Here is a 57,671-nt window from a genome sequence, read left to right on the forward strand (position 1 = left end):
AAATGTTTTCTGCACCGAAAGCGAAGCGTCAGGTGCGTGAGGTGAAGACACTGGACTGAGCGTAGTGAAATTAATTTTTGCGACGAGCTTGCGCAGGAGCAAGGGAAGCGGCTGAAGCCATGCCGGCGGAACGCGTCCGCCTGGAACGGAAATTAACGGGTCTAAAACTATTTATCCAAAAAATAAAAAGACAGAAAATAACTCGTTTATTAGAATTTTGTCTACTTTCTTGAACTCTCCGATTTATGGAGAGTTTTTTTCTTGTTCATATGCAAATGTTCTTGTACGATAAAGTTATAAAGAAAGTATGGTGATAATATGGAGAAAATGATGCCTTTTATCCAAGCGATGGAGGAAGGGGATACGGAGAAGCTAGGAGCAATAGTGGATCGTTTTTTAATCGAAGGAAATCCAGATGAACACTACGAGCTTGCTGATTTATTATCCCAATACGGTTACACAGAAGAAGCAATAAAAATTTTAGAGCATCTTCAATATTTATTTCCAGAGGAAAGCCAATTAAAAATAGATCAGGCACAGCTATTTTTAGAGATGGATCGAGAAGATGAAGCATTAAACTTGTTAACAAGTATTGATAAATCAAGTGAAGCATATCCTCAAGCATTGCTTACTTTAGCCGACTACTATCAAATGATAGGTTTATATGAAGTTGCAGAACAAAAAATAAATGAGGCAATTGGATTAATACCAAATGAACCATTATTGCTTTACGCTAAAGGTGAACTATTATTTGAAACTGGGAGATATTTAGAAGCAGCTAGGATAATGGAAGAATTATTGCCACAGAAGAATACATTGCAAGGAGTCGACTTGCCTTTGAAGCTTGCGGAAATATATAGTGCAGGAGCCGCATATGAAGAGGCAATTCCTTATTACGCAGACGCCTTAAAAGCTGAGGTTGCTCCAGACGTTTTATTTCATGCAGCATATGCTTCCTTTCAAGTACGACATTATGAAACGGCGATTAAGTATTTAGAAAATTTAATTGAAATAGATCCTGATTATTTTTCTGGTTATATGTTACTGGCAGAATCGAATGCCATGCTGGAAAAGAATGAAGAAGCGTTAAAAGTAATTACTGAGGGCATTGCTAGAGATGAATTTGAAAAAGAATATTATTTATTTGCCGGTAAAATTTCTCTTAAATTGGGTAAAGTGAAAGAAGCAGAGTCATTTTTACGTGAAGCCATTGCACTAGATCCTGAATATATGGATGCAATATTTACGCTTACCTCACTGTTTGCAACAGAAGAACGTGACGAGGAATTAGTTGGTTTATATGAGGATCTTAAAAAAGAGAACTTTGAATGGTCTTCCATGTATCCATTTTTAGCTTCAGCATTCGACCGATTAGAAATTTACGAAAAAGCATACGAATTTTATAAGTTAGCATATACTGACCATAAGGACGATGCACAATTTTTAGAGAAATACGTATACTTCCTTTTGGAAGACGGAAAAAGAGAAGAAGCACTAGAAGTAGTGGCTTTACTACAGAAATTAGAACCTGAAAATAGTACTTGGTTTGAAATGGTTGAATAAAAAGGAAGGAGAGGTTACGTGACTGCTTCTGTTTCAGTTGGCGAAAAGAAAGAATTTGTCCGTTGGTTTTTGAAAAAATATCAGATGAAAAGAAGAGAATGCGTCTGGATCTTGAACTACTTAATCAGTCATGAGACACTTTTGAATAATGTGCATTTTGTAGAAGAAGCGCATTATTGCCCAAGAGCAATGGTGATGTCTGTCACGACATCATCAGGAATACCATTCCGATTTTATAAGGGAAGCGTTATGACAGCTGATGCAGAAAAATCATTTCATGATTTGAGGCTTCACCCAGAAGAAGAAATGTATATACAGTTAAATTTTCAAACGGTTCCACCAAGTCCTGAATACTTAGCAGTACTAGAAGAAAATCCTTATATGCCGAAGTATTTGCATATTAGCGAAAAGGATAAACTAATTGTAGAAGATATCTTATCTGAGAGTTTGTATTCCTTTCAAGTAGAACATTTACAAAAACAAATCGATGAAGCAATCGACCAAAATAACAAAGCTAAATTTTTAGAACTATCAGCAATGTGGAAAGCACTAGTAGATAAAGATATTTAGGAGAGATAGAGATGCATTGGAACGGTAAAGATAGCGCAGTATTTCAAGCACAAAAAGAATATATTGATACAGCGGTAGTCCCATTAACATTAATTGATGGCTCTGAGCAAGGATTCCAATTTGCAGCATCAGCTGCCGATTTTACATTATCCTTAGCAAATATAATCGAAAATCAATTCAAAGGAAGGATTGTTTTATTTCCTTCCTTCTCTTACACAAAAAATCAGGACAAGCTCACATTATATAATCAGTGGAAAGAAGAGTTGAATAAAGCCGAGTTCAAACATGTATTTTTCATTACTTCTGATAAAGAATGGAGTTCACTGGGAGAAGAGAAAAATATTTTTTGGACACCTTCTGTACCTCTCGATTCTATGGATCAAAAATTGAGAAATTCCGTGTTGGAAGATCAGCTTCGTCAACTTATTCCGACATTCGCAAAAAAATGGGCAAATTAGTGACAATATCTTTCATTAATTGTTCACAAAGTATATAATTCGTTTCAAAGGAATATTGACCTTCCTTTTTTATTGATATATCATTGATATGTCCTAGTATTATTAATTCAAGCAAGTATGTCCATTGGACTGACCTTTAAGTTAGAGGGGGGAAAAGGATGAGTAACAATAAAGTATCAAGACGTCAATTTCTAAGTTATACATTAACAGGTGTTGGCGGATTCATGGCTGCAGGTATGCTAATGCCTATGGTACGTTTTGCAGTTGATCCTGTATTGCAAAAAACAGAAGGCGGAGATTTTGTACTTACGGAGAAAAAAGTTGCTGATATTACGGAAGTTCCTGAACGTGTTGACTTCACATTTGAACAAGTCGATGCATGGTACAAGTCTGATGTAACAAATACTGCATGGGTTTATAAAGAAGGAGATCAAATCATTGCTCTTTCACCGGTATGTAAACATCTAGGTTGTACAGTGAACTGGGAAGGTGACCCAGCTCACAAAAATCAATTCTTCTGTCCATGTCACGCAGGTCGCTATGAGAAAAACGGGAAGAATGTTCCAAAAACACCACCTCTAGGTCCGTTGGATCAATATGAAGTACGTGAAAATGACGGTTTCTTAGAAATTGGAAAAGCTATGCCTAACACATTAGTTTAAAGTAAGGGGGTACGACATCAGTGCTGAACAAAATCTATGATTGGGTGGATGAACGTCTAGATATTACACCTATATGGCGTGATATTGCAGACCACGAAGTACCAGAACACGTAAACCCTGCACACCATTTCTCAGCATTTGTATATTGTTTTGGAGGATTGACATTCTTTATTACGGTAATTCAAATATTATCAGGTATGTTTTTAACTATGTACTATGTACCAGATATTGAAAATGCATGGGAATCTGTTTACTATCTTCAAAATGAAGTAGCATTCGGTGAAATCGTGCGTGGGATGCACCATTGGGGAGCATCACTAGTAATTGTTATGATGTTCTTACATACGTTACGTGTATTCTTTACTGGTTCTTATAAAAAACCTCGTGAACTAAACTGGATGGTCGGAGTTTTAATCTTCGCTGTTATGTTAGGTTTAGGATTTACGGGTTACCTACTACCTTGGGACATGAAAGCATTGTTCGCAACAAAAGTAGGTATTGAAATTGCAGCATCTGTTCCATTTATTGGTGGAGCAATAAAAACATTATTAGCTGGTGATGAACATATCATCGGTGCACAAACTTTAACAAGATTCTTTGCGATTCATGTGTTCTTCTTACCAGCTGCATTATTTGCATTACTTGCAGCTCACTTTATCATGATTCGTCGTCAAGGTATTTCTGGTCCACTATAATGGGTAAGTGGATTAGATAATTCTTAAAAGGAGGGGACATTATGCATCGCGGAAAAGGTATGAAATTTGTCGGTGACTCTCGAATAACAGATCCCGCAAGCCGACCAAAGAAAACTCCGAAAGATTATTCTGAGTATCCTGGTAAAACAGAAGCTTTCTGGCCAGACTTTTTATTAAAGGAATGGTTAGTCGGTGCAGTTTTCTTAGTTGGTTATTTAGTTTTAACCGTTGCGCATCCATCACCACTTGAGCGTCAAGCGGATCCAACAGATACAGCGTATATTCCACTACCAGACTGGTATTTCTTGTTTTTATATCAATTATTAAAATATGAGTTCGCTTCTGGTCCATTTAATGTTATTGGATCAATCGTTATGCCAGGACTAGCTTTCGGTGCGCTATTATTAGTACCATTCTTAGATACAAGTAAAGAAAGAAGTCCTTGGAAACGACCACTTCCAACTGGATTTATGCTTCTTGCTATTGCTTCAATCATTTTCTTAACTTGGGAATCAGTTGCAAACCACGATTGGGAAGCTGCTAAAGCTCAAGGGGAAATTAAAGAAGAGGTTGCTGCAGTGGAGATTGATGAAACTTCTGAAGGTTATCAAATTTACCAAGGTTCGTCCTGTATTGGATGTCATGGTAACGCCTTCGAAGGTGGTTTAGGAAAACCGTTAATTGGTTTAGAATATACTGCTGAAGAAATTGTTAAAATTGCTCATGAAGGTCAAGGCGGAATGCCAGGTGGTACCTTCCAAGGTTCTGAAGAAGAACTTCAAAAACTTGCAGAGTTTATTACAACTCTTCAACCAGCAGAATAATATTTTAAATTATTATAGGACTGTTATGAAAATGTTTGTCAATCGAGACGTGACGCACGAAGTGCAAACAACGAAGATTGCGAGCGTTTGTCAACAGTCTTAAAGAGTCAGGAAACTGGCTCTTTTTTTTTACCTATATATAAGAGGAGCGTTTACATGAAAGATCAAGTGACGGTTTTGAAAGTAATAATCTACAATAAATCATTTATGTGGCTATTATTCCTTGTAAACTTATTAGGTACAATTTACGGTTACTACTGGTATGAATCTCAGCTTTCTATTACGGAACCAAAATTTTATTTATTTGTCCCAGATAGCCCGACAGCAAGTTTATTTTTCACGATAGCATTATTAGGTTGGTTACTAAAGAAAAATTGGAAGTTAATCGAGGTTCTTGCCTTAATCACTTTAGTAAAATACGGACTTTGGGCAGTTGTAATGAATCTTTGGACTTATGTAGAAACAGGATCAATCGGATGGATGGGTTGGATGCTAGTAGCCTCACACTTTGCAATGGCACTTCAAGCAATCTTATATATGCCATTCTATAAGTTTAGATGGGTACATATTTTAATTGCTTCTATATGGACGCTCCATAATGACATTATAGATTATGTGTTTGACCAAATGCCTATATATAGAAGTATAAGTAGCTATTCCAATCAAATTGGATATTTTACATTTTGGTTATCAATTGCATGCATTACAATTGCAATTGTAAATTATCAAAAAAGGTCAAAGCGAATTAGTTGATTGAAGAGAGCATTCCATTTAAAATAGTAGTATAGATTGAGAGGGGGAAAAATTAGTTGGTTTCTTACATTGTATATTTTGCAATAATTTTGTTATTGCCAATTTATGCACAAATGAAAGTAAAAAGTACGTTTAAGAAATATTCAAAAGTACGTTCGACATCTGGAATGAGCGGTGCCCAAGTAGCTAGAACAATTTTAGATGCAAATGGATTACAAGATGTTAAAGTAGTAGAAAGTAGTGGGTTTTTAACTGACCATTACAATCCGATGACTAAAATTGTTGCATTGTCTTCGCAAAATTATCATGAGTCTTCGGTTGCTGGTTCAGCAGTTGCAGCCCATGAGGTTGGACATGCTATTCAACATAAAGAAGCATATTCTTTTCTAACTATTAGACATAAACTAGTTCCAATCGCTAACATTTCTTCAAATGCTTCTTGGATTTTCATCATGATAGGTATGCTTGCAACTTTCCCTAGTTTAATGTTACTTGGTATTGTATTGCTTGCAGTAGGCGTAGTATTCCAAATAGTAACCCTCCCAGTGGAGTTTAACGCTTCCAATCGTGCGATGAACCAAATGGTGTCGTTAGGAATTATTCGCAATGAAGAAGAACCTCACGCGAAAAAGGTACTTAACGCCGCTGCATTAACGTATGTAGCTGCTGCAGCAGTAGCAGTTCTTGAGTTAGTACGTTTAATCTTAATATACACAGGTATGGCAAACAGAGACGAATAGAATTTAAAAAGGATTGTCCCTCGTCGTTATGGGACAATCCTTTCTTATTCAATTGGTTTTTTCTCGTCATCGAGGGTGAAGCCTTCACCCATAACGTCATGCACATCCATAAGAGATACAAAAGCATGTGGGTCAACGGAAGTGATTATAGACTTTAATGCAGTAATTTCATTTTTAGCGACCACACAGTAGAGAATTTCCCGCTCATTCTTAGTAAAATGACCATGTCCGCGAAAAATAGTTACTCCACGGTCCATTATTTCTGAAATGCGATCAGCAATTTCATTTTGCTGATCAGAAATGATAAAAGCACCTCTTGCAGAATAAGCACCTTCTTGTACGAAATCAATTACTCTAGCCCCAACAAAAACAGCGACTAAGGTATACATCATCGATCTTTCGTCTAAAAAAGTTAACCAGGAAAGTAATATAACAAAAGCATCAAATAAAAACATTGTTTTTCCCATGCTCCAGCCTTTGTATTTATAGACTAGACGAGCAATTATGTCTACTCCGCCCGTTGTTCCACCGAATCTAAAAATAATACCTAGACCAATTCCAACGAAAACTCCGGCAAACAGGGAAACAAGAAACAAATCATCCTCTAATCCTAATTGGAATTCGTATACATGAAATATCTTTAAGAAAACTGAAACAGAGAATGTTCCTATTACAGTATAAGCAAACATTTTTCTGCCGAGCAATTTCCAACCAATGATAAACATTGGAATATTTAGTAGTAGGTTCATCAATGCTGGATCCCAGTTAAATACGAAATATAAAACTAATGTAATACCAGAAAATCCACCTTCTCCAAGTTCGTTTTGCATATTAAAATGTACAAAACCAAAACTATAAATAGCGGATCCAATTATTATAGCTATAATATTTTTAAGTTTTAAACCAATCCCCATGAATCCACCTCACTATAATAGTATACTTATTATTATCATTCATTTGTTTGCTTTTGACAACCAGTGTATATTTTTATTAGGATGAGTAAGGGAGTGTGAAAATATGTCTGAAAATAAAACGTTAGTTGACTTACAAAAAGATGTAGATATATACATAAATCAATTTAAAGAAGGTTATTTTCCACCAATGGAAATGCTAGCTAGACTGACAGAAGAGTTAGGGGAGCTTTCCAGAGAGATACAACATAAATATGGTACGAAGAAAAAAAAGAGTACGGAAGTTGATAAAGAACTTGCAGAAGAAATGGGAGATTTCTTTTTTGTGTTAATTTGTTTAGCAAATGCAGAAGGAATTGACTTACAAGAATCCTTGCAAAAGGTATTAAATAAATACAATACAAGGGATAAGGATCGTTGGACTAAAAAGGAGGACTAGTTATGGTTATAAAAGTAGCAGTAGCAGGGCCAAGAGGAAGAATGGGAAAAGAAGCAGTAGCTACAATAGTTAAAAATACAGACTTTTTATTAGTTAGTGTTTTAGACAATAAAAAAAATGAAGAATTTTTAGGAGATAATATTCCGATATTCACTTCTTTAAAAGAGTTAATATATCAAACCGAACCTGATGTACTTGTAGATTTAACAGTACCAAGCTCTGTTTTTGAACATGCAATGATTGCTTTGGATAGTGGAGTAAGACCTGTGATTGGTACTACAGGCTTTACTGACTTACAATTAGATGAGATTCGAAACAAAGTAGAGGAGAAGGAAATAGGATGTATTATCGCTCCAAACTTTTCAATTGGAGCCGTCCTAATGATGAAATTCTCCCAAATGGCTGCTAAATACTTACCGAATGTAGAAATAATTGAAATGCATCATGATAAGAAGGTGGATGCTCCTTCAGGTACAGCAACAAAAACAGCACAGATGATTAATGAAACGAGAACTACATTTAAGCAAGGTCATCCAGATGAAAAAGAAATTATGGAAGGGGCAAGAGGGGCAAACTTTTCCGGAATGCATATACATAGCGTACGAATGCCAGGTCTACTTGCACATCAACAAGTTCTTTTAAGTGGAGAAGGTCAGTTATTGACTATTCGACATGATTCGTTTGACCGGACTTCTTTCATGTCTGGGATTGTGTTATCCATCAATGAGATAATGAAACAAAATACACTAATTTACGGCTTAGAAGATATTATTTTAGAGGAGTGACATGATGAGAATAGCATTAGTGGCACATGACAAAAAAAAGGATGATTTAATTCAATTTGTTACTGCATATAAAACTATTTTTGAGGAACATGAATTATTTGCAACAGGAACGACAGGTACACGAATAATTGACGAAGTAGGTCTGTCAGTATTCAGATACAAGTCAGGTCCCCTAGGAGGGGATCAACAAATTGGTTCAGCCATAGCAAACAATGTAATGGATATGGTAATTTTTTTCAGAGATCCCCTTACTGCGCAACCTCATGAACCAGATGTATCTGCTTTAATCCGATTATGTGATGTGTATCAAATCCCTTTAGCGACAAACATGGGTACCGCAGAGATATTACTAAAGGGAATTGAAGAAGGATTTTTGGATTGGCGGTTGCTTGAAGAGAGACGTACACGTTGAGGAAGTGATTTTATGCGCAAATTGAAAATTGGAATAACCTGTTATCCGACAGTTGGCGGATCAGGTGTTATTGCTACTGAATTAGGGAAATTGCTTGCTGAAAAAGGTCATGACATTCACTTTATCACTTCCAGTATGCCTTTCCGTTTAAACAGAATGTATCCAAATATAACGTTTCATCAAGTAGACGTTAATAGCTATTCTGTATTTCAATATGCCCCATATGATATTGCATTAGCGAACAAAATGGCTGAAGTAATTGAAGATGAAGGTCTAGATGTTTTGCATGTACATTATGCGATTCCTCATGCAGTATGTGCTATTTTAGCCCGCGATATGGCGGATTCAGACATTGGCATTGTTACAACATTACATGGTACCGATATAACTGTGCTTGGTGAGGATTCTTCCTTATCAGGTGCCATTCGTTATGGTATTGAGAAATCAGATGTTGTCACTGCGGTTTCGGATTCCTTAGTTAGCCAAACATTGGAGTTAATTTCTCCGAAAAAAGAAATAGAAACTGTTTATAATTTTGTCGATGAAAATGAATATACAAAAAAAGAAGATAGAAATTTAAAGGAATTATTAGGAATTAGAGAAGATGAAAAAGTAATTATCCATGTTTCTAACTTTAGGAAAGTAAAACGTGTGCAAGATGTAGTCAAAAGTTTTGAGTTAATTCGAAATGAGATTCCCACAAAATTATTATTAGTTGGAGATGGACCTGAAAAACACCCTATTATGGAATATGTTAAAGGGAAATCTATCGAAAATGATATATTATTTTTAGGGAAGCAAGATAATTTATCTGAGTTATATTCAATATCAGATTTAATGCTACTGCTATCTCAAAAAGAATCTTTTGGATTAGTATTATTGGAAGCAATGGCATGTCAAGTCCCTTGCATTGGTACAAAAATTGGTGGTATACCAGAAGTCATCTCACATGGTGAAAATGGATATCTTGTTGAACTAGGAGATATAAATAAGGTCGCTGAATATGGATTGAATATATTACAAGACCCATTATTACATAAAGAACTAAGTGAAACATCTCTAAAAATTGTAAAAGAACGTTTTAGTTCTGCTAGTATTGTTGAACAGTATGAATCGTTATATGAAAGAGTGGCGAGAAGATAACATGATGAAGAATCGGTGGCCGATTGCATATCAAGTAATTGAACAGCTAGAGCAAGCTGGATTTGAAGCATATGTAGTAGGAGGAGCAGTCCGCGATTTCATAAGAGAAGTCGATGCAAATGATGTAGATATAACTACTAACGCGACACCGATTGAAGTCAAACAATTATTTAAACACACAATTGATGTAGGGATTGAACATGGAACAGTACTAGTTGTATTAGATGAAACAATCGAAGTGACTACTTTTCGTTCAGATGCAACCTATTCCGATTTTAGAAGGCCAGATCACGTTGAATTTGTTCGATCGCTTCAAGAAGATCTAAAAAGAAGAGATTTTACAATGAATGCAATGGCTTTAACAAAATCAGATGAGTTAATAGATTACTTTGGTGGTCAAAAGGATATTGAAAATAGATTAATACGTGCAGTTGGAGACCCGAAAAAGCGTTTTTCAGAGGATGCACTTCGAATGCTAAGAGCAGTTCGTTTCTCTGCTCAGCTGAACTTTTCCTTACAAGAATGTACATTGGATGCAATTAATTCGTTGCATGCTTTGATTGAGCATGTATCTATGGAAAGAGTAAAGGTTGAACTCGAAAAGATTTGGACAAGTACTTATGTCGGAAGAGGAATGCAATTATTTGTATCAAGTAAACTTGCTATAAATTTTCCAGGTGACTGGGATACTTATTTGGAAAAATGGAATAGCTTTAATTACTTTGGTAATGCCGCAAATGGTTGGGCATTTTTTTCACTTATGCAAAAAAGTGATGATATAAATGCTTTTATAAATTTTTATAAGTGCTCCAATGCTGAAAAATCCTATGTGAAACAAGTATCAGATGCAGTAGAATTATTGAAAAAAGGACATTGGACTACCTATGAAATTTTTCAATTTAAAGAAGATGTTCTAATAGCGGCAGCTAACTATGGTGCGCTCTTATTTGGAATTTCAGTTTCCTATACAAATGAGTCAATTCAACAATTAAAAAAAGCTATTCCGATCTCTTCTTCGAAAGAAATTGTAGTAAACGGAAATGACATTATGGAATGGAAACAACAAAAAAGGGGACCTTGGTTAAAAGACGTTATTGATAAAATGACGGAAGCTATTGTTAATGGACGAGTAGCGAATAATCGAAAAAGTATAAAGGAATGGTTTTTTCGTGAATATGACGAATAAAGAAAAAATACTAGCCCAATTGATTGCTGCAAAAGGAAACCCGATATCAGGCCAAAAGCTTGCAGATGAATTATCTATCTCACGAACAATGATTTGGAAGCACTTGAAAGCGCTAGAAGAAGAGGGGTATGTCGTGGAGGCTGTTAAGAAAAAAGGATATATTCTTCAAACAATCCCGGATATTGTATCGAAAGAGAGAATAACTCCACTATTAGAAACAAAGCAATTAGGTCATAATATCTTATATTTCCCTGTTTGCGATTCCACCCAAAACATTGCAGCTGAGTCTGCCAGAGAGGGTGTCTCTCATGGAACGGTAGTAATTACGGAAGAGCAAACATCTGGTAGAGGTAGGTTAGAACGAGCTTGGGATTCCACTGCGAATAAAGGAATATGGATGAGTGTTATTATTCGACCAGAGATCAGTCCACATCAAGCACCGCAATTTACACTTGTGTCTGCTGTCGCTATAACAAAGGCAATAGAATCATTAACAGGTTATGCACCTGAGATCAAGTGGCCGAATGATTTATTGTTAAATGGAAAAAAAGTAACTGGAATATTAACAGAGCTACAAGCAGATATGGATCGTGTTCAATCTATCATTATTGGAATTGGGGTAAATGTAAACCAAGATACGGAATCTTTTAATGAGACCATTCAATCCATTGCTACTTCATTAAAAATGGAAACAGGATTAGAGATTGATCGAGCTGAGTTAGTTGCTAAAATCTTATTTTATTTAGAAAAATACTCGTCCATTTATGTAGAAAATGGATTTGAACCTATAAAACTTTTATGGGAAAGCTATAGCTGTACAATTGGAAAAAGAATTAGAGCCAGCCTCTTAAGAGAAACACTCGAAGGGGTAGCTATTGGAATAACTGCTGATGGTGTACTAGAGCTTCGTTTAGATAGTGGGGAAATTAGAGGAATTTATTCTGCAGATATTAACTTGATTGACAAATAATAATTTGGACTATTTTGTAGTATTCTGTTATTCTGTATGCGAAGGGTAGTATCTTAATTGAACTGCACCTGCTTATTATTTTACTGTAATTAAATAGTCTGCCTTGATCATGTACGACAGGGACGGAGAAAACCTCAATTAACTTTTTCTGCCCTTCTGCCCATTTCTGGGATTGAAGGGCTTTTTATCGGTTTTCTTCTCAATAAAAAGAGGAGTGATACACAATGAAAACAACAAGTAGTTTTGTAGAGATGAAAAAAAACAATGAAAAAATTGCAATGATTACTGCATACGATTATCCTACTGCTAAGTTTGCAGAAAATGCAGGAATGGATATGATTCTAGTTGGAGACTCCTTAGGTATGGTAGTGCTTGGCTATGATTCAACTGTTCTTGTGACGCTAGATGACATGATACATCATGGAAAAGCTGCTAGAAGAGGTGCACCTAATACTTTTTTAGTAGTAGATATGCCTTTTGCAACTTATCATGGTTCATTAGACCAAACACTTTCGAATGCAGTAAAAATTATGCAGGAAACGAGTGCACAAGCAGTAAAAGTGGAAGGTGCAGATGAAGTAATTCCTGTCATTGAAAGATTAACTTCTGCAGGTATTCCAGTTGTTGCCCATCTAGGTTTACTTCCACAGTCAGCTGGAGTTCTCGGTGGATATAAAGTGCAAGGTAAAACTGCAGCAGCTGCAGAAAAATTAATAGAGGATGCAATAAAATGTGAGCAAGCAGGTGCTTGTGCAGTAGTTTTAGAGTGTATCCCTCATCAGCTAACTGAAAACATTTCTACTGCTTTAACAATTCCTACAATAGGAATTGGAGCTGGTGTTACTGCGGATGGTCAAGTGTTGGTTTTCCATGATATGGTTAAATATGGAACACATCATATACCGAAATTTGTAAAGGAATTTGCAAATATTGGTGGACCAATTGCAGATGGCATAACACAGTATGTACAAGAGGTTAAACATAAATCTTTCCCAGCAGAGCAACATCAATTTACTATGAAAGAAGATCAACTTCAACAATTGTATGGAGGAAAACATGAAAACAGTACAAACAATTAATGAATTACAAGAATTTCTAAATAGTAATAAAGGAAAAACAATTGGATTAGTTCCTACGATGGGATACTTGCATGAAGGACATCTCGCTATACTAAACAAAGCAAGACAGGAAAATGATATTGTCGTTTCTAGTATTTTTGTCAATCCTGCTCAGTTTGGTCCAAACGAAGATTTAGATCGGTATCCAAGAGATATTGAGCATGATACAGAGCTTGCAATAGGAGCGGGGGTAGATGCTCTTTTTGTTCCGTCTGTTTCAGAAATGTACCCTTTTGAAAGCGGTATTTCTATTCATGCAGGGGAGCTTTCCACTAAACTTTGTGGAGAAAGCAGACCAGGACATTTTGATGGTGTATTAAAGGTTATTACGAAGTTATTTCATTTAGTAGAACCGACAAATGCTTATTTTGGCCAAAAGGATGCGCAACAACTTGCCATTATTGATACATTTGTTAAAGCTTATAATTTTCCTGTTCAAATTGTTCGAGTGCCAACTGTTCGAGAAGCTGATGGACTTGCAAAAAGTTCACGAAATGTCTTTTTAAGCGAAAAAGAAAGAGTAGAAGCCATTCATTTATATAAAGCATTAACTATTGCGACCGATACATGGATGGAAACAAAGAATATCCAGGATGCGCTTGCAAGAGGTAAGGCTCATATTGAACAAAACACATCAGGTCGTATCGATTATTTTCAAGCATTATCCTATCCAAATTTAAGAACGGATCTGAATAATGTGGAACAAGTATTGTTTGCAACAGCTGTATTTTTTGAAAATGCCCGTTTGATCGATAATATAATAGTTGAAGTAAAGGAAGTGTGATTGATGTTACGAATGATGTTAAATAGTAAGATACACCGCGCAGTTGTGACTCAAGCAGATTTAAATTATGTAGGTAGTATCACAATCGATCAAGATATTTTGGATGCAGTAGGGATGCTGCCAAACGAGAAAGTGCATATTGTAAATAATAACAATGGAGCACGTTTTGAAACGTATATTATCTCTGGTGAAAGAGGAAGCGGCGTTATTTGTGTAAATGGAGCAGCTGCTCGCCTCGTGCAACGAGGAGATATTGTTATTATCCTTTCCTATGCCTACGTGATGAATGATGAAGCTAAAACACATCAACCTACCGTAGCCATTATGAATGATAATAATACGATTAAACAGATAATACATTACGAACCTGAAGCTACAGTGATGTAATTTACTATCCGGCCAAAGACTTATTTGATTACTAAAATTCTTGAATGCGAGGGACGTGACTTTATCACGTCCCTCGCATCTTTTTGTAGTAATGAAGTAGAAGAAGTTGTTCAAAGCACAAAGTAATAGTTTGAAAACAGAAATTCTTTAAATGGTGTGATAAAGGGGTACCCTTCTTATCTATATGCATTCGCGCAGGCCGCACGTCTGCATGAGCCGCTGTATGCCCTAGAGGCATCCATCTGTCTCATACGGCACGTCATGCGGCTGGGAAGGCGCGACTGGAGGTATCATCAATTTTAAAAAAAGGTTTTCAATTAAAATGAGCTACATAGTAGTGTAAGACCTAAATACTTTACTTGTTATTAATGATTTTTCATCAAAAATAGGATGTGCAAACGACGAAGGAGCAACTCATCCTACGGAGGCTCATACATAGCGTGCGGCAAGCGCACACCCGAGTCCTAAAAGAGCAAATTAATTAGGTTTTAGGTTACATGGAATACTACTTATCTATATGCATTCGCGCTGGCCGCACGTCCGCATGAGCCGCTGTATGCGCTAGGCGCATCCATCTGTCTCATACGGCACGTCATGCGGCTGGGAAGGCGCGAATGCAGGTGTCATTTAGTACAAATAAAAGGTTTTCAATTAAAATGAGCTACATAGTAGTGTAAGACCTAAATACTTTACTAGTTATCAATGATTTTCATCAAAAGTGGTGAATAGGATGAGCTGCTTACCAGCCGCAAGCGCACGTCCGTATTTCTATTTTCTATGGTTTTGAAACACATTTTATGTTTATTAAATTAGACCCACATTTACTTCTTTCAATAAATTGGGAATGCTTAAAGGGCATTATACAGAAAGTACGCCTTACCCGTCTCAAGACCGCGAAGAATGAGACCCCGTAAAGGATGTGGGAGCGACGAAGGAGCGACTCATCCTGCGGAGGCTCATGCGAAGCGTGCGGCAAGCGCACATCCGAATTTCTATTTTCTATGGTTTTGAAATATATTTTATGTTTATGAAATTAGACCCTATATTTGCTTCTTTCAATAAATTGGGAATGCTTAAAGGGCATTATCCAGGATGTGCGCCTTACCCGCCGCAAGACCGCGAAGAATGAGACCCCGTAAAGGATGTGGGAGCGACGAAGGAGCGACTCATCCTGCGGAGGCTCATGTTTAGCGTGCGGCAAGCGCACGTCCGTGTTAAAAGTGGTTTTAAATTTGATAAATCATTTCTAAATATTTTATGTATTAAAATTCATGCTTGTTTTAATGAAGATTTATTTTCAATTGTTTACATCAAAATTTTCGTTTCTTATTAGTGAATGTGTTACAATTTTTTAGAGAAAGTCTTTAATGTTCTTACTTTTAAAAATTAGAATTGTGAGTTGAGGAATGGTGGAAAATCATAAATATGCAGTTGTAGATATTGAAACAACAGGCCATTCATCTTCTAATGGTGACCGCATAATTCAGATAGCAATTGTCTTTATAAATGACTATAAAATCACAAATACGTATACAACATTTATTAATCCGGAAAAACAAATTCCTTTCTTTATTCAAGATTTAACGAAAATTAAAGATGAAGATGTAGTGAATGCTCCTCTTTTTGAAGAAGTTGGTTCACAAATTTTAGACATGCTTCAAGACCATATATTTGTAGCACATAATGTTCATTTTGATCTTCCATTTTTACAAAGTGAACTTAAAAGAGTTGGGCTTCCGAAGTTAATTTGCAAAAATATGGATACAGTTGAATTTACCAAACTAATGTTTCCCAACTTGTATAGTTATAAGCTACAGGATATTTCCTCTGAGTTACATATTGAGTTGCATTCAGCGCATCGAGCAGACGATGATGCGTTGGCTACTGCACATTTGCTATTAAAGTGCATAGAGCAACTTTCTCAATTACCACTACGAACAATAGAATTATTACATAAAAGATCTTTTCATTTGAAATCTAACTTATCCTTAATTTTTTTTGAGGTGTTAACTTCTAAAAGAAAAGAGTTGGACTCAAAAGATTACCCAACTTATCATTCTATACCTTTAAAATATGTAGAGGATGAGATTGATTTTCAGCCTATTCAGCAATGTTATCCTTTAGAGAGATCTTCTAAATTGAGCTTGTTCCATGAAAGTATGGAACGATTTGAAGAGCGTCCAGGTCAATTTGAATTAATGGATAAGATTCACGCTGCACTAAAGGATAAAAAAGAAATTGTTTGTGAGGCGGAGACTGGGATTGGTAAAACCTTGGGTTACTTACTTCCTGCTACCATTTATGCAATGGAACAACGGAAACCAGTAATCGTTAGTACGTATACAACTCATCTAATTGATCAGTTAATTTTGGAAGAAATACCTAAATTAAATGAGCTCTTAGGTGTTCAAATTCAAGTAGGAAAATTGAAAGGGATGCATCATTATATCGATTTATATCGATTTTGGCAGCATCTTCAATTAGAAGATGAATCTTATGATGAAACTTTTACTATTATGCAAATATTAGTTTGGTTAACACTAACAGAAGAAGGGGATTTGACCGAGTTAAATGTTTCAGGTGGTGGTCAACTTTTTATTGATAAAATAAGAAGAACTGATCGTTTTAATATGGAAGAGTTGAAAGAGGTAGACTTTTATCAGAAAGCTATTCGAAAAAGTGAAAAATGTGATATTTTAGTTACCAATCATGCCATGATATTAGCAGATCAGGAAAGAGAAAATAGGTTATTGGCAAATGGATGTGCAACTATTATTGATGAGGCACATCAATTTATACATGCCAGTATGTCTAGAAAAGAACGCGTTTTTTCTTATACAAATTGGAAGTATGTGCTTGGTCAATTTGGAACATTGGATACGGAACATTTACTTTATAAATTGTCCGATTTGCATATTCCATTAGCTTTACGTGTACGTTTGGAAAAGCAATTTGTTGAAGTAGTAAATACTTTTGATGATACTATTTCTGTTATCGTTCATTCTGCAAGCCAAACAAAAACTCGATATAAAAATACAAAAAAATCTATTCTTCTTGGAGAATTCAACATAGATGAATCCAGTTTGAGAAGAGTAGCAAACTCCATTCAAACTTTTATTTTTTCTGCAAAATCGATTATCCATTCATATTCGGACCAATTAGAATTATATTCATCTATCATATTGAATGAATGGGAATATTGGATTCGAGAGCTTGAAATAAAAGTAAGCGAATGGGATGAAATATTTTTACAGGATGCCACACTTGAAGCAAAGTGGTTGGAAATGGATACAAGAAGCATACCGGGTAGCTTGACTATCATTAAAAGACCATTAAACTATCAGCAAGATATTAAAAGTGCCCTCGATCCGCTAAGAGAGGAAGGGGCGGTTGTATGGACTTCGGGAACACTTTCGGTTCCTACAAATCGCCATTTCATCACATCTCAGTTAGGATTAGATAATAATATTAGCATTTCTACATTTAAAGCTTCTGCTGACTATTATAAAGGAGCAGAATTATTAATTGTTGACGATATGCCAGATATCCAGCAAGTATCTCAAAGTGACTATATTGAATCTATCGCAGAAGCCATTGTTCAAACAGTGCTGGTTACCGAAGGCAGATGCTTTGTCTTGTTCACTTCTCAAGATATGCTTCGAAAAACAGTTGACTTAATACAAGACACAGAATTGTTAGATGATTATATGTTGTTTGCACAAGGTATGTCATCTGGAAGTAGAATGCGTTTATTAAAATCATTTCAGCGTTTTTCTAAATCAGTATTATTTGGCACAAATAGTTTTTGGGAAGGTGTAGACGTTCCGGGAGACGCATTATCTGTAATTATTATGGTGAGACTTCCTTTTTCCTCTCCAGAAGACCCTTTATTTAAAAAGAGAGCAGAATTATTAACGATTAACGGTCAAAACCCATTTACGGCATATTCTTTACCAGAAGCTGTTCTTCGCTTTAGACAAGGTTTTGGTCGATTAATCCGTTCATCATCCGATAAGGGTGTTTTTATCGTGTTAGATAGAAGAATTGAAACAAAGTCCTATGGAATCGATTTTATTCAAGCAATCCCTAATATTCCAGTAAAGAAAGTATCGCTAGAAAATATGGTCTTAGAGCTGGAAAATTGGTATACTAAGGGAGTATGAGTTTTAGAAAGCGGGTAGAAATATGGAAAAAAAAATTGAAGTGCTATCAACCGTTACGGTAAATTATCAGGGTGACTTATATAAAGTGGTTGATGCTTTAAATCGTACATTAAAAGAACAGGATTTAATGTTTGGATTGGCACTTGATAAGCAAGATCAAGAAAAAGCAGTATTTACCATTTACAGGACTTAACTAATGGCATTAAAAAGATGGATCCTGTTTATTGTTATTTTTTTAATCAGTCTAACGGTTGTTCTAAGCTTACTAATTTACTTTCAAGCAAAAAATCCTTTCAAAGCTGCTAGCGAAGATGCTGAATCCTATGTAACGAAACATGAGTTGTTATCAGATATTAATGATTCTTATGTATATAATAGTTCTAATTCATTCCATACAGTTATAGGTACAACTGATAACGGGGAAGAAAAAGCGTTTTTCATTCCTGAAAAAAAGACAGATGAAGCTATAATGGAAGTTAATTTAAAGGATGGAATAACGAAAGAACAAGCGATTGAACTAGCAATGAAAGAGGAAAAAGACAGTAAAATATTACATGCTAAACTTGGAGTAGAAGAAGTAGGTCCAGTTTGGGAAATCACGTTTGTAGATAACGATAATAACCTTGGTTATGTGTATTTGTTATTTAATGACGGAGATTGGTGGAAACGTATTTCAAATTTATAATTTAACTTTTGAATTTTTGGAGGGTAACATGAAAAAAATTATGATTAAAGATATGGAGAACCATGTCGGCGAAACAATAAAATTAGGTGCATGGCTTGCAAATAAACGGTCAAGTGGTAAAATTGCGTTTTTACAACTACGTGATGGTTCTGGTTTTGTTCAAGGAGTAGTAGTGAAAGAGGAAGTTGGAGAAGAAATTTTTCAAGTTGCTAAAGGATTAACACAAGAAACATCAATGTATGTAATAGGTGAAGTAACTAAAGATGATCGTTCTTCTTTTGGTTATGAATTACAGGTAAAACAAATTGATGTGATTCATGCTGCTGTGGATTTCCCAATTACACCTAAGGAACATGGTACGGAATTTTTAATGGACAATCGTCATTTATGGTTACGTTCTAGAAAACAACATGCTATTATGAAAATTCGTAATGAAATTATTCGTGCTACATATGAGTTTTTTAATAATAATGGATTTGTAAAAATGGACCCACCTATTTTAACTGGATCAGCTCCAGAAGGGACGTCCGAATTATTCCATACAAAATATTTTGATGAGGATGCTTATTTATCTCAATCTGGTCAATTGTATATGGAAGCTGCTGCAATGGCACTTGGTAAAGTATTTTCTTTTGGACCTACATTTCGTGCAGAAAAATCTAAAACACGACGTCATTTAATTGAATTTTGGATGATTGAGCCTGAGATGGCTTTTGTAGAATTCGACGAAAACTTAGAAGTGCAAGAACAATATGTTGAATATATAGCACAAGCAGTATTAAAAAATTGTACATTAGAATTAGAACGTTTAGGTCGTGATATATCTAAACTTGAAAATATTAAAGCACCGTTTCCACGTATTTCTTATGATGATGCTATTAAATTTTTACATGAAAAAGAATTTGATGATATCCAATGGGGGGATGATTTTGGTTCTCCTCATGAAACAGCCATTGCAGAAAGCTACGACAAACCTGTTTTTATCACACATTATCCAGTAGGGATCAAACCTTTCTATATGCAACCGCATCCAGACAGAGATGATGTTGTATTATGTGCAGACTTAATTGCTCCTGAAGGTTATGGAGAAATTATTGGTGGATCTGAGCGTATTCACGACTATGATCTTTTAAAACAACGATTAGAAGAGCATGGTTTAGATGAAGCAGCATATGCATGGTATTTAGAGCTTCGTAAACAAGGTTCCGTGCCACATTCAGGTTTTGGACTCGGATTAGAAAGAACAGTAGCATGGTTAAGTGGAGCAGAACATGTACGTGAGTCTATTCCATTCCCACGTTTATTAAACAGATTATATCCATAAGATAAAACAACCGCTATATTTTCTTACTTAAAGGGACAAGGCATCACGGTTGGATCAAAAAGAAAGGGAGACGAGTATGCAAAAGCGAGATCGACTCCGTATTTGGACAGAGCAGGGAAATGTAACCATTTCCCAGCTTTTTTTTAGCTACTACAAGATGATTGATGTGAAAGATGAAGAAGCTATCATTCTTCTTCATTTAATTGCTTATGGTGAGGCTGGAAACCATTTTCCAACTCCCCAAAATCTAGTGGACAAGACGTATTTTGATGAAAATAAAGTAGTAAGTATTTTACAACGACTTTTGCAAAAAGGTTTTGTTCAAATTGAACAGCAAATTGATGAACAAGGTGTTCGTAATGAATATTATGATTTTCAGTGTCTCTGGAACTTACTTTTGGATTATGCAGAGCACGAACAGAACAAGGAAGAAGATCAACAAGTGAAAGTGGAGGAAGGCAATATTTATAAGTTATTCGAGCAAGAATTTGGCAGACTGTTATCACCCATGGAATATGAAACAATAGGCATGTGGTTTGACCAGGATCAACATTCTCCTTCACTTATTCGTTTAGCACTTAAAGAGGCAGTACTTGCCCAAAAGCTTAGCTTACGCTATATAGATCGTATTTTATTTGAATGGAAAAAGAAAAATATTAAGACAGTAGAAGCTGCAGAAAAAGAGTCGTCTAATTTCAGACAACAAATACCTGTTCCAAAACAAGTTGAACAAATTTCTAGTTCTACAAAAGTATCTTTTTATAATTGGTTAGAAGAAAGAGAGTAGGAGGGGGAAAATTGCTTACGAAAGCACAATGGCATTATTGCCTAGACGAGATGGAGCGAATGTTCCCTGATGCTCATTGTGAGCTCGTTCATGAAAATCCATTTGAACTCCTTGTTGCTACATTATTGTCTGCACAATGTACGGATGTTTTAGTAAATAAAGTGACAAAAACTTTATTTCAAAAATATAAAAAGCCTGAAGATTATTTAATGGTTTCTATTGAAGAACTTCAATCAGATATTCGATCAATTGGTCTATATCGTAATAAGGCGAAAAATATACAAGCATTAAGTAAACAATTGATAGAATTATACGGTGGCGAAGTCCCTGCTAATAGAGACCTATTGACTACTTTTCCGGGTGTAGGTCGCAAAACCGCAAATGTTGTTGTTTCAGTAGCCTTTGACATTCCAGCAATTGCGGTGGATACACATGTAGAACGTGTAACAAAACGCTTAGGTTTATGTAGATGGAAAGATACTGTCTTGCAAGTAGAAGAGACATTAATGAAGAAAACTCCGATGGAGCTATGGTCAAAAGCACATCATCAACTAATATTCTTTGGGCGCTATCATTGTAAAGCACAAAATCCAAATTGCCCAGAATGCCCCTTATTGGCAGTTTGTCGAGAAGGGAAAAAGAGGATGAGTAAAATTGTCTAAAGATAATTCTTTCGATTTTCGGAGTAAATTTGAAGAATGGGACCTGTTAAAAGATAGTTTGGTCCAGCTTTTTAAAGAAAATGATGATTCAAGAAAAATCATCATGGAGCATGGGATACAGCTATTGAAAGATATTATTAAGGTTGCTGATGGAGTAAATTTAATCAATTTTACCGAACGCTTTGAATTTATTCAAAAGAATAGTTCAAATTATACTGCGTATCGTCAACTTGATGAGTTGTTTAAAGAAGCGAAAAAGAAAATTGCAGTGAAAAGAATCATGAATGATAAATAGTAGAAGATGACATATTGGGAAGTTTTTAATATTTACAAATAAAAAACGAGTTATCCATCTAGGATAACTCGTTTTTTTGTTTTATGGAGTTGTACTGGAATCCTCTCCAGATGTGGTACCATCAGGATTCGTTTCTTCCTGACCATCATCAGGTGTTGTATTTGTACCGTCATCTCCAGTATTAGTTCCATCCTCACCATTAGAATTTCCATCGCCAGTGCCAGTGCCGTTGCCCTGGCCATTACCCTGGCCATTACCATTTCCATTATTGTTACCATTGCCGTTACCATTCTCATTACCTTCATTTTCATCAATATCGTCTGAAGGGTTATCTTCTGGATTTACTTCTTCTACGGCATCGAGTGTCAGAGAGATAGAAGCTGGTTCACTTCGAATTTCATCTGAAACTGCAGTAACCGAAAATACATAAGTACTACCAGGTATCAAACTTTGAACGATTAATCCCTGTTGATTTGTTGTTTGTAGAACTTCACTTGGTCCATTATCGATAGCAACGGAAACTTCAAATTGTACATCTGTTTCCATTTCTTCTGGTTTTTTGAAATCCCATGATAATGTTGCAGTTGAAGTTATCTCATCATAATCCACGGATAAATTAGAAGGAGCATCTAACTCAAGTTGCTTATATTCTTCCGATACAGTAGTAGGTTCAGTTCCTTTAACAAACAGTTCGGTGGATTTTAAATTGTCAGGTGTATAATCGCTTGCTAATTGTAACGGATCAGTTCCCACCTCGATTGTCGCTTCTACTACTGAACTTGGTTTCTTGAAGCGCTCTGTATTTGTTCCATCTGAAATATTAGCCATTACTTCTTTAAAAATATGCTGTGGCAAATAACGCTCCTCGTTTGTAGTCATTGGAGTTTTTAATTCAGGATAACCAGACCAAACAGCAATAGAGTAATTTGTAGTATATCCAGCAAACCACACATCAGGAAATGCGCTATCCGGTAAATTCCATTCCTTCATTTGATTTGCGTCATAGTTGGATGTACCAGATTTTCCAGCGATATCTAATCCACTCACTGCTGCACGTTTACCAGTACCTATCGTCATCACATCTCTTAGGATATCTGTCACTATATAAGCTGTAGAATCCTTCATGACAGGTTTAGATTCAGGACGATAATTTTTTTCTGTTTTGCCATCTCGGTAAACAATTTTATTTATCGCATATGGTTCAGTATGCATACCGCTATTTCCAAATGCTGCGTATGCTCCAGCCATTTGAATAGGGGACATGGCTTTAGATGTACCACCAATCGCACTACTTTCAGTTACGTCTCCTAAATCTATTCCGAAACGATTAATAAACTCTTTCGCATTTTTTGTGCCAACCTCTTGTAGTGTTTTAACAGCAGGTACATTTCGAGAATTATAAAGTGCTTCGCGCATTGTCATTTCACCTTTATATTTCCCATCAAAGTTTCGAACAACTTGATCCGTACCAGTGTATTTGATTTTTTCATCAACGATTGTCTGACCAGTTGACCAATTTAAATACTCTACTGCTGGACCATAGTCGATTAAAGGTTTGATAGTAGAACCGGGAGAGCGAACATTCATATCTTGTGCAAAGTTAAATCCTCGTTCTGCTCCATAATTTCTACCACCACCAACTGCAGCGATTGCACCTGTCTTTGTATCAATAACTGCAATAGCTGATTGGATTTTTTCTGAAGGGAACATATCAGAGTTAAGCGTAGATTCTACAGTCTGTTGTGCTTCAGGTTGTAAAGTTGTATGAATAGTAATACCTTCGGAGATTGCATCCCCATCACCATTTTTTTCTAATTCATCCAATACAATATCAATAAACGCATCATATTTAGAATCTTGTCTTGCTACACGTTGCTCTTCAGGTAATAAACCTTCCTCTATAGGTACTGCTTGTGCTGTTTTCATTTCTTCTTCTGTAATTTTGCCATGTAAATTCATTAAATGAAGTACAATGTTTCGTCTTTTTTCAGCAAGCTCAGGATTTTTGAATGGATTATAATTATTCGGACTTTGTGGCATTCCTGCAAGTACTGCGTATTGATCTAAAGTTAAGTCCTTTAATTCCTTACCATAGAAATATTTGGATGCTGTTCCAAATCCATATATTCTTCCAGACATTAAAATTTTATTAAAGTACATTTCAAATATCTCTTCTTTTTCATACTTGCGTTCTAGTTGAATAGCAAGATAGGCCTCTTGTGCTTTTCGTTTTAATGTTTTTTCATTTGTTAAAAACGAGTTTTTAATCACTTGTTGTGTTAAAGTACTGGCACCTTGAGAACCAAAACCGCTTGTGAAGTTTGCTAAAACCGCTTTCCCTAAACGTAGGAAATCGACTCCCATATGATCATAAAACCGAACATCTTCCGTCGCTAAAATAGCATCTTCCATTTGTTGGGGTATTTGATCGTAGGGAACATGTTCTCTACTTTCCGAACCAACTGTAGCAAATACTTCTCCGTTTGCATCTAAAAGTTTTGGACTAATAGGATCTTTTAAAGATTTTTCGTCTAATTCTGGAGCAGTGCTTGCGTAATAAGCGAATAGGGATCCTCCTGCTATAAGTCCTACAATACCTAAAGCTAGTACAGTAACAAAAATACGTTTTATCCATAGTTTTATAGGTTTCTTCGGTTGTTTTTTTTGTTGTAATTCTTTTCTTCTTTGTTCACGAGTTCTTTTTTGCTCACTCATAAACGTCTCCTCACTTTCACTTTATACGTTCAAGTTATCAACTATTTTTAAATAATCAATCCTTGGTGCATATTTGGGAATAATCTCTATTGCATGCTCTTCAAATTCACTAAAAGCAATAGATTTTCTTCCACCTGTTTGCATTCTTTCCCAAAAAAGCTCTAATTGTTCAAAAGGCAAATAAAAATACCGATCAAATGCCGAGAAACGTACAAGTAAAAAACATACGCCATTTTGTTTAGTTACTTTTCTCATATGATTTACTTGATGTTCGTGTACATTTTTCAAGGGAAACGCTGTTCTATTTTCCGTTTCTTTTGCTTCAAAGTCAATATATTTACCTTGGTACACACCGTTAAAGTCTGTAGTAGAAGGTGTTCGATAATACGCTTCTCTAATCACTGCACTACTTCGACTAGGATATTCTACTTTAACGACCTGAATAGGGATTGGTTTTTTATATATGACAGCTAGACCACTTAAAAGGTAGTATTCGTTTGCATCATTTAACTCATCCTCTAACGTCTTACCCCTATTACTAAAAGAATAATCCTTTTTCTTAATTTTTAACGGTTCTTTTTTGGGAGTATACACTCTTCCATTTGGATAATGAATAGCCAAGCAGATCACCTCTTTATGCTATTAGTTTATCACAAGTTACTTAGACGAATACTATTCATATTTAGTTTCATTTCTGTTACAGCGAGTTTACTTTGTCGAGTGCACACTAGTTTTGTCTGTTGTAAAGAACGTTTGTCGAGAGGGAAGGTATTTATAGAAAAACAAGGAACATACTCTAAAAAGGAGGAATTATTATGAATAAAATTGAACGATTAATTGACCAACTTGAGTTACTTGAGTATTTACTCGAAAGTCGACTACACGATGAACAAGATAAATTCGAGGAAAACTTTAGTCAGTCCTCTTTTCATTTGCTAGCGAAAATTGAAAAAATGGAAAAAAAATTATAAAGAATATACGTTCGCCTAGAACTAGTAAAAAGTTTTGTTATTTGATAAACTATTACTAGAATGTGAGGGATAACTTTGTCACTATTAAATCTTAGTAAACATTTATTGAAAGAATGTGATGATTGTATCGTCCGTTTTGAAACTTATCGTAAAGAAGATAAAGATCCTGATTTTTTTCAAGATGTAAAACCACATGCATATCAAATAGATGAGCTTTTGCAAGAATGGGAACAACTAGTCCGAAAATGGATTCAAGAAAAGAGACCTAAGTATGTCCATCCTAGTCAGGTTGACTCTTTACTTGAGTCCATGAAGCAATTTATTGTGCAATCGTACTATAAAGGTACGAGTAAAAAAAGGTTTCTAAAGTCAATTCATTCATCAAAATATACATTGGAAACAATTATTCAAGCTATCAAGGAAGTGGGGGATGAACATGCATAAACGAAAGAGCGTTCAACAATTACTAGATGATTGGAAGTTAGATGGAAATAGAAATTCACGCATAGTGCATGTTCATACAACTGAAGAGAAACAAGCAAAATATGCACCATTTCCCGATCAAATGCATCCTTCTTTACAAAAAGCATTAGTCAGTCGTGGAGTAAATCAATTGTATATTCATCAAAGACAAGCTTTTGATACTGCGATGTCTGGTAAGTCATATACTACAATCACTCCTACTGCCTCAGGAAAATCACTTTGCTATCACCTACCAGTTCTTCAGTCGATATTAGACGATCCAACCTCGCGAGCCATTTACTTGTTTCCGACAAAAGCATTAGCCCAGGACCAAAAAAGCGATTTAAACGCACTAATTCAAGAGAGTGAAGAGGAAATTTTAAGTTATACATATGATGGAGACACAGAACCTGGTATAAGACAGAAAATTAGAAAGTCAGGTCATATAGTATTAACAAATCCTGATATGCTTCATTCTGGAATTCTCCCACATCACACTAAATGGGTATCTCTTTTCGAGAACTTAAAATTTATAGTTATAGATGAAATCCATACATATAAGGGTGTTTTCGGTAGTCATGTTGCACATGTTATACGAAGGTTAAAGAGAATTTGTGCGTTTTATGGAAGTCATCCGCAGTTTATTTGTACATCTGCTACGATTAAAAATCCAAAAGAGCTTGCGGAATCTTTAACAAATGCTTCGCATACATTAATCGATGAAAATGGTGCCCCTGCAGGTAAGAAACATTTTGTGTTTTACAATCCACCAATTATTCATCCAGTATTTAATGTGAGAAGAAGTGCAATATTAGAAGTTAGAGATTTAGCACAGGAATTATATGTGAATGGGATTCAAACAATTGTTTTTGCAAAAAGTAGAGTTCGAGTCGAAATGCTCGTAACTTATTTACAAGGGCTAGTTAGCAAAAAAATAAATGACCAAACAATTCGCGGTTATAGAGGAGGTTATTTACCTTCTGAAAGAAGAACAATTGAAAAAGGCTTAAGAGACGGATTAATTAGAACTGTAGTAAGCACTAATGCATTAGAGTTAGGGGTAGATATTGGTCAATTACAAGCATGTATAATGACAGGATACCCTGGCAATATCGCAAGTGCATGGCAACAGGCAGGAAGAGCAGGAAGAAGGCAGGATGAGGCTCTAATTATATACGTTGCTCAATCCACTGCACTTGATCAATACGTGGTGAACCATCCTTCTTACTTTTTAGGTCAATCTCCAGAAGAAGTACGTATTCATCCTGATAACATGATAATTTTAATGGATCATTTGAAATGTGCAGCATTTGAGTTGCCATTTTCAACGATGGATTCATACGGCGAATTTTCAATTCAAGAGTTACTTGAATTTTTGGAGGAGGAAGGCGTTTTATTAAAAACAGCTGAGAAATGGCATTGGATGTCTGAAAGTTTTCCAGCGAGCAATGTAAGTTTACGTTCTGCTTCTCAAGAAAATGTTATTATTATTGACCAATCTATACCAACAAAAACGAGAGTGATTGGTGAAATGGATCAATATAGTGCGATGACTTTACTGCATGAGGAAGCGATATATTTACATCAAGGAACTCAATTTCAAGTAGAAATACTGGACTGGGAAGAGAAAAAAGCATTTGTCAGAGAGGTAGACGTTGATTATTTCACAGATGCTAACATTGCGGTAGAGTTAAAAGTATTGAGTGAGGATAAGGAAAAAGAAGCCAATGTTGGAACACTGTTATTTGGCGACATCATTGTATTAGCGCAACCAACTATCTTTAAAAAAATTAAGTTTGATACTCACGACAACATTGGATCCGGTAAGATTCACTTACCTCCAATAGAATTGCATACTTCCTCTACATGGTTTAGCTTTGAAAAACCAGATGATTGGACGGATACTCTACTATCAGATGCAATGACTGGAGCAGCTTATGCGCTTCATGCATTTATTCCATTATTCATTCATTGTGATTCTAAAGATATTCATGTCGTACCACAAGTGAAATCAACTAATATGGAAAAACCAACTTTTTATATTTATGATAGTTATCCAGGTGGTATCGGATTATCAGAAAGGATGTTTGATTTATGGAATGAATTAGTTCCTAAAGTAACAGAGCAAGTAGCAAGCTGTTCTTGTAGTAATGGTTGTCCTGCTTGTATCGGAGCCCAAGATGCTGAATTGAATTTGAAAAAAGAAGTATTAAGACTATTCCATTTTTTGCAGGTAAAAGAAAATGTCCTATGAAAAAAAGTTATTACAAATGAAAGGGCTCGTAAAAAAGAATTCGAGCGAACAAATTAAAAAGGAAGTTTCTACTTATCAGCTTCCTTTTTATACAGAGAAATGGATTCAGCACGGACTTAAACTAATTCAGAACGAACATGGTTTTTTATTTGTAAAAGAATCTTTCTACTCAAATGAGCATATACATGGAAACATTGCATTGAGTAAATTAAATCAAGCGATCAAATTTATGCAGAATAACTATCCAGAACATCCATTAACACTTTCTTCAAATAATAGCTTTTCCTTTTATGATACAGAAACAACTGGTTTGAAGGGGACAGGAGTACTTATATTTCTTAATGGAATATTAACGAAAACGAATGATGGTTTTTTATTGAAACAATTTGTACTTGCAGATCCAAGTCAAGAAACCGCATTTTTATATGCTTCGGATTTCTGGAAAGACACACAAACAATTATTACTTATAACGGAAAAAGCTTTGATTTGCCACAACTAATTACAAGATGGACAATGAATAGAAATTTTCTTCCAAAATTAAAACAGCATGATCATATTGACTTGATGCATACTTCCAAACGAATATGGAAAGGTGATTTAGAAAGATTTAAACTAAAGCAAATCGAAGAACAAAAGTTAGGTTTTAATAGAAACGGAGATATTCCAGGTCATCTTGCTCCCATTATTTATTTTGACGCGGTAAAGACAGGTAGTCCAGTTAATTTGATGAAAGTTTTAAAACATAATGAATGGGATATTTTATCTTTGGTAACGCTATATATAATTACAGTGGATTTAATGACCAAAAAAGATGAGGTAGCTGAATCTTCTGTGACGTATACAAATATCGGAAAATGGTTTCAGGATTTGAAAACAAACGAAGTTAGCTTTGACTGGTTTAAATTTGTCGTGGATCATTTCCCAAAAGAGGAAGCTTGCATTGCCTATATGTTCTTAGGCTTACATTTGAAACGCAAAAAGCTTTTTATCGAGAGTATCCAAGCTTTTGAGGAATCTTTAAAGGAAATAAGCGGGAAATATCGTTTAAAAGTTTATATAGAATTAGCTAAATTGTATGAGCATCAACAAAGAGATTTTGAGTCAGCGCTAAAAATGACCTTAAAAAGCGCGGCATATATGGATTCTTTAAGCGATAGTATTTCCACACAAACAAAGTTACGTATCGAAAAAGAACTAGTTAAAAGAAGAGAAAGAATAAGCCGGAAAATAATTATTTCCCGGGCAAGCGCACAACATAACAAAAAGCGCGTACAAATGCCTTAAATTACTCCATTATTCGACATCATTATGCTATAATACGTTTAGCGAAATGTAGATGGAAGGAAGATGTACTATGGAATTGAAGTTTAAACCATCAGATATATTAGAAAAAGAATTTAAAACAGGCTTAAGAGGGTACAACCAAGAGGAAGTTGACGTATTCTTAGATGATATTATTCAAGATTACGAGGCTTTTGAAAAGAAAATTTCCCAACTTCAATTAGAAAATAAGCAATTAAGAGAAGAATTGGCAGAGGCTCCGAAAAGAACTCAGCAAGCACCACCACCACCACCTACTGGTGCAACGAATTTTGATATTTTGAAACGACTTTCACATTTAGAGAAACATGTATTTGGAAGTAAATTATACGAATAATTATATTAATTTCAATGCGTTGAAATGTCGACAAGTTTCGTGTATACTATGAATACCACTTATATATTCGGGCAATCGCTGCAATGCTAGACATTGTAGAGGAAAGTCCATGCTCACACAATTCTGAGATGAATGTAGTGTTCGTGCTTAGTGAAAAAATAAACTAAGGCAGCTATTTTTAGCTGACGGCGGGATGAAGGCCTAAGTCCTTTTTAGGATATGGCTGACAATCTCTGAAAGTGCCACAGTGACGTAGCTGTATAGGAAACTATACAGGTGGAACGAGGTAAACCCCACGAGTGAGAAACCCAAATTATGGTAGGGGCATCTTCTTGAAGGAAATGAACGGATAGAAGAACAGAAGTTATTCTGTAGATAGATGATTGCCATCTACACAGTACGAGGTAAAGCACCGTTTGAGTACCGTAGAGACAAAACATGGCTTATTGAGTGTATGAGTGGCTAAATAATAATATAAACAAGCTCTCCATTCGAGGAGAGCTTTTCTTATCTTACATAACCTTTTTCATAAAATTATGGAGTAAAAATTTTTGATTATTACTTTGTAGCGTAAACAAAGGCAGGTATTTGATTGTGAAGAAAAAACAACAACCTGAACAATTTTATTTATACCCAAATAAATTAGTAGAGGAAGTATTTCATTCTACAACTGAAGGTATAATGATTACCGATGGACAAATGCACATTTCTCTTGTAAATGCTGCTTTTGAATTGGTTACAGGGTATTCGATGGATGATGTTCGAGGTAAAAATCCTCGTATTTTACAATCTGGTATGCAAGATGCTTCGTTCTATAAAAATATGTGGAATGAACTTAATACGAAAGGTGTTTGGCGGGGGGAAATCTGGAATAAAAGAAAAAGTGGTGAAATTTATCCAGAACTATTATCAATTGCAAGTATAGTGAATAGCGCTGGAGAGGTTACCAATTATTTTGGAGTTTTTTCAGATATATCTCGTAAAAAAGTAATAGAAAGAGAGTTAGAAGAGTTGACCCTTACGGATCAATTAACGAATTTAGCTAATAGATCGACGTTTAAAGAATCATTAAATGAATTAATTAGTTTTCCTCAATCACCTAAACATAAACATGCATTACTTTTTATTGATTTAGATCGTTTTAAACATATCAATGAGACAGTAGGAAATGATGTTGGAGATTTAATATTAACAGAAGTTGCCAATCGTATTAAATTAATCGTAAAAGAGAAAAATATATTTGCTCGATATGGTGGAGATGAGTTTTTACTGACTTTAAATGATATTCACCATCAAAAAGAAGCAGCTTATCAGGCTAAAGAAATTATTAAATCTTTAAACAAACCCTTTTATATCGATGGAAACGAAATATATATCACTTCAAGTATAGGAATTAGTATTTTTCCGCAAGATGGTATAGATGCAGAAAAACTTATTCATAAAGCGGATAAAGCAATGTATTTTGCTAAACAGAATGGACGAAATCAATATGCTTTCTATTTCGAGGAGTTAAAAAAAGATTCTAAACGGTTACTTCTTTTAGAAGCAGAACTTAGAAAAGCCATTCAAACAAAAGAATTCCATATTTATTATCAACCTAAAATATCAGTTGGTAACCAAGAAATTATAGGTGTTGAAGCACTTGTTAGATGGGAAAATGATAAGTTAGGCAACGTTTCACCAGGAGAATTTATTCCTTTCGCAGAGGATACTGGTTTAATTATTCCATTAAGTGAATTGATACTGGAAAAAGTATGCCTAGATATAATGGATTGGAGAAGTAAAGGGATTCTCCACTTGCCAATTTCAATTAATATTGCATCATTACATTTCCAACAAGATGATTTTATGGAAAGAATAAATGCAATTCTTGTGCAATATAATTGTAGTCCAAGCCAATTAGAATTAGAGTTGACAGAACGGACGGTTATGAAAGACGCGAAAGATATAGTCAACAAATTAATCAAACTAAAAAATATGGGCTTCAAAATTTCTATTGATGACTTTGGAACAGGTTATTCTTCTTTAAGTTATCTAAATCGTTTTCCACTAAATTTTTTGAAGATAGACAGTAGTTTTGTTCAACAAATTACCTCTTTAAAAGATAAACAAGCCATCGTAGATTGTATTATAATGATGGCCCACCGTTTACATATAAAAGTAGTAGCTGAAGGTGTAGAAACGAAAGATCAAGTTAAGCTTTTAAAGGAAATGGATTGTGATATCATCCAAGGATATTATTATAGCAGGCCAATTCCAAGCTCAGAGCTTTTGGATTTCATCGAATTATGGGAAATTCATAAGCAAGAAAGGAATGTATAATGACAAAATTTAAATTAGTAGCAACATCCGCAATGGGGTTAGAATCGATTGTAGCAGATGAAGTAAAGGCACTAGGTTATGAAACAACTACTGAAAATGGAAAAATTTATTTCGAAGGTGATGAAAGAGCAATCGCCAAAGCAAATATTTGGTTGCGTGTTGCAGATCGTGTGAAAATTGTAGTCGCACAATTTCCAGCTAAAACATTTGACGAGCTTTTTGAAAAAACAAAAGCAATTCAATGGGAAAAGTTTTTAACAGTAGATGCTGCATTTCCTGTACAAGGAAAATCAGTTAAGTCTACTCTCTTTAGTGTTCCAGACTGTCAAGCTATTGTAAAAAAAGCAATTGTAGAGCGTCTTAAGCTAGCGTATAAGCGCATAGGATTTCTAGATGAATCAGGAGCAACATATAAAATTGAAATTAGTATTTTAAAAGATATAGCAACGATCACAATTGATACTAGTGGTGTTGGTCTGCATAAACGCGGTTATCGTCAAGAACAAGGAGAAGCTCCATTAAAAGAAACTCTTGCTGCTGCACTAGTGAAAATTTCTAAATGGAATCCAGATCGCCCATTTGTTGATCCGTTTTGTGGTTCTGGAACAATTCCGATTGAAGCTGCTATGATTGGACAAAATATAGCTCCAGGCTTTAATCGTGATTTCCATAGTGAATCGTGGTCGTGGATTTCTAAAACTATATGGGATGATGTACGAAATGAAGCGGAAGATCTTGCGAGATATGATCAAGAGCTTCAAATTATAGGTTCTGATATCGATCATAAAATGATTCAAGTAGCGGAACAGAATTCTTTTGAGTCTGGTTTTGGAGACATTATAACATTTAAACAAATGCAAGCTAGTGACTTTTCCACTACGGTTACAGACGGCGTTATGATTGGTAACCCTCCGTACGGGGAGAGAATTGGAGAAGTTGAAGTAATTGAGAAAGCAATTAGCGATTTAGGATATTTAATGGAAAAGTATCCTACCTGGTCTGTTTATATGCTTTCATCCATGGAAAACTTTGAACAATTGTATGGTAAACGTGCAACAAAAAAACGTAAATTATTTAACGGATTTATTCGAACAGATTATTACCAATTTTGGGGTAAACGTTCTTAAGTAGAGGATTATTTGTGTAGATTAAAAATTAGTTTGACGGAAGGGAGGAACTCCTTTCCGTTCTTATTTTATTTTGGAGGAGTTCATATATGAAAAAAGCTTTACCATTTCAATTATCCAAGGACCGCTCTTTCTTCGAATCATTAGGTGATTGGATGGGAGATGTATTATACGATGAATTACCAGAAAAAGGTTTTGAGTGCCGTGATGAACAAATATTTATGGCTTATCAAATTGAAAAAGCTCTAAAAGAAAAAAATGTGCTATTTGCCGAGGCGGGAGTAGGTACAGGGAAGACTATTGCTTATTTGTTACCTGCAATTTCTTATGCAAGATATACGGGAAAACCTGCTTTAATCGCATGTGCAGATGAAACGTTAATTGAACAATTAGTTAAAGAAGCAGGCGATATTTTTAAACTGCAAAATTATTTAGATATTAAGATTGATGTACGTCTAGCAAAATCAAGAAATCAATATCTTTGTTTAAAACGATTAGAGGATGCTCAAAAAGATTTAGATAATGATTATTTCATAGAGGAAATAGAGGATCTAATTCCGGATTTTGTTTATGGTCATTCCTCTCTTCAGAAAATATTTCCCTATGGAGAAAGAAGCCAATTTTCTGGGGTAAGTGATGAAGATTGGCAAAAAGTAAATTTTCATCCGACTCAGCAGTGTATGGTTTGTGATTTGCGTAATCGTTGTGGTCAAACTATTCATCGTCAAAATTATAGAGAATCGGCAGATTTGCTTATATGTTCTCATGAATTTTTAATGGAACATATTTGGACAAAAGAATCGAGAGTTCGTGAGGGACAGCTTCCTTTATTGCCAGAAGTATCAATGATTGTATTGGATGAGGGACATCTATTAGAATTTGCTGCACAAAAAGCGCTTACGTATGAAATACAGAGTGAGACATTAGTTCGTTTATTAGAAAGAATCATGGTAGATGGAATTAGAGAGAAAACATTATATTTAATGGAGCAACTACAAGAAACTCATGATGAGATTTTTGGTTTAATTCGAAAAAATAGCATCGCCAGAGATTCAGACCGAATGACGATCAATAAATCAGATTTACTTATTCAAACATGCAAGAAAGCTATTAGTTTAACGGATGATCTACTCGAAGAATTCGTCTTTGAGTCAGAGTTATTTACAATCCCTGAATACGAGCTGCGTATGGTGGAAGAATTTTTAGAGCAGTATGTTTATTCTTTACGTTTGTTCACGGAAAAAGGGGATGGAGTAGAGTGGCTTGAAATTATTGATGGCCATGAAACGTTGATTATTATGCCGCGTTTAGTAACAGATATTTTAAATGAAAAACTGTTTACTTCTAAAATGCCAATCGTATTTTCTTCCGCCACACTTTCTATTGAAAAAGATTTTACGTATATAGCGGATTCACTAGGTGTTGAAAAATACCAATCGTTCTCAGTAGCTTCCCCATTTGACTATGATGAAGTGATGAAAATCAATGTAACAAAACTACAACAAGAAGACAAAGCTAAACATGTGGCTAAATTATTGGAAGATAAGCAACAAACATTAATTTTATTTAAATCAAAAGCAGCAATGGACCAATTTCGAAATTCTATCCCTTTAACTAAAGATATTGTTTTTGAAGGGGAGAGAGAGCTTTCCACAATAGTGAAGGAGTTTCAAGAAGGTAACTTCTCAACATTATGCTCTTACCACTTATGGGAAGGTCTTGATTTACCTGAAAAAGCTTTAACAAGAGTTATTATTGTAGATTTGCCGTTCCCACCAGCAGATCCTTTGTTTGACGCAAAACGTAATTTTTCAAACGAACCATTTGAAGAAGTTGATTTACCATTTATGCTACTAAGATTGCAACAAGGCATCGGAAGACTTATTAGAACATCTAACGATTACGGAGAAATTCATATTCTACTTAACCCAGAAGAAGCAAATTTACAAAGTCGATTTGTTAAAATCTTGCCAACATCTATTCATCAATAATAGTCATATGGTACGATAATGTGGAGTTGGAAAAAAGGGGGAATTTATTTTGACGTTAGAACAACAATTTTTAGACTATGTAAAAAAGATTGGTGCGTACAATGAAGCATTAGGTGTATTATATTGGGACATGCGCACAGGGGCACCGAAAAAAGGAATAGACCAGCGTTCTGAAGTTGTAGGTGTACTTGCAACAGATGTATTTAATCTTTCCACATCAGACGAGTTGAAGAAATTATTAGATGAACTAGAACCTACAATTTCTTCAGCAAATATTGTAACGAAGCGTGTGTTTGAAGAAGTGAAAAAAGAATATGATTTGAGTAAAAAAATACCTGCAGATGAATATAAAAAATTTGTTATACTTCAATCTAAATCCGAATCTGTTTGGGAAGAAGCAAAGTCCAAAAACGATTGGGCGATGTTCATGCCATATTTGACAGAAATGGTGGACACTTTAAAGAGATTTGTGACTTATTGGGGAGTAAAAGACAATAATCCATATAATGTATTGTTGGATCAATACGAGCCTGGAATGACTACGGAAATACTAGATAAAGTATTTGGAGATTTAAGAAATCGTATTGTGCCTTTATTAAAGAAAATTTCAGAATCTCCAAATCAACCGAAAACAGATTTCTTATATATGCATTTCGATAAAAAGCAGCAGGAGTCATTTAGTTTAGATGTATTAAAACAACTTGGTTATGATTTTGAAGCGGGGAGACTAGATGAAACAGTTCATCCATTTGCAACCGGATTAAATCGTGGAGATGTCCGAATTACAACGAAATACGATGAATCAGATTTCCGTTCTGCTGTATTTGGTACTATTCATGAGTGTGGTCATGCCATTTATGAGCAAAATGTTGGGGAAGAATTAACGGGGACACCTCTAGCAGGTGGTGCATCCATGGGAATTCATGAATCACAGTCTCTATTTTATGAAAACTTTGTTGGCAGAAACCCGAAGTTTTGGGAACAAAACTATGAAAAGTTACAAAGCTATTCTCCAGAGCAATTCGGAAATGTATCGATGGAGGAATTTTTGCGTGCAATAAATGAAGTCAAGCCCTCCCTTATTCGTATTGAAGCAGATGAACTAACGTATGCACTTCATATAATGATTCGTTACGAAATCGAGAAAGGTCTATTTAATGGAGATTTAAAGGTTGAAGAACTTCCTGAAATCTGGAACGCGAAATATGATGAATATTTAGGAGTACGACCTTCTACTAATGCAGAAGGAATACTGCAAGACGTTCATTGGGCGGGAGCAAGCTTCGGATATTTCCCTTCCTATGCTTTAGGTTATATGTATGCTTCACAGTTTAAGGCGGCTATGTTAAAGGATATCCCGAATTTTGACGAACTATTTGAACAAGGGGATTTATCTCCTATCAAATCTTGGCTCACCCAAAATGTCCATCAGTACGGTGCACTTAAAAAACCGTTGGAAATACTAAAAGATGCAACAGGTGAAGGGCTTAATGGTAATTACTTGGCAGATTATTTAGAAGAGAAATATACTAAAATTTATCAATTATAAAATACTGCTACTTTTTACAAGATTGTAGACAAACTTAAAAACGAGTTGTCTATAGTTTTTTCATCCGCTTCAGTAAAATACATTTAACTTTCTAGGTATCCAATTGTCACTCTGACAGTTTTGGATACTTTTTTTATTGTTCAGTCATAATAAAAGCAACTTAAGTAAATAGTCATGTTACAAAAATCATACTTTTTCATTAGAAGGAATTTTCAGAAAACATATTGTTTTATAAAATTCCTTATGTTAAACTAATTTTGTAAATGGAACGGTATTCCGAATAATGGAATGATGTTTATTTTTTGAATTTAATGTAAGCGTATTCAGAAGAGAATTTGAAAGGGGTAATGGTAATGGTTTATTGGAAGAACGAGAGGGATGTTGAGATTTATTCACCACCTGGACATGAAGGAACATACAACCGTCGTCTAGTAGGACCGGCTGAGGGTATTGAGAATTTGGAGGTCATTATTGGAGAGATGGAACCAGGCGGGTTAGCAGATCCACATTTCCATAAGGATATGGAGCAAATCATGTACATATTGGAAGGTAAGATGCATATTGTCATCAATGAAAAGGAGGGAGTCCTGTCTAAAGGAGATGTAATTTGGATTCCTAAAATGGCGATGCATGAAGTGAAAAATATAGGAGAAAGTCTTTTGCGTTTTGTCCTCATGTATTCCCCTCAAAAAGTGAAGGGATGAAATAATAACTGAAGGGAATGGGTGCAATGAAAGAAATGAAAAAAGTAGTAGCTTTGCTAAGTCTTTCTATTTTAATACTCGTCTCAGGATGTGGAAATACAGTTCAGGGCAATGAAAGAGACGGGGTTATTAAGCTGAAGATAGCGGATTCACTTCCTACTACAAATTATCTTTCGTCAGAAGGTACTTTGTTCTTCATGAATCGTGTAGAGGAATTAACAGACGGTAAAGTAGAATTCGAACATTATCCTGCCGAACAGATTGGAAAAGCGAGCAGTTATCTTGATTTGACATTGTCTAAAACAGTGGACATCGGATATACATCCTATTCTACTGAGCGTCTACCCTTGACAGAAGTTGCAACTCTGCCAGGTGCTTATAGTTCGTCCCAAGAGGGTTCCGAAATCTTTTGGAAGCTAATGAAAGACTATTTAACGGAAGAAGAGTATTTGAAACATGATGTACGTCCAATCTTTGCAGTTGCTTTACCTCAATATCAGTACGTGACAGCAGAAAAGCCAATTAAAAGTATTGAAGATATCAAAGGTACAAAGGCACGTGTAACAGGGACAATGGAGTTCGGTTTTGACGAACTTGGCGCTTCCCCGATTTTCATGCCAGCTACGGAAGCTTATACAGCAATGGAGCGAGGTACTGTCGATGGGGTCACATTTCCATTCACAAGTTTTGCCGCCTATCAAATTGAGGCAATTGCTAAGTACACAACTAAAGGTGCCAATCTAGGTAGTTTTGCTGTAGTTTATTCCATTAATGATGAAGTCTATCAATCTTTACCTCAAGGAGTGAAGGAAGCGATATCCCAAGCGGGGGACGAAACTGTCGCACACTTATCGAAATTCCTGGATGAGAAAAACGAGGAATTGGCAGAACAATATGCCGAAGAAATGGAAGTATACGAGTTAAGTGAAGCAGAATCCGCCCAGTGGGATAAGGTTCTTGAACCTTCATGGGACCGTTGGGCACAAGATTTGGAAAGCCGTGGTTTCAATGCTAAAGAAACAATCAAAAAGTATCGTGAAATACAAGCTAGTTTAAATAAATAAAAGGCGTTCTTGTAACGAGAGCGCTGTCCCTATGGAGGTGGAAGTATGGACTTCATTGAAAAATGGTTTGACAAGTTAGAATTTCTTTCATTGAGGTTTTCACAAGTAGCTGTTGTGATCATGATGTTATTAACGACCGCAGATGCAATAAGCCGATATTTTTTAAAGCAATCTATTATAGGAGCTTATGAAACGATTGAATTGTATTTGATGGTGGCACTTGTGTTTTTAAGCATGAGCTTTGTACAGAAAATAGACGGACATATCCGCCTTGACATTCTATTCGATCGATTTCCGAAACGAGTGCAGGATGTTCTGAATATCATCTATTACGTGTTCGCGGCAGTGATGTTTTTTTTCATCGGTTTGAAAGGGTTCAATATGACACTAGAAGCATTGCAATTTAATTATGTTGCGGCTGGCCTTATCAATTTACCTTTATGGCTATCTTATATATGGATTCCGATTGGTTCATTCTTATTGGTTATTAGGTTGATATTACTGGCTTTACTTCTCGCTATAGGAAAAGGTAAATACAGTGAAACAGATCCTTCTGATGGGAGTGAAATGCTATGAGTGTTGCAATACCGCTTATTTTACTTTTACTATTTTTAGCCTTCGGAATGCCTATTGCTTTTGCTTTAGGAATTGCAGGATCTATTGGATTACTTATGAACAGCGGATGGGATTCATTTTTAGGAATTATGCAGACAGCACCTTATGACAGTGTTAAAAGTTTCATAATGACCTCGATTCCAATGTTCATTCTCATGGCTTCATTAATGACAGTCAGTGGAATTATGAAGGATCTCTTTCAGGCTGCATACAAATGGCTTGGAAAATTGCCAGGAGGACTTGGAATTGCGACTGTGTTTGCAGGGGCGATGATGGCATCAGTTTCAGGTTCGAGTCAGGCTTCTGCCGCAGCCATGTCGAAAGCAGCTGCACCAGAAATGAAAAAATACAACTACGATACAGCTTTTACAATGGGCGTTGTTAGTATGGCCGGAACCTTGGCAGTCATGATTCCACCAAGCATTATCTTAATCCTTTATGGAATTTTAACTGAAACAGGTGTTGGGTCCCTGCTCATTGCTGGAATTATACCTGGGGTTCTTACAGCTCTAGGTTATATTATTGTCATTTTCGTTTGGGTAAAATTTAAGCCCGAAATTGCACCAAAAATTGAAATCAATCCTACCATAAAAGAGAAGTTTGTTGCACTAAAGAATATATGGCCGATGCTTATCATTATCCTTGCTGTTATTGGAGGAATTTATAGCGGACTAGTAACAGCTACGGAAGCAGGAGCGATGGGTGCTTTTATTACATTAGTCGTTGTATTTATCATGGGAAGAATGAATCTTAACAAATTTGGAGAAGCACTTACTGATACTATCAAATCTACTACGATGATAATGACGATTATCATTGGGGCACATATTTTCAGTTACTTCTTAACATTGACTCAGTCTACCCAGCGAATTGTTGGAATAGTTGAAGGGTTGGATACATCTAAATATTGGATATTGGCAATTATTATCATCATCTATCTAATTTTAGGATTCTTTATGGACCAAATAGCAATTCTTATTTTGACACTTCCATTAACATTCCCAATCATCACATCGCTTGGTTTCGATCCAGTATGGTTTGGAATTATTGTGACGAAAACTGTAGAAATAGGATTGGTAACACCTCCAGTCGGTATGAACGTCTTTGTTGCAACAGGAGCTGCAGGAGTTAAGACTGCGGAAGGATTTAAAGGGGTAACTTGGTTTGTCATCATGGATCTGTTTATACTAGTATTGTTAATTTTAATGCCATTCATTACATTATGGCTTCCCGAATTAATGATTAAATAAAGCAAAATTAGGAAGGAAATTAATATGAATTCAAATGTCATCTCTAAAACTTTTTCTATACTTAGAGCATTTACTGATATACAAAACGAGTGGGGAGTGAATGAACTCTCCAGATATCTTAAGATGCCTGTAAGTAGTACCCATCGAATGATTTCCATGTTAAAGGACGAGCATATTTTGGAGTATTCGGAGTTAACTAATAAATATAGAGTCGGATCTGACTTCATCAGAATGGCATCAATCGTTTCTACTAATGTAGATGTGAAACGAGTAGTTCGTCCACAACTGGAAAGTCTGGCATCAGAATTACGGCACTCCGTATATTTTGGACTTTATTATCCGCAACATACAAAGCTTTCGTTTGTTGATAGTGTTAAAAGTTCATTTGCACTCCAGTATGTCTTAGAAATCGGTGTTTTACAGCCGGTCCACATTGCAGCCAGTGGTAAAACGATACTAGCATATCTTTCAGATTCTGAAATTGAAGATGTATTTGATAAAGAAGGAGAATCACAAGATAAAAGAAATGAAATTAAAGAGGAACTTAAAAAAATTAAAAGCCAAGGGTATGCAATTACAGCTAATGAGCGGAAAGAAGGAGCTCTCAGTATTGGAGCACCAATTTTTGATGCTGGTAGTAAGGTAATAGGCAGCATAATTTGTGTAATCCCTATAGGTGATTATCAAAAAGAGCTCGAAGGTTCGTATATAGAAAAAATAAAAGAGGCTGCTCTTAATATTTCCTATAAATTAGGTTATCGGAAAGTGTAAAGGAGGGAGGATTCTATTGAATAACTATCGAACGTTTCTTTTTGTACCAGGGATTAAGCAAAAGTGGTTTGATAAAATTCCTACCTTTGGAGCGGATGGTGTCATTCTCGATTTGGAAGATAGTGTTCCATTGCATTTGAAAGGTGAGGCACGGGGCTATGTAGCTGAAGCGATTCCTCATCTATGCTCTAAAGGTATAAATGTATTTGTCCGAATCAATAAAGAGGAAGAATTCGATTTGGAGGATTTAAGGGCTGTCGTAGTGAAGGGTATTAAAGGTCTTGTTTTGCCAAAATTGTATGGTCCTGATGACATTGAATCGATTTCGAAAGTTCTGGAAAATTTGGAGCACGATCAAGGAATCCCTAGAGGGACGGTAAAACTCCTACCTATCCTTGAAACAGCAAAATCGATGCAGATGGCGTATGAAATTGCTATTTGTGAACGCGTTATAGGAATAGCGGGTTTAAGTGCCAAAAATGGGGATGTAGCTCGTGCACTCGGATATAAATGGACGAATGAAGGCTTGGAGACTTTATATATGCGTTCTAAAGTTGTGATGGCTGCACGTGCTGCAGGAATCCTACCAATTGGTGGTCTTTGGCAAGATGTTCATAATCTAGATGGGTTAAAGAGAAGTGCAGCGTTCAATCGACAGTTGGGGTTTGCTGGCGAGCTGATTCTACATCCTTCTAATGTCTCGATTGTAAATGAAATTTACTCTCCTTCAGAGGATGAAATCATCTACTATCGTGGTTTGGTGGATGCATTTGAGTTAGCAGAAAGCAATGGCGAAACGGCCATCATGTACCAGGGCGAGCATATTGATTATGCCCATGTGAAAACAGCAAGGGAAATATTGGATATCTATCAACAACTACATCAGACAAGCAAGTAAGGGGGAGAAACCATGTCAGGCGGAAAATATTATGAGGAATTAATGATTGGTGATGTCTATAAACACCTGCCTGGACGTACAGTTACAGAAACGGATAACTTGTTGTTTACAACTTTGACCCATAATACGCAATCACTACATTTAGATGAGGAGTATTCAAAAGGGACAATTCATGGAGGACGAATCGTTAATAGCCTTTTCACCTTATCTTTTGTCGTAGGAGTAGGAGTTGCAGAATTAACAGAAGGGACAACGCTAGGTAATTTAGGTTTTGAAGAGACTACGTTTCCTGCACCTGTTCGAATCGGGGATACACTCCGCGCTGAGACGGAGATTGTTGGTAAACGTGAGTCAAAATCACGTGCTGGCACTGGAATCGTCTGGTTTGAACAAAGAGGCTATAACCAGCATGGGGAGTTGGTGGTAAAGACAAAGCGAGCGGGTCTTATGTTAAAAAAACCAAGTACGAGTAAATAATTAATCATTTTATTTAAAAGTTTAGGAGGAGAACAGATGAGTGGACCGTTGGAAGGTATTCGTGTACTTGATCTTACTTCAGTTGTAATGGGTCCATATTGCACACTCATGTTAGCAGATATGGGGGCTGATGTCATTAAAATTGAAAGCCCATCAGGGGATACGACACGGTATCTCGGACCATCGAAAAACCGTGGAATGGGAAGTCTCTTTCTCCATTTAAACCGCAATAAGCGGAGCGTTACTCTTGATCTAAAGAGTAAAGATGGGTTGGAAACGATGATGGCCCTTGTAAAAGATGCAGATGTTCTCGTTCATACGATGAGACCTAAAACGATGGAAAGACTCGGCCTTTCCTATGAACACCTCAGGAAAGTAAATAGTCAACTAATTTACTGTGGGATGTATGGGTTTAGTAAAGAAGGGCCGTATGGTGACAAGCCTGCTTACGATGACATTATTCAGGCTGCATCAGGAATTGTGTCTGCCCAAGGGAAGGTTTCAGGATCTCCCCAATACTTGGCAACTGTTTTGGCTGACAAGACTGCCGGGCTTGTCGGTCTCAGTTCGATTTTGGCTGCATTGCTCTATCGCCAGCAAAAAGGGGTCGGTCAGGAAATTGAAGTGCCAATGTTTGAGACGATGGTTTCATACAATATGATTGAGCATATGTATGGGGAGACATTTATTCCAGCAAAAGGCTCAACCTATTATTCACGTGTTACTTCTCCTTACCGAAAGCCATATAAGACGAAGGATGGTTACATAGGTGTAATGATCTACAATGATAAACAATGGAAATCTTTCTTTGAAGTGTCGGGTCACCAAGAGTTGGCAGCAGACGAAAGATTTGTTGATATGGAGGTTAGGACACAAAATATAGATTATGTTTACAGTATGATTGAGGAAATAATAGCTGAGAAAACGACTGAAACATGGCTCTACTTATTAGTGAATGCTGATATTCCTTGCACAAATATCAATACACCAGATGACCTATTTAAGGATACTCATTTGAATGACATTAATTTCTTTAGAACTGTCCATCATCCGACGGAAGGAGAAATAAGAGATATGAAGTTCCCAGTAACATTCTCGGAAACTCCTGTCGAATTAAGCCGCTATGCACCGAACTTGGGAGAACATAATGAAGAGTTATTAAAGGGACTTCAGTTGCGGGATAAAGACGGGAAATAAATAAGAAGAGTCGGCTATCATCATTAGTGCCGACTCTATTACATATGGGGGAGTATTTTATGGCTGATTTACTATTTCTTGTGAAAAATCATATCGCTACGATTACTTTGAATCGACCGCTCCAGATGAATGCCTTTAGCAAAGAAATGATTGATTTATGGATTAAGGCGTTGGAGGAGATAAGGGATAATCCAGAAATTCATATCGGAGTAGTTACTGGTAATGGACGTGCCTTCTGTGCAGGTGGTGATGTGAAGTCAATGATAAATCAGAAAGGATTTTTAGCCAAGAAAGAATTAGATGAGACTGATTTTAGAAGTACACCATTGGATGTGAAAAATAGCCTTTGGAAGAACATCCAACGAATTCCACTCTTAATGGAAGAGATAGATAAACCGATGATTGCGGCAATCAATGGTCATGCAATGGGGGCTGGGCTTGACATGGCTTTGATGTGCGATATAAGAATCGCCTCTGACCAGGCAAAATTAGGTGAAACCTATATAAACGCCGGAATCGTCCCAGGTGATGGCGGAGGATATTATTTGCCAAGAATTATCGGAATGGACATGGCATTGGAAATGCTTTGGACAGGCAAAGTTTTAAGTGCCGAAGAAGGACTAAAGTTAAAAATGTTGAGTCACGTTGTCCCTCATGATGAATTGTATGGATTTATTCAAAACTACTGTGAAGGGATACTAAAGAAACCTCAAGAAGTAATCCAAATGACAAAACGAATTGTGAAAGAATCACAGACTATGTCTCTGAAGCAATCATTGGATTATGTTTCATCCCAGATGGCCATAAGTGTGTTTCATCAGGGTCATGAAGATGCCCTAATTGAACTTAGAAATAAATTTATGAAAGAAAAATAGATTATGCAATCACTAACAAATCTAGAATGGGCCATTTACAAAAATAGGCGAGGAGGGAAGTGTGTTATTCACTTCCTCCTCGCTCAATTATCTGTAAATTTTGTAAATTACTTTATTCACGATACCGATTACCAGAATTTATATCCTTTTGATCCAGGTGGTGCATTTTGAATCATATCGATTAGGGGAACTGTATAAGCAAATAAAATTAAAGCAATACAAATGGTTAACCAAATTTTCCAATTCTCCAGTACCATAGGTGTTTTCTCAGCATGTTCAGAAACTTCACCGATAGGGAATTCAGTTTCTCCTTTTGGAGCAAACCATATTAAGTTTATAACAATATAAAGGACTAATATGATCCCTATGAATAGAATGGTGCCACCAACTGCTTGTGCAATTTGATAGGGAATCCATTCTGCCGCTTGTTCAGAACCTCCATAAGTAGAGAAGTCCGAACGACGAGGTGCTCCAAATAAACCGACAATATGCATTGCACCTGACATGATACTCATTCCAAATGCCCAAACAATACCTTGAATAATAGCAAGTCTGTTCATTTGCTTTGTTAATACTCTCCCTGTTAGATGTGGGAGGAGCCAGTATGCTGCACCGAAGAAAGTTAACACAACAGTTGTAGCTACTGTCAAATGGAAGTGGCCAGTTACCCAGATTGTATTATGAACTACTTGGTTCATCTGGTGAGAGGCATTAATTATTCCACCAGCACCAGCAGGGATAAATGCAGCCATTCCGATAAAAGGAACTAAGAAACGAGCATCTCCCCATGGTAATTTTTTTAACCATCCAAATATACCTTTTCCACCTAATGCACGCCCACGTAACTCAAAAGTTGCAAACATAGAAAATGCAGTTAATAGAGAAGGGATAACAACCATTAATGTTAATACAACTTGCAGGAACTTCCAGAAAGAACTGATTCCTGGCTCAGTTAACTGATGGTGGAATCCTACTGGAATAGAGAAAAGTAAAAATAACATGAATGACAATCTAGCGAGTGCATCAGAGAAAATTTTTCCTCCAATAATTTTAGGGATAATAACATACCAAACCATATATGCTGGCAATAACCAGAAATATACTAATGGGTGACCGAAATACCAGAATAATGTACGGGAAAGCAGAACATCCACTTTATCTACCCAACCCAATGACCATGGGATTAGTTGGAAAACAACTTCCACCGCTACACCAAGTGAACAAATAATCCACATTGCCAAATTCACTACAACCATAAAAGTTAATAATGGACTAGGTTGACCAGGATTAGCCTTTCTCCATTCGATGTATTTCATTATCTGGCCTGCTCCACCAATCCATGATCCCACAACTACTAAAGCCATTCCTACGTAGAAAATCCAGTGAGCTTGTAGTGGAGCATAGAAAGTATACAGTACAGATGCTTCATTTAACAAAACCATAACGGAAGCAGCAGTTGTACCGATTGTCATTGTCCAGAAACCGATCCATCCAAACAATCTTTGTTTATTAGTTAATGTACCAGCAGTACGGCTAACGGCAGCAATTTGAAAACCAAAAATAAAATAGGTTGTTAAAATTAGTCCTAGTAAAACACCATGAACCGTTAAAACTTGATAATAGCCGATTCCCCATGGGAGTGTAAATGTACCAGAGCGCACTAATGTTTGTAAAAGACCACAAAGCCCACCAATCGCTAATGCGATGAAAGCAACATATATATGGGCGAGTGCTAGTTTTCCGTCTCTTTTATCTACTTTTACTAAGTCTTTCGCTTTTTCTGTAATAGTTGTCATATTACTCAACCACCTTTAGCATGGATGTCATGGACGAATGTCCAACACCACAATATTCATTACATAAGATTAGATACTCTCCTGCTTTATCAACGGTAGTTACATATTCAGAAACATATCCTGGTTCAAGCATCATATTAATGTTTGTGCCAGCTACTTGGAACCCATGAACTACATCCTTGGTTGTTGCTATAAATTTCACTTTAGACCCTAAGGGAACTTCAATCTCAGGTGGATTATAAAAAAATGCAGAAGCTACAAATACAACTTCATAGTCCCAATCTTTTCCTTCCAACTTATGCACTCCTGGGTTATTAAATGGTGCTATCTCGTCCACACGTTCCGGATCAATATAAATTTTTGAGCTTGGTGGATGTGATCCAAAGTGGAATGCACTAATACCAACAATGACTAAAAATAAGACCAATGAGCTAACTCCAAATGTTATCCACCATTTTTCGTACTTATGAATATGCATCGCTTTAAACCTCCAAATTATTAAAATCTATCAATAAACAAGTAAAATGCCATAAACCATGTAATTAATATGAATACCCCAAGAAATCCAACCGAATATAATGTTCCTTTCAAATCTGGTTCTTTTTCACGTTTTTTCGACATTTGTCTACACCTCCTACAAAAGTAGTTCTTGTATAGTTTTAATAATAAATAGTATTGAAGTGCAATGATGTGAGAAAAGTCACACAAGAAAGGGGATAATGTGAAATTAATGTGAAGAATAAAAGAGATATGGGTAGTTGGAGGAATAAAAAAAGAACTTTCATAAGTTGAAAGTCCTCTTAGGTCTCATTATTCATCGATCGTGAGTATAATCGTTAAATTACCAATGTCATTAATTACGACTGGTAGTCTAAAAGCATGCTGAAATCCAAATAATTTGGTCGTACCAACAATGACAGTAGGTGGCGTAATGTCTATTTCTAAGTTGTTGCCTGCAACAGTAGTACATAAATTACCTGCTATCATATTTCCTAATTCACCTGTAAATGATTCAAGCATTTCTCCTTCTAAAGCCATACCAAACATAGTTGCACCAATCGATGAAAAACAATTAGATGTCGAATCTATAATTATACGACCTTTTATATCCCCTATAATCCCAATTAGTACACCCATCTCTTTTTGATCATATGGTTGAACCATCAAAGATGGTGATTTAATATCCATAGGAAGAGGGATAACGGACTTTAACGATTGAATCGTGCCATTTAGTATAGTTTGTATGTGTTTAGACGCACTCATTTTATCCCTCCGAATAGTAAAGATGGCTTAATTTTAGCATAAAAGTATTACAAAAAGAATACTATATGTAGAAAATGTCGAAACATTGTGCTATTATTTAAATGAGAATGAATTTCAAATTCACTTGAGAGGACGATATGTATGTTAGCGTTATTAATTGGATCAACTATTTTACTTTATAGTGGGGTCACAGCTTATGTGTTACGTGCAACTTCCCCCCAAGTTAAATAAAATAACTTTCTAAAGTTGGCTTGATTTGTTCAATAGAAGTGGAACAGATGAAGCCAGCTTTTTTTACTTATGAAGCGGAAATAAAACACATACTCCTGCGCGAGCTCGTCTCGGGAAAAACGAAGATCTTTTTGCTCCTGCGCAACGCTCGTCGCAGAACTTCAAAAGATTTTGCTCCTGCGCAAAGCTCGTCGCAGAAAAACAAAAGATATTGCTCCTGCGCAAGCTCGTCGCAGAACTTCAAAAGATTTTGCTCCTGCCCAAAGCTCGTCGCAGAAATTCAAGATCTTTTGTTCTGGGCGCAGCTCGTCGCAGAAAAACAAGATCTTTTGCTCCTGCGCGGAGCTCGTCGCAGAAAAACAAAGGATTTTGCTCCTGCGCGGAGCTCGTCGCAGAAAATCAAGATCTTTTGCTCCTGCGCAAAGCTCGTCGCAGAAATTCAAGATCTTTTGCTCCTGCGCGCAGCTCGTCACAGAAAAACAAAGGATTTTGCTCCTGCGCAAAGCTCGTTGCAGAAAAACAAAGGAACGCTTTTGCGTTCCTTTGTTTTTTGCTATGATATACATAATTGTCGAATTATAAAGGAGATTTTTTTTTCAAATGGAGAATTTAGAAAATATACAACTATTAAAAGAGAAAAATGCTTTGCTTGCTACTCTTTTTCAACGAAATTTAGATGAGGAACGTTTTGCAAAGGCTAAATTGTTTGCAGATAAACTGGAAAATGGCACATTCACTATTGCGTTTGCAGGACATTTTTCTGCTGGAAAATCTAGCATGATTAATGCTCTAGTAGATGAGCAGTTACTTCCAACAAGTCCAATACCTACTTCGGCAAATATTGTTACTGTAAAAAAGACAAATAATAATTTTGCCCTCGTTCATTTTGTTGATAGAGCACCTGTAAGATTCTCAGGTGAATATGATATTCAACTTGTAAAAAAATACTCAAAAGACGGAAGTAAAGTATCTCAAATTGAAATTGGTCATTCAACCTCCAGTTTACCAGAAGGTATTACTGTTATGGATACTCCAGGAGTGGATTCAACGGATGATGCACATAGGATATCAACTGAGTCAGCTCTTCATCTGGCAGATATCGTTTTTTATGTAATGGACTATAACCATGTCCAATCTGAGCTAAATTTTCAATTTACAAAGCAATTGCTTCACTATAACGAAAATGTTTATTTAATTGTTAACCAAGTGGATAAGCATCGAGAAGAAGAGCTTTCCTTTGACGCTTTTAAGCAATCCGTTGCAAATGCTTTCAAAGCATGGTCCGTTGAACCGAAGGATATATTTTTTACCTCTTTAAAAGATAAACAGTTTATACATAATGATTTTAAGAAGGTACAAGAAATTGTTCTAAATTCTATTAATAACAAAGAACAATATTTTATTACATCTGCACATGCGACATTAGAGAAACTAGCGGATGAGCATAAACAGTATTTAGAAAATGAAAAAGCAGCATGTCTAGAAACTTTTGATGGACAACTAACAGAAGAGGAATGGAATAATAAAGAAGATATTAAAGAGCAACTTGAAATAGCTCAAAAGCAATCTGCATTACAAGATATAAGTCTATGGAAAAAGATGTTTGAAGAACAACGAAAAGAAATCTTAGAAAACGCTGTAATTATGCCATATGAGGTGAGAGACTCACTCAAGACTTATGCTGAGAGCATGCAAGGTTCATTTAAAGTAGGTTTTATAGGAAGCAAAAAGAAAACAGAAGAAGAGCGATCCAAACGCCTTGAGGATGCAAGAATTCTACTTGAGAAGGTTGTACTAACGAATATTACCGTACATCTGAAACAGCTTATGAAAAGTATGCTAAAGGATGTTTCTTTGTTAAGCAATGAAAGAGCCAATGAAATTGATGGGTTGGATTTCGAAATATCCTCATTGTTTATTGCAGATTCCTTACATGAAGGTGCTGGTATAACCGGAGATTCTATTCTTCATTATGCAAACAGGGTTCAAGAAACAGTCAACCGATTTTTTGTACGTGAGACAGATATTTGGAAAGAAAAAATGATCATCGCAATGAATGAAAATCCAGTGGAAGACACAGAAAAAGCAGATCAAAAAACTGAAGTTCTCAATGAAAAAATACTAGCTATCCAATCATTGGAAGAAATTGACGAAAGAATACATGGTTTTGAACAGGAAACAAAGACTCCGGCTTTAGCTATAAGGAAAGAACGGGATCAATTATTAATAGCATGGGATGAGGAACGAAATAGTTTTCAAAAATCTATTGCCGAATATGATCCAAGCTTGGAAGAACAGGTACAAGAATTAGAAACAATAGCTCCCATAGAACAAGAAGAAGAAAATAGTATACTATCTCCCGAGCAAGTCTTAAAGCGAGCAAACAGAATTGGTGAGGTATTAAAAGAGTTACCAGCTTTTAAAGAGGAAGCTGAGATTATTAAACGAAAAGCTAAAAGAGTTGAAAATCAACAATTTACAATTGCATTATTTGGTGCTTTTAGTGCAGGGAAATCTAGTTTTTCTAATGCGTTAATGGGTGCTAATGTATTGCCAGTTTCACCAAACCCAACAACTGCTGCAATAAATAAAATACGCCCAATATCAGAAAAACATCCACATAATACTGCTGATGTTACATTTAAAACAAAAGAGCAATTATTAGAAGATGTATCGTTTGCTTATAAACAATTAGGAATAACTATTATGTCTTTAGATGAAGCATTCGATCAAGCAAGTGGGGCAATAAATCAAACAGTCTCAGAAGAGGTTCATAAATCTTTTATTTCCGCTTTTCATAAAGGGTATCCAACATTTCAAAGTCAACTTGGAAATGTGTTACGGGTGAATGGCGAAGAATTTGAAAGTTATGTGGCGGAAGAAGCTAAAAGCTGTTTTGTAGATTTCATTGATTTTTATTACGATTGTGAATTGACTAGACTTGGAGTTACATTAGTTGATACTCCGGGAGCAGATTCTATCAATGCAAGACATACAGGGGTTGCATTTGACTATATACGGAATGCGGATGCAGTATTGTTTGTGACTTATTTTAACCATGCATTTGCTAAGGCTGACAGAGAGTTTTTAATACAACTAGGTCGAGTAAAAGATGCCTTTGAATTGGATAAAATGTTCTTTATCGTTAATGCCATTGACCTTGCAGAAACAGAGGAAGAAGCAAACCTTGTGAAACAATATGTGCAAAATGAGCTTCAACGATTTGGCATTCGTTTCCCAAGAGTATATGGTATTTCAAGCTTACAAGCACTTAAAGAAAAAGTAGGACATTTACCTGTACACGAAGGAATGGTGCAATTTGAAGAAGCCTTCCATCGTTTCTTGGAAAAAGATTTAAAGCAAATTGCGGTTTCATCACTAGATGAAGAGGCGTCTCGCCAACAAAATAAATTATTAACATTAATAGAGCAAACAGAAAAGAACTTAGCTAGAAAAGATGAAAGGTTAAAAGAATTACGTGAGCAAGAACAAAAAATTCGCAAACGTTACTCAAATTCCATGTCTTCTGTAATAGCGAAGGAAGCTAAGCAAGAACTAGAAACTTTGTTGTACTATGTATTACAACGAGTATATTATCGTTTCAATGAATTCTTTAAAGAGGCATATAATCCTTCTTTGTTTAGTAATCAATCAGCAAATACAGCACTTGGAATTGCATTGAAAGAACTGTTAAGTATGCTTCGTTTTGACTTGGAGCAGGAAATGCGTGTAACAAACTTTCGAGTACTGCAGTTTATACAAAAACAAATTAAACAGTTAGAAAAAGAAGAAATACGTGTGCTAAAAGAATGGAATGAAAGTTTTACTTTTACACCTCATGAGAGTGAAGACCGTGATTTATTAGAATTTGTTGGTCCTTTTGAGGAAATTCAAAAATATGAAAACGTAAAATCTTATTTTAAAAACAATAAGTCTTTTTTCGAGAAAAACGATAAAGAGAAGCTTCGTGATTCCTTATCTGAGCAAACGAAAATCGAAGCGGAAAGCTACTTAAAGCTGGAGCATGATCGACTTACAAAATGGGCAGATCAATATGTAGATATCGAGACAGAGGCAGTTCGATTAAAGTGGTTAAACGAGTCAATTATTCAAATTGATGCCGAACGAAATCTTTTAGAGCAAGAAGAAACCCTTGCCAAATGGAAAGAGATTTATGCCAAAATTTAATTGAAGGGAGAGAATAACATGAGCAATATTTTTATTGATTTGGATAAAATAATTGGAAAAAATGTTCGATTTATTGATACTCGTTTTGATTTAGGAAATGTGAATGCAGGAAAAGAAATGTTTAGGATGGAACATTTAGAAGGAGCAATCTATTGGGACTTGGAAAATGATTTGTCCGACATGGGAAGTGAAAATGGACGCCATCCAATGATTTCAAAGGATAAGATGACAAATCTAATTCAAAAGGCAGGATTGCTTTTAGATGATCATATCGTCATTTATGATCAAGGAGGTTCCCCATTTGCTTTAAGAGCATACTTTTTATTGGAATGGGCAGGCTTTAACCATGTTCATGTACTTCGTGAAGGATATGAAGAGGCGAAGAAGAAATTGCCTGTTTCCAATGAAGAAATTGAAATTAATGCTTCGTCTATTTCCCCAAATTGGAAAGATGAAATTTATGTAGATGTAAACAAGGTGAAAAAAATTGTTAGTGGTGAAATGGATGCACAGTTAATTGATGCACGATCTGCAAATCGATATCGTGGAGAAATGGAACCAATAGATCCTGTTGCTGGTCATATTCCGACTGCTCTAAATTTCGATTGGGAACAACTTAAAAGTGATGGTAAGTTTCTGCAACAAGAGGATTTACATGAAAAACTAACAGGATTAACTGATAAATCAAAGCCTGTCGTTGCTTATTGCGGTAGTGGGGTGACTGCTGCACCACTTTATGCAAGTTTGAAGGAAGCTGGGTATGAAAATGTCCAATTATATGTAGGCAGTTACAGTGATTGGATTCGAGAAAATGAAGTAGAAACAAGTAAAAAGTAGTCTTAAAGGAACTAATTAAAAAGTTGAAAATTGCGCCTGAAACCTCCATTTGAAATGGAGAAATTCAGGCGCTTTATTTTTTTCTAAGACTTGTTAATTGATACTGTTGTTAATTACTAGTTAAAAAGTACAAACTTTCAAAACCGTGGTTTTAAACTCCATGCATTGATGAAATGAATACGAAACTATATCCGCAGGTGTCATCAGGATTTGCGCCTTATACGCCGCATGAGCGTGAAGAATGAGACTCCGCGTAAGGATGTGGGAGTGAGTGAAACGTATGACTCATCATGCGTAGCGTGAGGCAAGCGCACGTCCGAGTGATTGGCAACGCTAGATGAACAGATTTCCTTCTAAAACAACAAAGAAGTTTAACAGAGCCATTCCAATAAATACGGACAAGAGTGTTTTATTTAGGGAAAAAGCTAAATTTATATCTTTTATTTCTTTTTTTTTGTATAATTAATTGTAGAATGTAAACATTTATAGTATAATGGGCAAATTGTACACGAATGAAATGAGGAATATTAATGCAGAAATCAATTTATGGTCTAACAAAGGATCAGTTAATAGAGTGGTTATTAGAACATGGTCAAAAGAAATTTAGAGCAGAACAGGTTTGGGATTGGTTATACATTAAAAGAGTGCAAAGCTTTGATGAGATGAATAATGTCAACAAGGATTGTCTTCAATTGTTGAAAGACAACTTTGTCATTCAGACGTTGAAAGAATCTGTAAAGCAAGAATCTGCCGATGGAACCATTAAGTTTTTATTTCAAATGCAGGATGGGAATCTTATTGAAACAGTGTTAATGCGTTTTAAATATGGACTGTCTGTTTGTGTAACGACACAGGTAGGGTGTAACATTGGTTGCAGTTTCTGTGCTAGTGGATTGCTTAAGAAAAGTCGTGATTTAGACGCAGGTGAGATTGTAGGGCAAATTATGAAAGTGCAAGAGCATTTGGATAATTTAGGTAAGAGTGAGCGAGTAAGCCATATCGTAGTAATGGGTATCGGAGAACCATTCGATAACTATACAAACTTAATGAGCTTCTTACGCGTCGTGAACGATCAAAAAGGACTTGCGATTGGAGCAAGACATATTACTGTTTCAACAAGTGGACTTGCTAAGAAAATCTATGATTATGCTGATGAAAATCTTCAAGTGAATCTTGCTGTTTCATTGCATGCACCGAATGATGAGCTTCGTTCACGTATTATGGTCATCAATAAAGCATTCCCTATTGAGAAGGTAATGGCTGCAGTTGATTACTATCTAGAAAAAACGAATCGCCGAATTACTTTTGAATATATTCTGCTTAAAGATGTAAATGATCATGTAGAGGAAGCACAACAATTAGCAAAACTGTTGGAAAACAAACGTCACTTATCTTATGTGAATCTAATTCCTTACAACCCAGTAGATGAGCATGGCCAATATCAACGTAGCTCGGAGGAATCCATTAGTGCGTTTTTCCAAACGTTGAAAAACAAAGGAATTAACTGTGGTGTTCGTATGGAGCAAGGAACTGATATTGACGCAGCTTGCGGGCAACTACGAAGCAAACAGATAAAAAAACAAAAAACTACTGTATAACACAAAACGCATCACCTTATGGTTGATGCGTTTTTTCATTTTTTTCTTTTGGTATTTCATCTATTGTATGTTTAAATGCGTAACCTTTATTTATTGTGAAAAAAGACAGGCACATAACAAGAATAAAAATAAATACTGTCAAAATCAAAACCCAAACCATTTTTTTTCCTCCTAAATCATGTTCAACCACTATCATAGCACATGGCATTAGAGGCTTATACAAATTTCATTTTCATATATCTAGGAGTGAGTTGCTTCCAGCGAGTTGTTTGCATTGTTTTTTTAAATAACTTGCTTTTTCTGAAAGTTCATAAATAGATAAAACAGTTTTGTTTGTAACACCTGCTATGGAAATAGTCAAAAGTGGAAAATGCTCTTCAATTCCATGACGGTTTTTAGAGATTATACTTCCTTTTAGAAGATCATGCGAATGATAGAAGTGTTCAATGGAAGAATTGAATTCCTCTATAACTTTTTCACATAATTCCTTACTTTTATGGGTATGGACAATCATGATGAAATCGTCACCACCTATATGTCCTACAAAGCCATTCTCTGGTGCATTTTTTTCTAATATTTCTGCTAATCTTATAATGACTTTATCTCCCTTTTCAAATCCATATACATCGTTATAGGGCTTAAAATTATCAATATCAAGATAAAGAACTGTTAACTCATCAGAGCTATCGATACAGTTTTGTAATTCTTTTTCAATCATTATATTACCAGGCAACTCAGAAAGTGGATTTAAATGCTTGGCATAGTCAATTTCTAACTGCATACTTTTTTCAAGTAAATCTTTTACCGTTACAACTCCAAAATATTCGTCTTCTTTTGTAATCGTTATGAAATCGTATAAATGAATCGGATCACGTTTCATGGCAATTTTAGCAACTACATCAATAGGTGTGGATGCATCCACTTTCATATAATTTCTACTCATAATTGCGGTGACTGGCTTAGTATTATAAAGACTGTATCCGTACGGGCCACTAAATTTTAGGTGTAACTTATTTCTTGTAATAACACCAATTAATTTATTTCCATCTTTTATACAAAAACCTGGTAAGGCATCGTTTGAATCCATCAATTTACTTACTTTAGAAATAGATGTATGACTTGCAATAGTACGTAAGGGAGTAGCGATTTGTTCAATGGATGTGTCCGTTAAACGGTTGGAGCTTATTCTATTTTTTCGAACACTTTCTAACTCGATAAGTTTTTTTAATTCTTTTCTAACAGGGAAGAGTTGTTTATTTGGTTTTTGTATGAAGTATCCTTGTCCATAATGAACGCCTATATCAATTAAAGTAAGCAGCTCTTCTTGTGTTTCAATTCCCTCAGCAATAATATGTATTTGTGAATAATTTGCAAATTCACTTAAACTTTTCACGAGAAGTTGTTTAGTTCGATCTTTTTCAATATCACGAATGAGCTTCATATCAAGTTTAATAAAGTGTGGACGTACATCTGTTATGACATTTAACCCTGAATATCCAGAGCCAACATCGTCAATTGCAATTTGGTAAAACTGCTTTTTATAATGTTCAACAGTACTAATAAAATCCTTTAAATTATTAATTGCTTCTCTTTCCGTTATTTCAAAAACAATTGAATCCGAATCCATATTAAATCTACTTAGAAATTCTTTCGTAAATCCTTGTTTGAACTTTGGATCATTCATAATATTAGGATTCACATTAATAAACAATTTTCCTTCTGCCTTTAAGTGATGTGCATATTTTAATGCATTTCCTCGACATAAATTTTCGAGCTCCCATAGTTTTCCACTTTTCATAGCATAATCAAAAAGTACTTCTGGGTTTTGTAAAGGAGTATTTTCGGGACCCCGAGATAATGCTTCATATCCATAAATATGGCCGTTTTGAAGCGAGATAATTGGTTGGAAAACAGTTTGAATTGCTTTTTCTTCAATTATATAAGAAAGTAAATCTCCGTAATCTATTTCCTCAATTGCCATCTAACTTTATCCTCCTACAATGAGCAAATTCTCGTCAATTTATATTATAAAAAAGTAATGTCAAGAACATGTAAAGAAAATGTAAAGATTTCATTTGAGGATTAATATGTTCATATATTTATCAAAATATTTTTAATGTTATTGACTATCAGTCAATTGCAGTGTAACATATCTTTAAATTGACACTTTAGTGAGTTGAATCGATAGTGTGAATGATTTAATTAGGGGGTTTTAGAAAGATGAGAAAAAGTATAAAGAGATTAGCATTTATTCTTATTGGGGCTGTTCTTCTTTTAGCGGCATGCGGAGGAAAAGATAATTCAGGTTCAACCGCTACTTCAAGTGAAGGAACAAGCTCAAATGGGGATGCTAAAAAAGTAAAAATAGGTGTGACTCAAATTGTAGAACATCCATCTCTAAATGCGGCTTTTGAAGGATTTCAAAAAGCATTGGAAGATGCAGGCATAGAAGCAGACTATAAAATTGAAAATGCTCAAAATGACAATAGTGCCAACACTACGATTGCAAATAACTTAGTAAGTTCTGGTGTTGATTTAATAT

The 57,671-nt window shown here is 35.7% G+C and carries 56 protein-coding genes and 1 other RNA gene (1 of these 57 running past the window's edge); 48 read left to right on the plus strand and 9 right to left on the minus strand.

Annotated features, from left to right (window positions below; genetic code table 11):
- The first annotated feature begins 318 nt into the window (after nt 1–318).
- From AN959_RS07255 to AN959_RS07290, 8 genes are all read left to right on the plus strand, one after another.
- Nucleotides 319–1,563 (plus strand): tetratricopeptide repeat protein, encoded by a 1,245-nt coding sequence (locus AN959_RS07255; RefSeq protein ID WP_056829488.1) that lies wholly within the window; start codon nt 319–321, stop codon nt 1,561–1,563.
- Nucleotides 1,564–1,581: 18 nt separating this feature from the next.
- Nucleotides 1,582–2,133, plus strand: a complete 552-nt coding sequence (locus AN959_RS07260; RefSeq protein ID WP_053589785.1) for a ReoY family proteolytic degradation factor — start codon at nt 1,582–1,584, stop codon at nt 2,131–2,133.
- A gap of 11 nt (nt 2,134–2,144) precedes the next feature.
- A complete protein-coding gene (locus AN959_RS07265) occupies nt 2,145–2,591 on the plus strand; it encodes a DUF2487 family protein (protein WP_053589784.1) in 447 nt (148 codons plus the stop codon).
- A gap of 158 nt (nt 2,592–2,749) precedes the next feature.
- Nucleotides 2,750–3,253, plus strand: a complete 504-nt coding sequence (locus tag AN959_RS07270) for a ubiquinol-cytochrome c reductase iron-sulfur subunit (RefSeq protein WP_056829490.1) — start codon at nt 2,750–2,752, stop codon at nt 3,251–3,253.
- A gap of 20 nt (nt 3,254–3,273) precedes the next feature.
- On the plus strand, nt 3,274–3,948 hold the full coding sequence (qcrB, locus tag AN959_RS07275; protein ID WP_053589782.1) for a menaquinol-cytochrome c reductase cytochrome b subunit: 675 nt from the start codon (nt 3,274–3,276) through the stop codon (nt 3,946–3,948).
- 41 nt (nt 3,949–3,989) lie between these two features.
- Complete coding sequence (locus AN959_RS07280; protein ID WP_056829492.1) at nt 3,990–4,772, plus strand: menaquinol-cytochrome c reductase cytochrome b/c subunit; 783 nt, start codon at nt 3,990–3,992, stop codon at nt 4,770–4,772.
- Between the two features lie 156 nt (nt 4,773–4,928).
- Complete coding sequence (locus AN959_RS07285) at nt 4,929–5,525, plus strand: DUF1405 domain-containing protein (RefSeq protein WP_056829493.1); 597 nt, start codon at nt 4,929–4,931, stop codon at nt 5,523–5,525.
- A gap of 56 nt (nt 5,526–5,581) precedes the next feature.
- Entirely contained in the window at nt 5,582–6,265 is a 684-nt protein-coding gene (locus AN959_RS07290; protein WP_056829494.1) for a zinc metallopeptidase, read from the plus strand.
- A gap of 44 nt (nt 6,266–6,309) precedes the next feature.
- Here the strand turns inward: AN959_RS07290 and AN959_RS07295 are convergent, their stop codons facing one another.
- Nucleotides 6,310–7,179, minus strand: a complete 870-nt coding sequence (locus tag AN959_RS07295; RefSeq protein WP_056829496.1) for a YitT family protein — start codon at nt 7,177–7,179, stop codon at nt 6,310–6,312.
- 103 nt (nt 7,180–7,282) lie between these two features.
- Here AN959_RS07295 and AN959_RS07300 point away from each other — a divergent pair, with 103 nt between their 5' ends.
- From AN959_RS07300 to AN959_RS07370, 16 genes are all read left to right on the plus strand, one after another.
- Complete coding sequence (locus tag AN959_RS07300) at nt 7,283–7,615, plus strand: nucleotide pyrophosphohydrolase (RefSeq protein ID WP_056829498.1); 333 nt, start codon at nt 7,283–7,285, stop codon at nt 7,613–7,615.
- A 2-nt stretch (nt 7,616–7,617) separates the two neighbouring features.
- The gene (gene dapB / locus AN959_RS07305; protein WP_056829500.1) at nt 7,618–8,400 is read left to right on the plus strand and encodes a 4-hydroxy-tetrahydrodipicolinate reductase; all 783 of its coding nucleotides are present in this window, start codon (nt 7,618–7,620) and stop codon (nt 8,398–8,400) included.
- 4 nt (nt 8,401–8,404) lie between these two features.
- Nucleotides 8,405–8,812, plus strand: coding sequence for a methylglyoxal synthase (mgsA, locus tag AN959_RS07310; RefSeq protein ID WP_053589775.1), 408 nt, complete (start codon nt 8,405–8,407; stop codon nt 8,810–8,812).
- 12 nt (nt 8,813–8,824) lie between these two features.
- The gene (gene bshA / locus AN959_RS07315) at nt 8,825–9,955 is read left to right on the plus strand and encodes an N-acetyl-alpha-D-glucosaminyl L-malate synthase BshA (RefSeq protein WP_056829502.1); all 1,131 of its coding nucleotides are present in this window, start codon (nt 8,825–8,827) and stop codon (nt 9,953–9,955) included.
- A gap of 4 nt (nt 9,956–9,959) precedes the next feature.
- The gene (locus tag AN959_RS07320; protein WP_056829503.1) at nt 9,960–11,141 is read left to right on the plus strand and encodes a CCA tRNA nucleotidyltransferase; all 1,182 of its coding nucleotides are present in this window, start codon (nt 9,960–9,962) and stop codon (nt 11,139–11,141) included.
- Nucleotides 11,131–12,111, plus strand: a complete 981-nt coding sequence (locus tag AN959_RS07325) for a biotin--[acetyl-CoA-carboxylase] ligase (protein WP_345798848.1) — start codon at nt 11,131–11,133, stop codon at nt 12,109–12,111. Before AN959_RS07320 ends, AN959_RS07325 begins: the two co-directional genes overlap by 11 nt.
- Before the next feature lie 224 nt (nt 12,112–12,335).
- Complete coding sequence (panB, locus tag AN959_RS07330) at nt 12,336–13,190, plus strand: 3-methyl-2-oxobutanoate hydroxymethyltransferase (RefSeq protein ID WP_056829507.1); 855 nt, start codon at nt 12,336–12,338, stop codon at nt 13,188–13,190.
- A complete protein-coding gene (panC, locus tag AN959_RS07335) occupies nt 13,168–14,013 on the plus strand; it encodes a pantoate--beta-alanine ligase (protein ID WP_056829509.1) in 846 nt (281 codons plus the stop codon). The genes panB and panC overlap by 23 nt, the downstream gene beginning before the upstream one ends.
- 3 nt (nt 14,014–14,016) lie before the next feature.
- Nucleotides 14,017–14,400 carry an aspartate 1-decarboxylase gene (gene panD, locus AN959_RS07340; RefSeq protein WP_053589770.1) on the plus strand — a complete coding sequence of 128 codons (384 nt, stop codon included), beginning with the start codon at nt 14,017–14,019 and terminating at the stop codon, nt 14,398–14,400.
- 1,406 nt (nt 14,401–15,806) lie between these two features.
- Nucleotides 15,807–18,563 (plus strand): ATP-dependent DNA helicase DinG, encoded by a 2,757-nt coding sequence (gene dinG / locus AN959_RS07345; RefSeq protein WP_056829511.1) that lies wholly within the window; start codon nt 15,807–15,809, stop codon nt 18,561–18,563.
- 22 nt (nt 18,564–18,585) lie between these two features.
- Nucleotides 18,586–18,756 (plus strand): YpmA family protein, encoded by a 171-nt coding sequence (locus tag AN959_RS20570; RefSeq protein WP_082355209.1) that lies wholly within the window; start codon nt 18,586–18,588, stop codon nt 18,754–18,756.
- A 3-nt stretch (nt 18,757–18,759) separates the two neighbouring features.
- The gene (locus AN959_RS07350) at nt 18,760–19,248 is read left to right on the plus strand and encodes a DUF5590 domain-containing protein (RefSeq protein ID WP_056829513.1); all 489 of its coding nucleotides are present in this window, start codon (nt 18,760–18,762) and stop codon (nt 19,246–19,248) included.
- 28 nt (nt 19,249–19,276) lie between these two features.
- Nucleotides 19,277–20,572, plus strand: a complete 1,296-nt coding sequence (gene asnS, locus AN959_RS07355) for an asparagine--tRNA ligase (RefSeq protein WP_056829515.1) — start codon at nt 19,277–19,279, stop codon at nt 20,570–20,572.
- Nucleotides 20,573–20,648: 76 nt separating this feature from the next.
- Nucleotides 20,649–21,359, plus strand: coding sequence for a DnaD domain-containing protein (locus AN959_RS07360; RefSeq protein ID WP_056829517.1), 711 nt, complete (start codon nt 20,649–20,651; stop codon nt 21,357–21,359).
- Nucleotides 21,360–21,370: 11 nt separating this feature from the next.
- Entirely contained in the window at nt 21,371–22,021 is a 651-nt protein-coding gene (gene nth, locus AN959_RS07365; protein ID WP_053589765.1) for an endonuclease III, read from the plus strand.
- Complete coding sequence (locus AN959_RS07370) at nt 22,014–22,316, plus strand: YpoC family protein (RefSeq protein WP_056829519.1); 303 nt, start codon at nt 22,014–22,016, stop codon at nt 22,314–22,316. The genes nth and AN959_RS07370 overlap by 8 nt, the downstream gene beginning before the upstream one ends.
- An 81-nt stretch (nt 22,317–22,397) precedes the next feature.
- On the opposite strand, the gene AN959_RS07375 is transcribed toward AN959_RS07370, so the two are convergent.
- Entirely contained in the window at nt 22,398–25,031 is a 2,634-nt protein-coding gene (locus tag AN959_RS07375; RefSeq protein ID WP_056829521.1) for a PBP1A family penicillin-binding protein, read from the minus strand.
- A 21-nt stretch (nt 25,032–25,052) separates the two neighbouring features.
- Nucleotides 25,053–25,652: a Holliday junction resolvase RecU gene (gene recU / locus AN959_RS07380; protein ID WP_053589763.1), complete on the minus strand. Its 600-nt coding sequence runs from the start codon at nt 25,650–25,652 to the stop codon at nt 25,053–25,055.
- A gap of 194 nt (nt 25,653–25,846) precedes the next feature.
- Between recU and AN959_RS20990 the strand changes: the two genes are divergently transcribed.
- The 19 genes from AN959_RS20990 to AN959_RS07465 all read left to right on the plus strand — a co-directional run bounded on the left by AN959_RS20990 (nt 25,847) and on the right by AN959_RS07465 (nt 45,216).
- Nucleotides 25,847–26,002, plus strand: coding sequence for a hypothetical protein (locus AN959_RS20990; protein WP_156350744.1), 156 nt, complete (start codon nt 25,847–25,849; stop codon nt 26,000–26,002).
- Between the two features lie 75 nt (nt 26,003–26,077).
- A complete protein-coding gene (locus tag AN959_RS07385; protein ID WP_056829524.1) occupies nt 26,078–26,446 on the plus strand; it encodes a YppE family protein in 369 nt (122 codons plus the stop codon).
- A complete protein-coding gene (locus AN959_RS07390) occupies nt 26,439–28,718 on the plus strand; it encodes a DEAD/DEAH box helicase (protein ID WP_056829526.1) in 2,280 nt (759 codons plus the stop codon). The genes AN959_RS07385 and AN959_RS07390 overlap by 8 nt, the downstream gene beginning before the upstream one ends.
- Nucleotides 28,708–30,003, plus strand: a complete 1,296-nt coding sequence (locus tag AN959_RS07395; RefSeq protein ID WP_056829528.1) for a ribonuclease H-like domain-containing protein — start codon at nt 28,708–28,710, stop codon at nt 30,001–30,003. The genes AN959_RS07390 and AN959_RS07395 overlap by 11 nt, the downstream gene beginning before the upstream one ends.
- Nucleotides 30,004–30,073: 70 nt before the next feature.
- Nucleotides 30,074–30,376, plus strand: a complete 303-nt coding sequence (gene gpsB, locus AN959_RS07400; protein WP_056829529.1) for a cell division regulator GpsB — start codon at nt 30,074–30,076, stop codon at nt 30,374–30,376.
- A 63-nt stretch (nt 30,377–30,439) separates the two neighbouring features.
- Nucleotides 30,440–30,827, plus strand: an RNA gene (gene rnpB, locus AN959_RS20575) — RNase P RNA component class B.
- A gap of 143 nt (nt 30,828–30,970) precedes the next feature.
- Entirely contained in the window at nt 30,971–32,698 is a 1,728-nt protein-coding gene (locus AN959_RS07405; RefSeq protein ID WP_253278889.1) for a bifunctional diguanylate cyclase/phosphodiesterase, read from the plus strand.
- Nucleotides 32,698–33,825 (plus strand): class I SAM-dependent RNA methyltransferase, encoded by a 1,128-nt coding sequence (locus AN959_RS07410; RefSeq protein ID WP_056829532.1) that lies wholly within the window; start codon nt 32,698–32,700, stop codon nt 33,823–33,825. The genes AN959_RS07405 and AN959_RS07410 overlap by 1 nt, the downstream gene beginning before the upstream one ends.
- A gap of 89 nt (nt 33,826–33,914) precedes the next feature.
- Nucleotides 33,915–35,816, plus strand: a complete 1,902-nt coding sequence (locus AN959_RS07415) for an ATP-dependent DNA helicase (RefSeq protein ID WP_056829534.1) — start codon at nt 33,915–33,917, stop codon at nt 35,814–35,816.
- A 49-nt stretch (nt 35,817–35,865) separates the two neighbouring features.
- A complete protein-coding gene (locus AN959_RS07420; protein WP_056829536.1) occupies nt 35,866–37,365 on the plus strand; it encodes a carboxypeptidase M32 in 1,500 nt (499 codons plus the stop codon).
- Between the two features lie 353 nt (nt 37,366–37,718).
- The gene (locus AN959_RS07425; RefSeq protein ID WP_056829538.1) at nt 37,719–38,069 is read left to right on the plus strand and encodes a cupin domain-containing protein; all 351 of its coding nucleotides are present in this window, start codon (nt 37,719–37,721) and stop codon (nt 38,067–38,069) included.
- Nucleotides 38,070–38,095: 26 nt separating this feature from the next.
- On the plus strand, nt 38,096–39,133 hold the full coding sequence (gene dctP / locus AN959_RS07430; RefSeq protein WP_056829540.1) for a TRAP transporter substrate-binding protein DctP: 1,038 nt from the start codon (nt 38,096–38,098) through the stop codon (nt 39,131–39,133).
- A gap of 45 nt (nt 39,134–39,178) precedes the next feature.
- On the plus strand, nt 39,179–39,709 hold the full coding sequence (locus AN959_RS07435) for a TRAP transporter small permease (protein ID WP_056829543.1): 531 nt from the start codon (nt 39,179–39,181) through the stop codon (nt 39,707–39,709).
- The gene (locus AN959_RS07440; RefSeq protein ID WP_056829544.1) at nt 39,706–40,998 is read left to right on the plus strand and encodes a TRAP transporter large permease; all 1,293 of its coding nucleotides are present in this window, start codon (nt 39,706–39,708) and stop codon (nt 40,996–40,998) included. Before AN959_RS07435 ends, AN959_RS07440 begins: the two co-directional genes overlap by 4 nt.
- Nucleotides 40,999–41,022: 24 nt before the next feature.
- Nucleotides 41,023–41,769 (plus strand): IclR family transcriptional regulator, encoded by a 747-nt coding sequence (locus tag AN959_RS07445; RefSeq protein WP_056829547.1) that lies wholly within the window; start codon nt 41,023–41,025, stop codon nt 41,767–41,769.
- Between the two features lie 16 nt (nt 41,770–41,785).
- Nucleotides 41,786–42,667, plus strand: coding sequence for a CoA ester lyase (locus tag AN959_RS07450; protein WP_056829549.1), 882 nt, complete (start codon nt 41,786–41,788; stop codon nt 42,665–42,667).
- Nucleotides 42,668–42,679: 12 nt separating this feature from the next.
- On the plus strand, nt 42,680–43,144 hold the full coding sequence (locus AN959_RS07455; protein ID WP_056829551.1) for a MaoC family dehydratase: 465 nt from the start codon (nt 42,680–42,682) through the stop codon (nt 43,142–43,144).
- 36 nt (nt 43,145–43,180) lie between these two features.
- Nucleotides 43,181–44,341: a CaiB/BaiF CoA-transferase family protein gene (locus AN959_RS07460; RefSeq protein ID WP_056829553.1), complete on the plus strand. Its 1,161-nt coding sequence runs from the start codon at nt 43,181–43,183 to the stop codon at nt 44,339–44,341.
- A gap of 59 nt (nt 44,342–44,400) precedes the next feature.
- Complete coding sequence (locus AN959_RS07465; RefSeq protein ID WP_056829555.1) at nt 44,401–45,216, plus strand: enoyl-CoA hydratase/isomerase family protein; 816 nt, start codon at nt 44,401–44,403, stop codon at nt 45,214–45,216.
- Nucleotides 45,217–45,344: 128 nt separating this feature from the next.
- Here the strand turns inward: AN959_RS07465 and AN959_RS07470 are convergent, their stop codons facing one another.
- The 4 genes from AN959_RS07470 to AN959_RS07480 all read right to left on the minus strand — a co-directional run bounded on the left by AN959_RS07470 (nt 45,345) and on the right by AN959_RS07480 (nt 48,275).
- Nucleotides 45,345–47,012: a b(o/a)3-type cytochrome-c oxidase subunit 1 gene (locus AN959_RS07470; RefSeq protein ID WP_056829557.1), complete on the minus strand. Its 1,668-nt coding sequence runs from the start codon at nt 47,010–47,012 to the stop codon at nt 45,345–45,347.
- A gap of 1 nt (nt 47,013) precedes the next feature.
- Nucleotides 47,014–47,490 (minus strand): cytochrome b5, encoded by a 477-nt coding sequence (locus AN959_RS07475; RefSeq protein ID WP_056829559.1) that lies wholly within the window; start codon nt 47,488–47,490, stop codon nt 47,014–47,016.
- 20 nt (nt 47,491–47,510) lie between these two features.
- Complete coding sequence (locus AN959_RS20580; protein ID WP_082460852.1) at nt 47,511–47,633, minus strand: cytochrome c oxidase subunit 2A; 123 nt, start codon at nt 47,631–47,633, stop codon at nt 47,511–47,513.
- Between the two features lie 189 nt (nt 47,634–47,822).
- On the minus strand, nt 47,823–48,275 hold the full coding sequence (locus AN959_RS07480) for a chemotaxis protein CheX (RefSeq protein WP_053589744.1): 453 nt from the start codon (nt 48,273–48,275) through the stop codon (nt 47,823–47,825).
- Between the two features lie 278 nt (nt 48,276–48,553).
- Here AN959_RS07480 and AN959_RS07485 point away from each other — a divergent pair, with 278 nt between their 5' ends.
- The 4 genes from AN959_RS07485 (at nt 48,554) to rlmN (ending at nt 55,129) form a co-directional block, all read left to right on the plus strand.
- Nucleotides 48,554–49,186, plus strand: a complete 633-nt coding sequence (locus AN959_RS07485; protein ID WP_056829561.1) for a hypothetical protein — start codon at nt 48,554–48,556, stop codon at nt 49,184–49,186.
- Nucleotides 49,107–52,694 (plus strand): dynamin family protein, encoded by a 3,588-nt coding sequence (locus tag AN959_RS07490; RefSeq protein ID WP_056829562.1) that lies wholly within the window; start codon nt 49,107–49,109, stop codon nt 52,692–52,694. Before AN959_RS07485 ends, AN959_RS07490 begins: the two co-directional genes overlap by 80 nt.
- A gap of 18 nt (nt 52,695–52,712) precedes the next feature.
- Complete coding sequence (locus AN959_RS07495) at nt 52,713–53,531, plus strand: sulfurtransferase (RefSeq protein ID WP_056829564.1); 819 nt, start codon at nt 52,713–52,715, stop codon at nt 53,529–53,531.
- 530 nt (nt 53,532–54,061) lie between these two features.
- On the plus strand, nt 54,062–55,129 hold the full coding sequence (gene rlmN, locus AN959_RS07500; RefSeq protein ID WP_056829566.1) for a 23S rRNA (adenine(2503)-C(2))-methyltransferase RlmN: 1,068 nt from the start codon (nt 54,062–54,064) through the stop codon (nt 55,127–55,129).
- Between the two features lie 16 nt (nt 55,130–55,145).
- Here the strand turns inward: rlmN and ytzI are convergent, their stop codons facing one another.
- Nucleotides 55,146–55,289 (minus strand): YtzI protein, encoded by a 144-nt coding sequence (gene ytzI, locus AN959_RS20585; RefSeq protein ID WP_156316774.1) that lies wholly within the window; start codon nt 55,287–55,289, stop codon nt 55,146–55,148.
- Between the two features lie 72 nt (nt 55,290–55,361).
- On the minus strand, nt 55,362–57,110 hold the full coding sequence (locus tag AN959_RS07505) for a GGDEF domain-containing protein (RefSeq protein WP_056829567.1): 1,749 nt from the start codon (nt 57,108–57,110) through the stop codon (nt 55,362–55,364).
- 239 nt (nt 57,111–57,349) lie between these two features.
- Here AN959_RS07505 and AN959_RS07510 point away from each other — a divergent pair, with 239 nt between their 5' ends.
- Nucleotides 57,350–57,671, plus strand: partial view of an ABC transporter substrate-binding protein gene (locus tag AN959_RS07510; RefSeq protein WP_056829569.1) — the beginning only. The gene runs 689 nt beyond the window's last position; the window shows 322 of its 1,011 coding nt (coding positions 1–322); the start codon lies at nt 57,350–57,352; the stop codon falls past the right edge of the window.

This window comes from Psychrobacillus sp. FJAT-21963, assembly GCF_001420585.1.
Classification (GTDB): Bacteria; Bacillota; Bacilli; order Bacillales_A; family Planococcaceae; genus Psychrobacillus.

Excerpts from the sequence above, each read along its gene's own strand:
- AN959_RS07255 (WP_056829488.1), top strand. The coding sequence starts at position 319 with ATGGAGAAAATGATGCCTTTTATCCAAGCGATGGAGGAAGGGGATACG.
- AN959_RS07265 (WP_053589784.1), top strand. The coding sequence starts at position 2,145 with ATGCATTGGAACGGTAAAGATAGCGCAGTATTTCAAGCACAAAAAGAA.
- AN959_RS07270 (WP_056829490.1), top strand. The coding sequence starts at position 2,750 with ATGAGTAACAATAAAGTATCAAGACGTCAATTTCTAAGTTATACATTA.
- AN959_RS07280 (WP_056829492.1), top strand. The coding sequence starts at position 3,990 with ATGCATCGCGGAAAAGGTATGAAATTTGTCGGTGACTCTCGAATAACA.
- AN959_RS07285 (WP_056829493.1), top strand. The coding sequence starts at position 4,929 with ATGAAAGATCAAGTGACGGTTTTGAAAGTAATAATCTACAATAAATCA.
- AN959_RS07295 (WP_056829496.1), bottom strand. The coding sequence starts at position 7,179 with ATGGGGATTGGTTTAAAACTTAAAAATATTATAGCTATAATAATTGGA.
- AN959_RS07300 (WP_056829498.1), top strand. The coding sequence starts at position 7,283 with ATGTCTGAAAATAAAACGTTAGTTGACTTACAAAAAGATGTAGATATA.
- dapB (WP_056829500.1), top strand. The coding sequence starts at position 7,618 with ATGGTTATAAAAGTAGCAGTAGCAGGGCCAAGAGGAAGAATGGGAAAA.
- mgsA (WP_053589775.1), top strand. The coding sequence starts at position 8,405 with ATGAGAATAGCATTAGTGGCACATGACAAAAAAAAGGATGATTTAATT.
- bshA (WP_056829502.1), top strand. The coding sequence starts at position 8,825 with ATGCGCAAATTGAAAATTGGAATAACCTGTTATCCGACAGTTGGCGGA.
- AN959_RS07320 (WP_056829503.1), top strand. The coding sequence starts at position 9,960 with ATGAAGAATCGGTGGCCGATTGCATATCAAGTAATTGAACAGCTAGAG.
- AN959_RS07325 (WP_345798848.1), top strand. The coding sequence starts at position 11,131 with ATGACGAATAAAGAAAAAATACTAGCCCAATTGATTGCTGCAAAAGGA.
- panB (WP_056829507.1), top strand. The coding sequence starts at position 12,336 with ATGAAAACAACAAGTAGTTTTGTAGAGATGAAAAAAAACAATGAAAAA.
- panC (WP_056829509.1), top strand. The coding sequence starts at position 13,168 with ATGAAAACAGTACAAACAATTAATGAATTACAAGAATTTCTAAATAGT.
- panD (WP_053589770.1), top strand. The coding sequence starts at position 14,017 with ATGTTACGAATGATGTTAAATAGTAAGATACACCGCGCAGTTGTGACT.
- dinG (WP_056829511.1), top strand. The coding sequence starts at position 15,807 with ATGGTGGAAAATCATAAATATGCAGTTGTAGATATTGAAACAACAGGC.
- AN959_RS20570 (WP_082355209.1), top strand. The coding sequence starts at position 18,586 with ATGGAAAAAAAAATTGAAGTGCTATCAACCGTTACGGTAAATTATCAG.
- AN959_RS07350 (WP_056829513.1), top strand. The coding sequence starts at position 18,760 with ATGGCATTAAAAAGATGGATCCTGTTTATTGTTATTTTTTTAATCAGT.
- asnS (WP_056829515.1), top strand. The coding sequence starts at position 19,277 with ATGAAAAAAATTATGATTAAAGATATGGAGAACCATGTCGGCGAAACA.
- AN959_RS07360 (WP_056829517.1), top strand. The coding sequence starts at position 20,649 with ATGCAAAAGCGAGATCGACTCCGTATTTGGACAGAGCAGGGAAATGTA.
- AN959_RS07375 (WP_056829521.1), bottom strand. The coding sequence starts at position 25,031 with ATGAGTGAGCAAAAAAGAACTCGTGAACAAAGAAGAAAAGAATTACAA.
- AN959_RS20990 (WP_156350744.1), top strand. The coding sequence starts at position 25,847 with ATGAATAAAATTGAACGATTAATTGACCAACTTGAGTTACTTGAGTAT.
- AN959_RS07390 (WP_056829526.1), top strand. The coding sequence starts at position 26,439 with ATGCATAAACGAAAGAGCGTTCAACAATTACTAGATGATTGGAAGTTA.
- AN959_RS07395 (WP_056829528.1), top strand. The coding sequence starts at position 28,708 with ATGTCCTATGAAAAAAAGTTATTACAAATGAAAGGGCTCGTAAAAAAG.
- gpsB (WP_056829529.1), top strand. The coding sequence starts at position 30,074 with ATGGAATTGAAGTTTAAACCATCAGATATATTAGAAAAAGAATTTAAA.
- AN959_RS07410 (WP_056829532.1), top strand. The coding sequence starts at position 32,698 with ATGACAAAATTTAAATTAGTAGCAACATCCGCAATGGGGTTAGAATCG.
- AN959_RS07415 (WP_056829534.1), top strand. The coding sequence starts at position 33,915 with ATGAAAAAAGCTTTACCATTTCAATTATCCAAGGACCGCTCTTTCTTC.
- AN959_RS07425 (WP_056829538.1), top strand. The coding sequence starts at position 37,719 with ATGGTTTATTGGAAGAACGAGAGGGATGTTGAGATTTATTCACCACCT.
- dctP (WP_056829540.1), top strand. The coding sequence starts at position 38,096 with ATGAAAGAAATGAAAAAAGTAGTAGCTTTGCTAAGTCTTTCTATTTTA.
- AN959_RS07435 (WP_056829543.1), top strand. The coding sequence starts at position 39,179 with ATGGACTTCATTGAAAAATGGTTTGACAAGTTAGAATTTCTTTCATTG.
- AN959_RS07440 (WP_056829544.1), top strand. The coding sequence starts at position 39,706 with ATGAGTGTTGCAATACCGCTTATTTTACTTTTACTATTTTTAGCCTTC.
- AN959_RS07445 (WP_056829547.1), top strand. The coding sequence starts at position 41,023 with ATGAATTCAAATGTCATCTCTAAAACTTTTTCTATACTTAGAGCATTT.
- AN959_RS07455 (WP_056829551.1), top strand. The coding sequence starts at position 42,680 with ATGTCAGGCGGAAAATATTATGAGGAATTAATGATTGGTGATGTCTAT.
- AN959_RS07460 (WP_056829553.1), top strand. The coding sequence starts at position 43,181 with ATGAGTGGACCGTTGGAAGGTATTCGTGTACTTGATCTTACTTCAGTT.
- AN959_RS07465 (WP_056829555.1), top strand. The coding sequence starts at position 44,401 with ATGGCTGATTTACTATTTCTTGTGAAAAATCATATCGCTACGATTACT.
- AN959_RS07470 (WP_056829557.1), bottom strand. The coding sequence starts at position 47,012 with ATGACAACTATTACAGAAAAAGCGAAAGACTTAGTAAAAGTAGATAAA.
- AN959_RS07475 (WP_056829559.1), bottom strand. The coding sequence starts at position 47,490 with ATGCATATTCATAAGTACGAAAAATGGTGGATAACATTTGGAGTTAGC.
- AN959_RS20580 (WP_082460852.1), bottom strand. The coding sequence starts at position 47,633 with ATGTCGAAAAAACGTGAAAAAGAACCAGATTTGAAAGGAACATTATAT.
- AN959_RS07480 (WP_053589744.1), bottom strand. The coding sequence starts at position 48,275 with ATGAGTGCGTCTAAACACATACAAACTATACTAAATGGCACGATTCAA.
- AN959_RS07485 (WP_056829561.1), top strand. The coding sequence starts at position 48,554 with ATGAAGCCAGCTTTTTTTACTTATGAAGCGGAAATAAAACACATACTC.
- AN959_RS07490 (WP_056829562.1), top strand. The coding sequence starts at position 49,107 with ATGGAGAATTTAGAAAATATACAACTATTAAAAGAGAAAAATGCTTTG.
- AN959_RS07495 (WP_056829564.1), top strand. The coding sequence starts at position 52,713 with ATGAGCAATATTTTTATTGATTTGGATAAAATAATTGGAAAAAATGTT.
- rlmN (WP_056829566.1), top strand. The coding sequence starts at position 54,062 with ATGCAGAAATCAATTTATGGTCTAACAAAGGATCAGTTAATAGAGTGG.
- ytzI (WP_156316774.1), bottom strand. The coding sequence starts at position 55,289 with ATGGTTTGGGTTTTGATTTTGACAGTATTTATTTTTATTCTTGTTATG.
- AN959_RS07505 (WP_056829567.1), bottom strand. The coding sequence starts at position 57,110 with ATGGCAATTGAGGAAATAGATTACGGAGATTTACTTTCTTATATAATT.